Consider the following 56,768-nt stretch of genomic DNA (forward strand, 5'->3'; position numbering starts at 1 on the left):
TCATTTCAACGACATCCTTTCGCCCAAGGCGCTCGCAACGGGTCTGACGGCGAACGGCAAGAAACAGTTGTTTCAGAAGATCGCGGTGCTGGCGGCGGATGCCTATGGCCTGGACGCGGAGCATGTGGCCGAAGCCCTGTTTGAGCGTGAAAAGCTGGGATCGACCGGCTTTGGCGGCGGCGTGGCCATTCCCCATGCGAAGATCGCGAATCTGCAGAAGATGTGCGGCATAGTCGTATTGGTCGACCCGCCGGTGGCGTTCGAGGCGGTGGACGATGCGCCGGTCGACGTCGTCTTTGCACTGCTCTCGCCCGTCGACAGCGGCGCGGAGCATTTGAAGACGCTGGCGCGGGTGTCGCGCTATCTGCGCGATGACGGTCAGGTGACGCGCTTGCGCGGCGCGGGATCGGCGGAGGCGCTCTACGCCCTGCTGGCCGGTGGCGAGGCGCGTGACGCAGCCTGAGTCGATGCCCGGCGCGAGCGGCGAAGCCGCGCATTTCCGCGCGTTGGAGAATCTCTATCGTTCGGCGCCGATCAACCGGATGTTCCGGTCTGATCTGCAAATCCTCGAAGCGGGACGGTCGATCATCGAATTCGATGTCGACGAAGGACAATTCCATGCGGCGGGCGCTGTTCATGGCACCGTCTATTTCAAGATGCTGGACGATGCGGCCTTCTATGCCGCCAACAGTCTGGTCAGCGATCGTTTCCTGCTGACCACGGCGTTCAACCTGCTGTTCACGCGGCCCATCCATCCCGGCCGCATCCGGGCCGAAGGCCGCTGGATCAGCGGCAAGCGCCGCGTCTATGTCGCGGAAGCCAGCCTCGTCGATTCCGATGGTGAGGAAGTGGGCCGGGGCACGGGCACCTTCATGCGCTCGCAATATCCGCTCTCCTCCCTGCCCGGCTATGCCGGCTGACCGGCTTACAAGCGCGCTGCTGGTCGGCGTGCTGGTGCGGCGGGCGGCGGCGGCGGGCGGCTTTGCCACCGTGCTGGTGAAGGGGGACGCAACCAGCGGCGTCATCCTGATCCAGGCTTTGGAAAGAGGACAGGAAAACGGCCTTTTCGAACGGGTGCCCGACTATGCCGGTGGCTATCGATTCGCTGCCTGCGGTCCCGCGCCGGATAAGGGCCGGGAAGCGCTCGCACAATATATTGAGCGCCGCCGCCGGTCTGACCCCGATCTGTGGATAATCGAACTTGATATCGCGGATGCGGAACGATTCGCCGCTGAAACGATCTGTTCATGATTGACTAACCTTGTGCGCGCGGGCAGAGGCCCCCGACGCTTGTTGAACGCGCAGGTTGCCGTGGCCGTCCAGGGGGGACGAACAGGGTAAACACGCAGACGGGGGGCGGCCGGACGTCTCAGAATATCGGGTTTAAACGGACGTTTCAGGCCAATAACCGCACGTTTTTGAGATGTAATGAGTTTTCGTCTGAAGGCCGCGATCATTGCGGCGTTTGCCTTGTCCACCGCCGCAGCGGTCACGGCTTCCGATATGTCCTCCGCCAGTGAGGCTATCTCGTCCACCGGAACTCTTCCCACGGACTCCGCGCTGAATACAGCGCCTTCGGCTGGGCAGAAGCCCGCCGTCATCTTTGCCGCGCCGCGCGAAATCGCGCAGCCGCTGGCTTCCGATACAACACCCTATTCCACCGATGGTTCCTCCAAGGGCTACAGCCTGGCCGCTCTGGTCGACGCCCATGGCCCGGCGGAAGCCCTGGAAGGCGACATGAAGTGTCTGGCCGGGGCCGTCTATTTCGAATCCAAGGGCGAAAGCCTGGAAGGCCAGCTGGCCGTTGCGCGCGTCGTCATCAATCGCGCCAAATCGGGTCGCTTCGCCAACAGCCTGTGCGGCGTCGTCTATCAGCCCAGCCAGTTCAGCTTCGTGCGTGGCGGCTCCATGCCCGCGATCCCCGAGGCGAGCGAAAGCTGGCGCGAAGCCGTGGCGATCGCCCAGATCGCGATGGAAGATAGCTGGGACAGCAAGGCGGAAGGCGCGCTCTTCTTCCACGCCCGCCGCGTTTCGCCGGGCTGGGGCAAGGCGAAGCTGGCGTCGATCGACAATCATATTTTCTACCGCTGAGTCCTTTCAGCAGGAAGATGCATGGCCGATTCGGGACGAAGCGTTCCGAATCGGCCTTTTCATATGTTCATGACTTGTTCTAAAGATCGGGCATGAACGACATGGCCGCCAATGACAGCTGTTCTCCGCTGACCGACGGCACGGCGCTGGCCGTGGCGCGCGGGACGCTGCGTCTTTTCTTCCGACATGACATGAGCGGCATATTGGAAGTGCCGCTGCCCAACGGCCGCCGCGCCGACATCATGGCGCTCGATGGAGCCGGACGCATCACCATCGTGGAGATCAAGTGCAGCCGCGCCGATCTGTTGGGTGACATGAAATGGCCGGATTATTTCGACTATTGCGACCGTTTCTATTGGGCTGTGCCGTCGGGCTTCGACCTGTCGCTGTTCGACAGCGAGGCATTGTGGCCGTCGCGCACGGGCCTCATCGTCGCCGATCAATATGATGCCGAACTGCTCCGCCCCGCCCCTATAGAGGCGCTGGCTGCGGCGCGGCGCAAGGCGGAGACGTTGCGCTTTGCCCGGCGCGCGGCGCGGCGGCTGACCGCGCTGGCCGATCCCGACCATGCGGCGGAGATCGGCTGGTAACGGCTAGGGCCATTCGCCTTTCGCAACCCGCTAGAACTGAATGGCGATTTGGCCTTAGCGGAACACCGGTCCCTGCACCGGTCCGCTGGGCGCCGTGCTCTTGGGCTTGGCGCTGTCGAGTGCTTCGACCAGGCCCGGCGTGCGGCCGTCGCGCTTCGCATAGTCCCGCGCCGACATGCCCGCCAGCGTATCGCGCCGGTCGGGATTGGCGCCCTGCGCCACGAGCAGGCGGACCAGCGCCACATCGCGCAACTGCACCGCGCGGATCAGGGGCGTTTCGCCGCTGCTGTTGGTCTTGTCGACCTGCGCCCCGAACGACAGCAAGGTCCGCACGCCTTCCTCGAATCGGGCCTGCACGGCGTCCATCAGGGGGGTGTTGCCCTGATTGTCGGTCAGGTTGGGATTGGCGTCCTTCGACAGCAGGAAGCTCAGCCATGTATTGTCGCGCCGGGCGACGACCAGATGCAGCGCGGTTTCCCCGGTGGTCACGTCGCGGCTGTTGACGATGGTCGATCCGGGCTTTTGCATCAGGTCCATCGCCTTCTGCCCGTCCACATCCTTGACCGCTTTCAGGAAGTTGTAGGCGTCCGAAAACTGCGCCTGCGCCGCCGTCGGGGACAGCATCGCCAAGGCCAGCGCCGCGCCGCGCACACTCCAAAACCGTCTCTTCATGCTGTCACGCCCCGTTGGATTTGCAAATGCGGCCTTAGCAGGGCATGGCTGGCGGTGCCATGAACAAAGCGCTGACCCTTGCCGCCCTGCCCGTCCTTGCCTTGCTGGCCGCCTGTAATATGGGCGGCGCGGACAATGCATCAAGCCCGCAGGGCGAACTGGTGGGGGCTCGGATCGGCGGGCCCTTCACACTCACCGATCAGGATGGGAAGAAAGTCCGCTGGGACGATTTCAAGGGCCGGTATCGCCTCGTCTATTTCGGCTATACCTATTGCCCGGACGTCTGCCCGGTGGACCTGCAACGCATCATGCAGGCGTTCGCGAGGTTCGAGAAGGAAAAGCCCGCCCTCGCCGCCAAGGTCCAGCCGATCTTCATCAGCGTCGATCCGGAACGCGACACGCCCGCCACGGTCAAGACCTATGTAAACGCCTTCCACCCGCGCCTCATCGGCCTGACCGGCACGCCGGATGAGATCGCGAAGGTGGCGAAGGATTTCGCCGTCATCTATCATCGCGAGGAGTCGCAGGGCGCAAGCGACTATCTGGTCGGACATAGCCGCACGCCCTATCTCTTCGGCCCGGACGGCGCGCCGATCGCGCTGGTGCCGGTGGACGATCCGGCCACGCCGGACGTGGATGAGGGCGCGCTCGATCATGTTCTGGCGTCCCTCGAAAAATGGGTGAAGTGAGGCATTGGATTTCTGGGAAAAACCCCTCGATCAGCTCGACCGCGCGCAGTGGGAAGCGCTGTGCGACGGATGCGGCAAATGCTGCCTGCACAAGGCGGAGGATGAGGATACCGGCCGCATCTATCCCACCAATGTCGCCTGCCGCCTGCTCGATCGGCACAGCGGGCAATGCACCAGCTACAAGGATCGCCGCCGCTTCGTTCCGGATTGCGTGCGCCTGACACCGCAAAAGGTGCAGACGATAAGCTGGCTCCCCCGCACCTGCGCCTATCGCCTGCGGGGTGAGGGTAAGCCGCTGCCCGCATGGCATTACCTCATCAGCGGCGACCGCGAAGCCGTGCATCGCGCCGGGGAATCCGTGCGCGGCTGGACCGTGGCGGAGGCGGAAGCGGGCGATTGGGAACATCATCTTGTCGACCGGGAAATCTGACGAAGCCGCGATCCTGATCGACGGCGTCGCGGTTCCGGTGCGGGTGCGCCGCTCCGCCCGTGCGCGCGCCTACAAGCTGTCGCTGGACGCGGCGCGGGGCGAACTGCGCCTCTCCCTCCCCGCGCGTGCCAGCCTGAAACGCGCGCTCGGCTGGGCGCAGGGGCATGAAGGCTGGGTGCGGGCGCAGATGGCGGCCCGCCCGGCCATGGCGACGCTGCGCGACGGCGCGGTCTTTCCGCTGGAGGGGCGGGATGTGCGGATATGCTGGACCCCCGGCGCATCGCGCACGATCCGGCTGGAAGGCGACCGGCTGCTGCTGGGCGGGGCCGAAGAGTCGGTCGGCGCGCGCGTGCTGCGCTGGCTCAAGGGCCGGGCAAAGGCAGTGCTGGAAAGCGAAACGCGGGAGCTGGCGGCACAGCATGGGCTGGCGGTCGCGTCGGTCGGCGTGGGCGATCCGCGCAGCCGCTGGGGCAGTTGCGCGTCGAACGGGACGATCCGCTATAGCTGGCGCCTGATCCTCTGTCCGCCGGAAGTGCGGCAAGCGACCGTCGCGCATGAACTGGCGCATCTGATCCACATGGACCACAGCCCCGCCTTCCACGCGGCCCACGCCCGCCTGCTGGGCCGCGATCCCCGCCCGGCGCGGGCATGGCTGCGAGCGCATGGGGCGGCGCTGCATCGCTTCGTCGGGTAAGAAGGCGGATTGGCCCAGGGTGGACGTTCAAATCCTCCTCAAACACCCTAGTCCGCCCGCATGGCCTCTTCGATCAGCGCTTCCGCTTCGATCAGCAGGGCATCTTCCGCCGCATGCTGGGCGACCTGCTCGCGGCCGATGAGGATGAGGACCGGAACTGCCAGCGGACTGACGCGCTCCAGCGGCATGTGCAGCATGGTGGACGCGGCGCGGTCTATGAGGTCGCCCAGACGCCCCACATCCGTCATCCGCGCGCGGGCGTCGGCCCATGCCGCTTTCAGCAGCAGATGGTCGGGCTGATATTTGCGGAGCACATCGTAGATGAGGTCGGTGGAAAATGTGACCTGCCGACCGGTCTTGCGCTTGCCGGGATGCTGGCGCTCGATCAGGCCGGAAATCACCGCCACGTCGCGGAAGGCGCGCTTGAGCAGGCTTGATTGCTCGACCCATTCCACGAATTCATGGTCGAGTATGTCGGCGGAAAACAGGCTTTGCGGGTCGGTGACGGGCTTGAGGCCATAGACCGCCAGCGCATAATCGTTCGACACGAACCCCATCGGCATCAGGCCCTGCGCGTCCATGCGGCGGGTGAGGAGCATCCCCAGCGACTGATGCGCGTTCCACCCTTCGAAACTGTAGCAGACGAGATAGTGGCGGCCTTCATGCGGGAAGGTTTCGATCAATAGCTGGCCCGGCTGCGGCAGGGCGGAGCGATATTTCTGCATCTCCAGCCAATCGCGCACATCCTCCGGAAAGCGGTGCCATTCCTCCGGCTGGGCAAGGAAGCGCCGCACGCGGTCGGCCAGGCGCGTGGACATGGCCATGCGGGTGCCGCCCCAGCTTGGGATGCGCGCCTGTTTCGACGTGGCGCGGACGATGAGGTCGGCGGTGTCCATCCGCACCGTCTCCAGCGCCATGCCGGAAAAGAAGAAGCTGTCACCCGGGCGCAGGGTTGCGGCGAACCCCTCCTCCACCGTGCCCAGCTTGCGGCCGTTGGCGAAGCGCACGTCGAGCACCGGCTGATCGACGATGATGCCCGCGTTCATGCGATGCTGTTGGATGAAGCGGGGATGGGAGACGCGCCATGTCCCGTCCTGTTCCCGCGTCAGCCGCTTGAATCGGTCATAGGCGCGCAGGGCGTAGCCGCCGCCCTCGATGAAATGGAGGACATGGGCGAAGGCCTCGTCCGTCAGCGCGCCATAGGGCATGGCGGAACGGACTTCGGCGAGCAGTTCCTCCTCGCGGAAGGGCGCGGCGCAGGCCATCGCCATCACATGCTGGGCCAGCACGTCGAGGCCGCCGGGGCGGAAATCGTCGCTGTCGCGCTCGCCCGATTCCACCGCGTCCAGCGCGGCGCGGGCTTCCAGATATTCAAAGCGGTTGCCGGGAATCAGGATCGCCTCGCTAGGCGCGTCGAGCCGGTGATTGGCGCGCCCGATACGCTGGAGCAGGCGGGAGGAGCCTTTGGGCGCGCCCATCTGGATCACGCAATCGACATTGCCCCAATCGACGCCCAGGTCGAGGCTGGCCGTGGCGACGAGGGCGCGGAGCCTGCCCGCCGCCACGGCGCTTTCGACCTTGCGGCGCGCTTCGATGGACAGGCTGCCATGGTGGATGGCGATGGGCAGGTTCGCGTCGTTCACCGACCAGAGCGACTGGAAGATCAGCTCCGCCAATCCCCGCGTGTTGCAGAAGACGAGCGTGGTCTGCCGCCTTTCGATCTCCGCCATCACCTGTTTGGCGGCATATTTGCCGCTATGGCCGGACCATGGCACGCTGCCTTCGGGAATGAGGATGGTGACATGAGGGTCCGCCCCCTGCTCGCCGATGACGGGCGTGACCGCGTTGATGTCGCCATCGGGCGCGAGCCAGGCGCGATAGGCGTCCACATCCGCGACGGTGGCGGAAAGGGCGACGCGGCGCAGGCCGGGATGGATGGCCTGCAGGCGCGATAGCGAGAGGTTGAGCAGGTCGCCGCGCTTTTGTGTCGCGAAGGCGTGGACTTCGTCGATGATGACGGTCTTCAAATGCGCGAACATCAGGAAGCTGTCGGGATAGCTCAGCAGCAATGAGAGCGATTCGGGCGTCGTGAGCAAGATCTGCGGTGGACGCGCGCGCTGGCGGGCCTTGCGGTCCGAAGGCGTGTCGCCTGTGCGGGTTTCGACGCGGATCGGAAGACCCATCTCCTCGATCGGCGTGAGGAGGTTGCGGCGCACGTCCACCGCCAGCGCCTTCAGGGGCGAGACATAAAGCGTGTGAAGGCCCTCGGCGGGATTGTCGATAAGGTCGGTCAGCGTGGGCAGGAAACCGGCGAGCGTCTTGCCCGCGCCGGTCGGGGCGACGAGCAGCGTGTGCTCGCCCCGGCGCGCCGCCTCCAGCATATCGCGCTGATGACGGCGCGGATGCCAGCCGCGATCCGCCAACCATCGCTCCAGCGGATCGGGAAGGCGTGCGTCCATGATGGGGATGTAGGAAGGGGCGACCGCCCTGTCACTTCCGGCCGCGACGAACAGAATAATAATACCATCAGAAGAAATAATGTTTCGCCGCGCCTCTGGCTCTTTCGCGTCCTCATGCGTTACACTCGCGCCATGACAGCGGCGCTCCAGACGCCGCATTTTGCAGGAGTATCCGACTATGACCGGCGAAACCGAAGCCGAGTTGACCGGCGCAGAACCCTCTCACAACCGGCGCCATCCCAAGGCCCCCATCATGGAGATAGAGGGCCGCAAGCTGAAGCCCGCGACGCTGATGATGGGCCATGGCTATGACCCCACTTTGTCCGAAGGATCGTTGAAGCCGCCGATCTTCCTCACCTCCACCTTCGCCTTTGAAAGCGCGGCGGCGGGTAAGCGGCATTTCGAGGGCGTGACCGGCATCCGCCCCGGCGGCGCGGAGGGCCTCGTCTATTCCCGCTTCAACGGGCCGAATCAGGAAATCGCCGAAGACCGGCTTTCCGTGTGGGAGGAAGCGGAGGATGCTCTGCTCTTTTCCAGCGGCATGTCCGCCATCGCCACCACCCTGCTCGCGCTGGTGCAGCCGGGCGACGTGATCGTGCATAGCGCGCCGCTCTATGCCGCGACGGAATCGCTGATCGGACGCATTCTGGGGCGGTTCGGGGTGCAGTGGCTCGATTTCCCGGCGGGCGCGACCGAAGAAGAGATCGGGGCCGTCATCGAAAAGGCGAAGGGCATGGGGCGGGTCGCTCTGCTTTACCTCGAAAGCCCGGCCAACCCGACCAATGTGCTGGTCGATCTGGAAGCGGTCGCCGCGCGGCGCGACGCCCTGTTCGCGGGCGCGGAGCATGTGCCGCCGATCGCCATCGACAACACTTTCCTTGGGCCGCTCTGGCACCATCCGCTCAGCCATGGGGCGGATCTCGTCATCTATTCGCTCACCAAATATGCGGGCGGGCACAGCGATCTGGTCGCGGGCGGCGTGCTGGGGTCCGATGCGCTGATCAACACCGTCCGGCTGATGCGGAACACCATCGGCACCATCCTCGACCCCCATTCGGCGTGGATGCTGCTGCGGAGCCTGGAGACGCTGGAATTGCGGATGAGCCGCGCCGGCGAAAATGCGGAAAAGGTCTGCGCCTGGCTCAGGGACCAGCCGCAGGTGGAGAAGGTCGTCTATCTCGGCTTCCCCGAAACCGATCGGCAGGCCGACATCTACCGCCGCCATTGCACGGGAGCGGGCTCCACCTTCTCCCTCTATCTGAAGGGTGGAGAGGCGGAGGCGTTCGCCTTCCTCGACGCGCTCAAGATCGCGAAGCTGGCGGTCAGTCTTGGCGGCACGGAAACGCTGGCGAGCCATCCCGCCGCGATGACCCATCTGTCCGTCCCGGCGGAGCGCAAGAAGGCGCTCGGCATCGGCGATAATATGGTGCGGATTTCCATCGGCTGCGAGGATGCGGACGACCTGATCGCCGACTTCGCCCAGGCATTGCGGGCGACGGAGGGCTAGGGCCAGTCGACCCGCGTCCACCCGCGTTCAGCCGCCAGTTTCGCCAGCGGCTTGTGCGGGTTGGCGGCGTGGGGCACGTCGGAAAATTCCAGCATCGGCGCGTCCGACACATGGTCGGAATAGGAACGGATATGCGCTTGTGCGCGGTCGATGGCCTGCGCCGCCATCCACGCCTTTATCATGCGGAGCTTACCAGTGTCGTAGCAATTCTCGCCCGCGATCCGGGCGCGGACATAGCGCAGATCCTGGCTCAGATGATCGGTCGCGATCACCGCGTCGAAGCCCAGCCGCCGCGCGATCGGCTCGACATAGAGGCGGTAGGAGGCGGTTGCGAGCACCAGCGTGCACCCGTCCGCCCTGTCCCGCGCGATCTGCGCCAGCGCGCCGGGGCGGACATTGCCTTCCACCACCTTCGCGGCATAGCTTTCCACATGCGGCATCAGCTTCGCGCGCTCGACATTCCAGCCGATCATCAGGCCCTGATTGACTTCCTTGAGCCGCTGGCGCGTCACCAGTTTCAATACATAGGCCAGCATCATCAGGACCACGCCCGGAAACAGCAGCAGCCGCCAGGGCGCCATATGCCGCGCCACATGCAGCAGAAAGCCCGTATAGGTGCCCGAATAAGTGACCGTCCGGTCCATGTCGTAAATCGCCAGCCTGTGCGTCATGCCGCTATCGAAACTTTTTGCCCTTACCCTTCGTTATCCTAGCGGATGGGCCGTTTCGGCTTGCCGCGCAACCGATAATGGACCACTAATCCTGACGCATGAACAAAGCCGCTGAACTTGCTGAGGAAACGCGCGACGGCGGCACGGTCGTGCGGCTTTCCGGCACGCTCACCATCGCCTGCCTGCATGACCTGCCCGCGCGGCTGGACGCGCTGGAGGCTCCGGTCGGCGCCATAGACCTGTCTGGCGTCGATCATATGGACACGATCGGCGCATGGACCGTGCACCGCACCGCCAAGCGGCTGGACTGCCCCGTCAGCGGCGGCAGCGCCGATGCGGAAAAAATGATCGCGGCCGTCGGCGAACTGGACGAGCCGGTCGCGATCCGTCCCGAACATGTGTCGCCCCTGAAACGCGTGCTGGGCGAAATCGGCGAAGCGGTCGTCAACTCGGGCGCGACCCTGCTCGGCCTGCTCGGCTTTTTCGGCGCGACGCTGGTGGCGGCCTGGAATGTGATCCGCCACCCCAGCCGCTTCCGCGTCAATGCCGTGGTGCAGCGGTTCGAGGTCGTGGGCGTGTCGGCGCTGGGCATCATCGGCCTGATGAGCTTCCTGATCGGCATCGTCATCGCCCAGCAGGGATCGGTGCAGTTGCGCCAGTTCGGCATGGAGATGCTGACGATCAACCTGGTCGGCCGGCTGACCTTCCGCGAACTGGGCGTATTGATGACGGCGATCATGGTGGCGGGCCGCTCCGGCTCCGCCTTCGCCGCGCAGCTGGGCACCATGAAGCTGACCGAGGAAGTGGACGCGATGCGGACCATCGGCGTCTCCCCCATGGAGGCGCTGGTGCTGCCCCGCACGCTGGCGGTGGTGGTGATGATGCCGCTGCTGGGCTTTTATTCGTCGGTCATCGCGGTCATCGGCGGCGGGTTCCTGTGCGCGGTTGCGCTCGACATTCCGCCGATCACCTTTGTTCAGCGCCTGCGTGAAGTGGTGCCGATCACCGATTTGTGGGTCGGCCTCATCAAGGCGCCGGTGTTCGGCCTCATCATCGCTATTTCGGGCTGTTTTCAGGGGATGCAAGTCAAGGCCAATGCGGAGGAAGTCGGTTTGCGAACCACCTCCGCCGTGGTGCAGGCGATCTTTCTCGTCATCGTGATCGACGCCTTTTTCGCGGTCTTCTTCACCTGGGTGGGCTGGAACTGATGGCGGCGGAAATCGAATCGGTTGAGGAAGAGCGCGTCGAAAAGGCGGTTGAGGGCAATGGCATCGCCATTTGCGTGCGCGACCTTCGCACCAGCTTCGGCGATCAGATCGTGCATGACGGACTGGACCTCGACGTACGCAAGGGCGAAATCCTGGGCGTCGTCGGCGGATCGGGCACCGGCAAGTCGGTGCTGATGCGGGCCATCATCGGCCTGCAGATTCCCGACCGGGGCGAGATCGAGGTTTTTGGCGAGCCGATGATCGGGCGGCTGGATGACGAAGCCCTGGCCATTCGCAAGCGCTGGGGCGTGCTGTTTCAGGGCGGCGCGCTGTTTTCCACGCTGACGGTGGCGGAGAATGTGGAAGTGCCGATCCGGGAATATTATCCCAATATCGGCGCGCAGCTTCGGGATGAGATCGCCGCCTACAAGATTCGCATGACCGGCCTGCCCGCTGATGCCGGACCCAAATATCCCGCCGAACTGTCCGGCGGCATGAGGAAGCGCGCCGGGCTTGCCCGCGCATTGGCGTTGGACCCGGACCTTCTGTTTCTGGACGAGCCGACGGCGGGGCTGGACCCCATCGGCGCGGCGGCTTTCGACGATCAGACGCGACGGTTGCAGCGGACGCTGGGCCTGACCGTCTTTCTCATCACCCATGATCTCGACACGCTCTATTCGATCTGTGACCGGGTGGCGGTGCTGGCGGATAAAAAGGTGATTGCGGTGGGTACGATCGACGAATTGCTGGCGACCGACCATCCCTGGATACAGGAATATTTCAACGGCCCGCGCGGCCGCGCCGCCACGGCGGCGGTGGAGCGCGAGCGCGGCAAGACCGCTGCCGAAACCCAAGCGGACGGAAGGCGATAGGATATGGAAACCCGCTCCAATCATGTGCTGGTGGGCACGGTCACGCTGCTGCTGCTGGCCGCGATCATGATCGCCGCCTTCTGGTTCTCACGCCTTTCGGACGGCGAGAACAAGGAATATGACATTTTCTTCAAGCAGTCGGTGAACGGCCTCGCCAAGGGGTCGAGCGTCAACTATTCGGGCGTGCCTTCGGGGCAGGTCGAGAAGATCGAGCTGTGGAAGCGCGATCCCGGCTTCGTGAAGGTCCGCATTTCCGTGAAGGAAGGGACGCCGGTGCTGCTCGGCACCACGGCGACCATTCAGGGCGTGGGCTTCACCGGTGTTTCGGAAATCGTGCTGGATGGCGCGGTCAAGGGGGCGCCGCCGATCAAATGCCCGGAAAATAATCCGCAATCCGTCTGTCCCGATGGCGTGCCGATCATTCCCACCAAGCCCGGCGCGCTGGGCGAGCTGCTCAACAATGCGCCGCAACTGCTCGAACGGCTGTCCACGCTGACCGAGCGGCTGACGGAACTGTTGAGCGACAAGAATCAGCAGTCTTTCGCCGGCATCCTCGCCAATGTGGAGAAGGTGACGGGCGCAATGGCCGATCGCAGCCCCGAAATCGCCGCGACGCTGGCCGAAGCGCGCATCGCCGTGCAACGGACGGGCATCGCCGCCGAGAATATCGGCAAGCTCGCCGCGACCACGGATTCGCTGTTGAACGATGAAGGCCGTCCGCTGATGGCCGACCTGCGTAAGAGCGTGCAATCCGCCACCCGCAGCATCGACACGCTCGACAAGACCATTGCCGAAGCGCAGCCGGGTGTTCACGCCTTCAGCAACCAGACCATGCCGGAAGTGAACCAGCTTGTCCGCGACCTGCGCGAAATGTCGCGCGCTTTCCGCGGCGTGGCCGAAAAGCTCGACCAGCAGGGTGCGGGCTCGCTGGTCGGATCGCCCAAATTGCCCGATTACAAGAATTAAGACGAGGGAGCCGGAAGATGTTCCACCTGAAATTCAATGGCGCTGCCGTGCTGGCGCTGGGCTTCATGCTGACGGGCTGCGTGTCCTTCGGCGCGAAACCGCCGGAGCAACTCCTCTCGCTGAGCGCCGCGCAGCGCGTCGCGCCAGGCGCTCCGGTCAATGCGGGGCAGGCTCTCAGCCTGGTCGTCGCCGATCCCGAAGCGCCCAAGATACTGGACACGGTGCGGGTTCCGGTGCGCGTATCGCCCACCTCCGTCGCTTATGTCACTAAAGTGCAATGGTCCGACACGCCGCGCCATCTGTTTCAGAGCCTGCTCGCCGAAACGATCGCCGCCACGGGCAGCCGGATCGTGCTGGATCCCGGCCAATATTCCGGCGTGCCAGGGCAAAGGCTGATGGGCGCGCTGGTGGATTTCGGCATCGACGAGCAAAGCCGCACCGCCATCGTGACCTATGACGCGATCCTCGCCAATCCCGGCGGAACGATCCTTGCCCGGCAACGCTTCACGGCCCAGCAGCCGGTGAATGGCAAGATCGGCGCCGCCACAGTGGGCGCGCCGCTCAATGCGGCGGCGAATAAGGTGGCGGCGGATGTGGCAGCCTGGCTGTCAACGGTGTCCCAGCCTTAAGGCGAGATTTCGGCTCATTGCGGCCATTCTTTTGGGACGAAGTTGGAAGAGGGGGAGGAAGGCGAAGCTGCGCGCTATCCAGCAAACGGCGCATGCTCCCGCTCCGAGCTACGGCTAAGCAGCAAGCTGCCAATCCTGCGCGACCTCGGCCAGAAGCACGCGCCTAGAGTTACGCGCCTCTGGCCGACCCCTAAGCGGAGAAGGATAAAGCTATGCCTGAAACCCGCGCTTCGCCCACTCTCATTCCAGACTTTTGCTCGCCTGCTCGGTCACGTCGCGGGACAGGCCGGGTTCGGCCAGAACGCGCTGCAGCGCGGCGCGCATCATCGCCGCGCGCGCCTCGTCGAAGCGCCGCCAGCGTCCCAGCGGCGGCACCAGCCGCGCCGCCGTCTGCGGATTGATCTTGTCGAGCGCGATGATGCAGTCCGCCACCAGCCGATAGCCCTCCCCCGAACGGTGGTGGAAAGCCCATTGGTTGCCCGCGAACGCCCCGAACAGCGACCGCACCCGGTTGGGATTGGCGAGCGTGAAATCCTTATGCTCCCGCAGGTCCGCCACCAGCTGCACTGTGTTGGGATGAAAGGCAAAAGCCTGCGTCTGGAACCATTTATCCAGCGTCAGCGCATCGTCGCGATAACGATTGTAGAAGATGTCGAGCGCCGCTTCCCGTTCGTCGCTGGCGCCATTCGCCAACGTTGCGAGCGCCGCCTGGCGTTCGGTCATGTTGTCGGCTTCATGGAACTGGGCGAAGGCGATTTGCGGGCCATCCTGCGCGCCCGAGGCCACCAGGTAATGCAGCGCGATATTCCGCAGCTTGCGAGCGCCCTTGGCCGCCGGGGACAGGGAGAAGGCATTGGCCTTCGTCCCGGCATGGATGTCGCGCCACAGCGGCTCCAGCGCTTCGCCGATACGCTGTTGCAGCGCATCTCGCGCGGCGTGGATCGCGTCGGGATCGACGACCGGCATCTGATCGCCCAGATAGGCTTCGCTCGGCAGGCGGATGGTTTCGGCGACGAAGGCGGGGTCGAGCTGCGGATCGGTCGCGGTATCGCGGATCGCCGCAATAACAGCATCCTCATCGACCGCCTGCCCGCCGATCCGACCGATCAGCACATTCACCATCAACTGCTGCATCGCCTCATAACGGGCGAACGGATCGTCATCATGGGCCGATAGAAAGGCGAGATCGGCCTGACTGCGGTTGGTTTCGACGATGACGGGCGCGGAAAAGCCGCGGTTGATCGACAGGATCGGGGCCGAGGAAAAGCCTTCGAAGCGGAAGCTCTGCTTCGCCTGCGTCAGCATCAGCAATTGATCGCCCTGATGCCGCCCGCTTGCTGGGTCGAACAGCGCGACGCGCATCGGAATGGCCATCGGCTTCTTGTCCGGCTGACCCGGCGTTGGCGGCACGGCCTGTTCCAGCAGCAGTTCGGCAGTGCCGGTGGCCGGATCGTGGCTCAGCATGGCGCGGACATGGGGCGTACCCGCCTGTTCATACCACAGCCGGAACTGGCTGAGGTCGATGCCGCCTCCCTCCTCCATGGCGCGGACGAAATCCTCGCAGGTGGCGGCTTGCCCATCATGACTCTCGAAATAGAGGTCGGTGGAGGCGCGGAAGCGTTCCCATCCCAGCATCAGCGCCATCATGCGGATCAGCTCCGCACCCTTGTTATAGATGGTCGCCGTGTAGAAGTTACTGATTTCCATATAGGATTCAGGCCGGACCGGGTGAGCGAGCGGCCCCGAATCTTCCTGAAACTGGGCGGCGCGCAGGATGCGGACATCCTCGATCCGCTTGACCGCATGGCTACCCATATCGGCGGAAAAGCTCTGGTCGCGGAAAACCGTAAAGCCCTCTTTCAGCGAAAGCTGGAACCAGTCGCGGCAGGTGACGCGATTGCCCGACCAGTTGTGGAAATATTCATGGGCGACCACCCCTTCCACGCCATCATAGTCGAGGTCCGTCGCTGTTTCCGGATCGGCCAGAATATAGCGTGAATTGAATATGTTAAGACCCTTATTCTCCATCGCGCCGAAGTTGAAGTCCGCCACGGCGACGATGTTGAATACGTCCAGATCATATTCCCGGCCATAGACCCGCTCGTCCCAGGCCATGCTGTCCTTAAGGGCCTTCATCGCATGGGCGGTGCGGGGCAGGTCCGCTTCCCTGACCCAGATGCCGAGCGCGACTTCGCGCCCGCTCATCGTCACGAAGCGGTCGGCGTTGCAGGCGAGATCGCCCGCCACCAGCGCGAAGAGATAGCAGGGTTTGGGAAAAGGATCGGTCCAGCGCGCCCAATGACGACCGCCAGGCAGATCGCCCTTTTCCACCGGATCGCCATTGGCGAGCAACACAGGATAGCGGCTCTTGTCCGCTTCCATCCTGACGGTGTAGCGCGACAGCACATCAGGCCGGTCCGGGAAGAATGTGATGCGGCGGAAACCCTCCGCCTCGCACTGGGTGCAGAGCAGGCCCCCGCTGGCATAAAGGCCCATGAGCTTGCTGTTGCTGTCCGGTGCGACCTCCACTCGCGTCTCGACCTGATGGGACTGGCCGTTAAGGGGGACAACCAGCGTCCCGCCATCCAGGGCCCATTCTTCCGGTCCCAATGTGCGTCCATCCACCTTGACCTCCACTGGCAGGAGGCCATCGCCTTCCAGCCTCAAGGGCCGGTCATGCGTGCCGTTGCGGACAATGGACAGCACTGCGTGGACCTGCGTGGCGGATGCGTCCAGATCGAAGTCCAGCGCAATATCGGGGACCAGCCAGTCGGGCGGGCGATAATCCAGGCGGCGGATGATCGCGGGCGCGGCGGCGTTGGTGGATTGCATGTCAGCCATGCCAGCAAGCTAGGTAATGGGCGGGCAAAAGACTAGGGGGAACGCACGGAAAACGGCGCGATTCCCAAATGACGGGGCTTTCTAGATGCGTTCGCCCGACAGGCGCTGGCACAGCATGTCGAGTTGATCGAGATTCGAATAACGCAGCGAAAGCGTGCCGCCAGCCCCGGCCGTATCGCCATGGCTGATTTCGACCTTCAGGCCCAATATGTCGGCCAGATGCTGTTCGAGCGCGGCAATATCCGCATCTTTTCCGCTGGACGGGACGGCCGCACGCGGTCGCGATGATGCATTGTCGTTGCCGGTTCGGGCACGGCGGACAAGCTGTTCCGTGTCACGGACGGACAGGCCCTTTTGCTCCACCTGTTGGGCCAGCGTCTCGCAATCGGGCACGCCGATCAGGGCGCGGGCATGGCCCATCGACAGGCGGCTTTCCATCACCGCCTGCTGCACCGGCTGCGGCAGGTCCAGCAGGCGCATCAGATTGGCGATATGGCTGCGCGACTTGCCGACGATCCGCCCCAAAGCTTCCTGGCTGTGATGGAATTCGCCGATCAGCTTGCGATAGGCTTCCGCTTCTTCGATGGGATTGAGGTCTTCGCGCTGGATATTTTCGACGAGCGCGATTTCCAGCGTTTCCTGTTCATCGAAATCCCGGACGATGGCGGGGATGCGATGCAGTTGCGCCCGCTGGGCCGCGCGCCAACGGCGTTCGCCCGCGACGATCTGAAAACCGCCGCCATGGGCGCGCACGATGATCGGTTGGATCACGCCGCGCTTTGCGATGGAATCGGCCAGTTCCTGCAAGGCCGCATCGTCGAAATGGCGGCGCGGCTGTTCCGGGTGCGGCTGGATCAGGGCGACTTCGATGCTCTGCACGGCCTTGGCGGAAGCAGTGGGCGCCGAAGGGGCGATCGGCTCTTCCCTTTGCACATCCCCCAGCAACGCGGAAAGACCGCGACCCAATCCATGAGCACGCTTTGCCGTCTTCGGTTTGTCGTTGGTCTCGTCGCTCAAGCCGCCTCCTCCTGCCGCGGAAGCCGCGCTATCAGTTCACGCGCCAGCCGCATATAGGCATCCGAACCGGAGCAGCGGAAATCATAGATCAGAGCGGGCACGCCATGGCTCGGCGCTTCGGAAAGACGGACATTGCGCGGGATCACCGTGCTGAAAACAAGATCGCCCAGACAGGCTCGCACATCATCCGCCACCTGGTCGGTCAACCGGTTGCGGCGATCATACATGGTGAGCGCCACGCCCATGATCGACAGGCCGGGATTGAACCGGCCTCTGATCCGGTCCACCGTCTGAAGCAGTTGCGAAAGTCCCTCCAGCGCGAAAAATTCGCATTGCAGGGGGACGAGCAGATATTGCGCCGCGACCATGGCATTGATGGTCAGCAGGCCGAGCGAGGGTGGGCAATCGATCAGGCAGATGTCCCAGCGCCCCGGCGGCGCTTCCGCCAATACGCGCTCCAGCCGATGCGTGCGCTCTTCATATTCGATCAGTTCGATTTCGGCGCCGGACAGATCCTGCGTCGCCGCCACCAGATCCAGTTTCGGCACTCGCGTCGCAATGACCGCATCGTCCAGAGCGCAATTCCCCACCAGCAGGTCATAGCTGGATTGAGCGCGATCCGCATGGTTCACGCCCAGACCGGTCGAGGCGTTTCCTTGTGGGTCGAGATCGACCAGCAGCACCCGCAGGCCGGTAGCGGCGAGGCCGGTGGCCAGATTGATGGCGGTGGTCGTCTTGCCCACACCGCCCTTCTGGTTGGCGATGGCGATACAAATCATCCTCGGCCCTTCCTCCTGACGGATTTGACGTTGCGCGCGACGATGATGGCGCTATCGGCATCGGTCACGCTGCGTTCCACGTGGAACATACCTTGCCACGCCGCGCGCGCCGTCTCCAGTTCATTTTGTGCATTTCGTCCTTTTGGCAGCACCCAAAGCGTCTTTTCATCGGCCAGATGGATCGCCGTTTCGAGAAGGCGCGGCAAAGGGGCGTAGGCGCGTGCGCTGATAATGGCCGCCGCCGTTTTCGGAACGACTTCCACACGGCCTGCAAATACTGCCGCGTGACGAAGGCCCAGCTCATCCACTACGGCCTGGAGAAAATCGATCCGCTTCCGGCGCGATTCGACCATCAATATCGGGCGATCCGTGAGCAATGCCACCACAATGGCGGGCAACCCCGCGCCTGATCCCAGGTCGATCCATTGTCCGTCAGGAGCATCGCCGGTGAATGTCAGCAGCTGCGCCGAGTCGACGATATGACGCGCCCAGACATGAGGGCGCGTCGATTCCGCGATCAGATTCTGCCGCTCCATCTCGACCAGTAGCATGGCGACAAACCGCTCCAGCCTGTCCCATGTTTCACGTGAAACAGCGAACTGATCCGCAATCCAAGCCCGAGCCTCTTCCTCCGTCACGCCGCCACTCGCCTGACATGGACAAGGATGGCGGCGAGGGCGGCTGGCGTTATGCCGCGAATACGGCCCGCCGCCGCAAGCGTATCCGGCCTTGCTGTTTCGAGGCGTTCGATCATCTCGGTGGAAAGACCGCCGATGGACGTGAAATCGAAATCGGCCGGGATGAACACGCGCTCATTGCGGCGAAGCTCGGCGATCTCTGCTTCCTGCCGTTCCAGATAGGGCGCGTAATGCGCGTCCTCCAATATCTCGTCGCGCAAATCATCCGGCGCCTTGGCGAGCGATGGTGCCAGCGTCAGGAGCAGGCCACGATCCACTTCCGGAAAGCGCGCCCATTCGAACAGCGAACGCCGTGCTCCATCCTGCCGTACGGTCGCGCCAGCCCTGGCCATTTCCGTGGCGGTCATGGCTCGCGCCAATTCGGCCTCGATAGTAGTCCGGGCTTCCTGGCGTGCCTGTAGCCGCGCCAGCCGCTCGGCACCCAAGACCCGATGCGCCATGCCTATCTGGCCCAAACGGCTTTCGGCATTATCGGCCCGCAATCGCAAACGATATTCCGCGCGCGCCGTAAGCATCCGGTAGGGTTCGGTCACGCCCTGCAAAACCAGATCGTCTATCATCACGCCGATATAGCTGCTGGCGCGATCGAGGATCATGGGCGCTTCGGCGCGTGCGCGGGCCGCGGCGTTGACGCCAGCGATCAGTCCCTGCGCGGCGGCTTCCTCATAGCCGGTCGTGCCATTGATCTGGCCCGCGCAGAACAGGCCGGGTATCGCTCGCACTTCCAGCGAGGCATCCAGCGCGCGCGGATCGATATGGTCATATTCGACGGCATAGCCGGGCACCACGATCTCCGCGCGCTCCAATCCTTGCATGGACCGAACCAAAGCGAGTTGCACATCCGCCGGAAGCGACGTGCTGATGCCATTGGGATAGACGAGCGGATCGTCCAGACCTTCCGGCTCCAGGAAAACCTGATGGCCGTCGCGATCGCCAAAGCGCGTCACCTTGTCCTCGATGGAGGGGCAATAGCGCGGCCCCCGGCCCTCGATCGCACCGCTGAACAGTGGGGAGCGACCCAGCCCGTTGCGGATGATCGCATGGGTATCGGCGTTGGTTCGCGTGATGGCGCAACTCAGCTGCGGAAGGACGCGTCCGGTGGAGAGCGTCGACATGGTCCATGCGGCACTGTCCGATGGCTGCTCTTCGAGCGCTCCCCAGTCGATGGTGCGCCCGTCGATGCGCGGCGGCGTTCCCGTCTTGAGGCGACCAATGGGCAGGTCGAGCGCGCGGAGCTGCACGCCCAGAGCCGTCGCCGCGCGTTCTCCGGTTCGTCCGCCCGCCAACATGTCCTCGCCGCGAAAAAGCTTGCCGCCGAGGAAGGTGCCAGTCGCCAGCACCACGGCATTGGCTTCCAATCGGCGGCCATCCGCGAGCGCCAGACCCGCGACCGATCCCTGCGAGAGGATCAATTCACTGGCCTCGCCCTCGACAATCTCAAGGCCGGACTGCGCCGCGAGCAGCGCATGGATGGCGGCCCGATAGCGTTTCCGATCCGCCTGCACGCGCGGTCCCTGCACGGCCGCGCCCTTGCTGCTGTTGAGCATGCGATAGTGAATGGCTGCCGCATCGGCCGCGCGCGCGATCAGGCCATCCAGCGCATCCACTTCCCGGACCAGATGGCCTTTGCCCAATCCGCCAATGGCGGGATTGCAGGACATCGCGCCGACCGTGGCCTTTTCGAATGTCAGCAGCGCAACGGACGCGCCCTTGCGCGCCGCCGCCGCCGCTGCTTCGCAACCGGCGTGGCCGCCGCCGACCACGATCACATCATAGCTTGTTCGCATGGACGCGCCTTAACAGATTCCGGCCCCGCCGGTCAAAACTGTTCCACGTGGAACAGTCATCTATTTGCCGATGCAGAATCCCGAAAAAAGCCGGTCGAGCATATCTTCCGTACCAGCGCGTCCGGTGAGCGCATCAATGGCGCGCCGGGCCTGCCGAAGCTCTTCCGCCAGCACCAGCAGGTCGGTCGTGTGTCCCGCTGCGCTCAGGTGGCGATGCAGCGCCGCCGCGCCCTCCCTCTGGCGCGCGTGGAGCGCATATTCGCCTTCGCCCGGCAAAAGCGTCCGCGCTTGCCGCAGGAGCGCGGCCACCAGATTCTCCATGCCCTCCCCTGTTCGCGCAGACACTGCCAAACCCGGATGCCCGGCATGATCGACCCGGTCGCATTGCGCGCCAATCAACAGGGCATCGCTGCGCGGCGTGTCCTGGGGTGGTCCCAGCCACAGGATGATGTCCGCCCCTTCCAGCGCGGCCCTCGCCCGGTCGATGCCAATCGCTTCGATGCTGTCGGCCGTGCTCTCCCGCAAACCCGCCGTGTCGGTGAAGAGGAAGGCGATGCCGCCAATAGCTGCCGGCGCTTCGATACGGTCGCGGGTCGTTCCAGCGATGTCGGAAACGATGGCGGCCTCCCGCCCGACCAGCGCATTCAGCAGGGTCGATTTGCCCGCATTGGGCGGTCCGGCCAGAACGACTCGAACACCGTCGCGCAACCGCTCCGCCGACGGCGCGGAAAGAATGGCGGCCACATCCTCCGCCAGCGATTCGATACCCGCGCCGATTCGCTCTTCGATCTGCGCGTCGGGCACATCGTCCTCATCGGAAAAGTCGAGCGCCGCCTCCGCCATGGCGGACAGGTCCAGCAAGCGATGGCGCCATGTGTCGATCCGCCGCGAAAAATGGCCTTCCGCCATCATCAACGCCGCGCGCCGCTGTTGCTGCGTTTCCGCCGCCAGCAGATCGGACAGCCCTTCTACCGCATTCAGGTCCATGCGCCCATTTTCAAAGGCGCGCCGCGTAAATTCGCCCGGTTCGGCCCGGCGCAGTCCCGCCATCGCGCCCAGCGCGGCTTCGACACCGGCGATCACCGCCCGGCCGCCATGGCAATGCAGTTCCGCCATATCCTCTCCGCTCACCGTCGCGGGGCCGGGAAGCCAAAGCACCAGAGCCCGATCAAGTGGCGCGCCATCGCGCGGATCGCGCAGCAGATTCAGGCTCGCCATGCGCGGCGGCGGCAATCGGTGGGCCAGCGCCAGCAAGGCCGGTCCCGCCTGCGGGCCGCTCACGCGAATAACGGCAATGCCAGCCGGCGGCGCACCGCTCGACAAGGCGAAGATCGTGTCGGTCACTTAGCCCTTTTTCTTGTCGCCATTGGTGCCGCCGCCGACCCCGGCCAGACCGATATTCATCAACTGCTGGAACATCCGCACGCCCGCATCGCCCATCGGGGAAAAGCTCTTGAACAGCGTTTCCATCTGCTCCGCGCTGCCGATGCCGTCAAAGCCGTCCAGCATGGTCTTGATATATTTATCATGAATGGGGGTCACATCCGGCAACCCCAGGAAAGAGCGCGCTTCGGCGGGGGTGCAATCCACATCGACGGTCACCTTCATAATCACTTCCCTTATCCTGTCGCGCAAGTGCAGCCTTCATGCCGCAAGAACGGGCGCATGTGCAAATATTTTGGCGCGGAGAGTGGGTTGCGCGGGCCGCTGGAAAGGCCATTATGTGGCGACAAGATCCCTATGGAAAGGATTCCCCCATGGCAGACTTCACCCCCATTTCCACGCTGGAGGGCGACGCGCAGTTCGATGCCTATGTCGCTCGTCCCGAGGGAACGCCCAAGGCCGCCATCGTCGTCATCCAGGAAATATTCGGCGTCAATGAAGGCATTCGCCGCAAATGCGACAAATGGGCGGAAGCGGGCTATCTGGCCATCGCGCCGGACCTGTTCTGGCGGATTGGTCCCCATATCGAGCTGGACCCCGATATTGCCGCTGAAATGGAGCGGGGGTTGGGTCTGTTCGGCCAGTTCGATCAGGACAAGGGCGTTCGCGATATCGAAGCCACCATCAAATTCACGCGCAAGGAAATCGGTGGCGGCAAGATCGGTCTGGTCGGCTATTGCCTCGGCGGCCGTCTGGCGTTCATGTCGGCATGCCGCACCGATGGCGATGCCTTTGTCGGCTATTATGGCGTCGGGATCGACAATCTGCTCGGGGAAAGCCACGCCATCGGCAAGCCGGTGATGCTGCATATCCCGACCGCCGACGGCTTCGTCCCGGCGGAGGTCCAGCAAAAGATGCATGCGGGTCTCAAAGATAATCGCCACGTCACCTTGCATGATTATGAGGGGCTGGATCACGGCTTTGCCGCTGAAATGGGCAATCGCCGGATGGAGGATGCCGCGCAGCTGGCCGACAGGCGCACGGCGGATTTCTTCGCCGCGCATCTGGCCTGACCGGGGCGTCCGATGAGCGGCGGCTGGCGGATGGTGGCCCGCCGTCATGGCGGGCCGGAGGTGATCGCGCGCGAGGATTTCGATCCCGGCGCGCCCTCTGAAGGAGAAGTGCTGATCGCGCAGGAAGCCGTCGGCCTCAATTTCATCGACATCTACTACCGCACGGGCCTTTATCCCGCCCCGCTTCCGGTCGCTCTGGGAGCGGAAGGCGCGGGGCGGATCGTGGCGACCGGACCGGGCGTCGGTAGGAGACCGGGTCGGCTGCGCGAGTGGGCTTGGCGCTTATGCCACGCACCGCATCGTGCCCGCCAACCGCGTCGTCAGGATTCCCGACGGCGTTTCGCTGGAAGACGCCGCCGCGATGATGCTGAAGGGCATGACCGCCTGCTATCTGGCCGAAGACACGCTTGCCCTGACCGCCGGGCAGGTCGCGCTGGTTCATGCCGCGGCGGGCGGCGTGGGATCGGTGCTCGTCCCATGGCTGCGCGACAAGGGCGTCATCGTCGTCGCGCATTGCGGCTCCGCCGAAAAAGCCGCGACGGTGCAGGCGGATCACAGCCTGCATGGCGCTTTCGACACGCTTGCCGCAACGGTGCGCGAGCTTACCGGCGGCAAGGGCGTGGACGTCGTTTATGACGGCGTGGGCAAGGATAGCTGGGACGCCTCTCTCGCCAGCCTCCGCCGGCGCGGTATGATGGTCAGCTATGGCAATGCGTCCGGCGCGGTGCCGCCAGTCCATCTGCTGGACCTCAGCAAGGGCGGATCGCTCTATGTGACGCGCCCCACTTTGTTCGATTATATCGCGTCGGCGGAGGAACTGGCCGCGACGGCGGCTCGCCTTTTCGACCGGATGGAGCGCGGTGTGGTTCGGGCCTCCATCGGCCAGCGTTTCGCGCTTGCCGATGCAGCGGACGCGCAGCGCGCGCTGGAAGAACGTCGGACGACAGGCGCCACGGTCCTCATTCCCTGAAGCGTGAGTTAGACGAAGTGGCGTGAGGGGGGCATGCGCCGCACCGGCTCCCTCCCCCGCTATGACTGCCCAGCCTGCGCGAGCAGCATGTCCGCCATCCACCCCCCTGCCGCCGTTCGGCATAGAGACTGGCACATGAAGTCACCGCCCAAAAAAAGAGGGCGGAGCCATAACGGCTCCGCCCTCTTTTTGCGGACCTATGATCTGGCCAATCAGAACAGCGTCAATATGCCGACCTGATGATCGACGATCCCGTCATAGATCATCTTGAGCGCGACATAGAGGATGACGACCAGGCCGAGATAGGCGATCCAGCGGAACCGCTCTATATATTTGGCGATGATGTTCGCCGCGATGCCCATCAGCGCGACCGACAGAATCAGGCCGATGATGAGGATGCCGGGATGGTCCCGCGCCGCGCCCGCGACCGCGAGCACATTGTCGAGGCTCATCGACACGTCCGCCACGGCGACGGCCCATGCGGCGGCGGCGAAGCTCTTGGCGGGACGCAGGCCCGACACATCGTCGTCGGTCGGATCGTTGGGCGTGTCGAGGCCGCGCTTGGGATGCAGCTCGCGCCACATCTTCCAGCTTACCCAGAGCAGCAGCAGCCCGCCCGCCAGGATCAGGCCGACGATCTGCATGAGCTGCGTCACCACCAGCGCGAAGCCGATACGCAGCACCAGAGCGGCGATGATGCCGATCATGATGACCCGCTGGCGCTGGGCGACGGGCAGGCCGGCGGCCAGCGCGCCGACGACGATCGCATTGTCGCCTGCCAGCAATATATCGATCATCAGCACCTGGCCAAAGGCAGCCAGCGCGGCGGGTGAAGTTATGTTACTGAAATCATTGACGATATGGCCCCAGATGTCGGCTGGAGAACCAAAGCCCTGGGCCGCGGCGGCAGCGGTGGCGAAAAGGTCGATCATAATGGCCTAACGTCCCCTGTAGCGATTTCCCGTCAGATGGGCCCATCTGACGGCTCGACAGTCATAGCAAAACAAAAGCGGAGCGGTTTTGATCCGATGCTCTGGAATCCCGACCGCCCGGTGCTTTACTGGTTCATCGAATCGAAGAAATCTTCGTTGGTCTTGGAATCCTTCATCTTGTCGAGCAGGAATTCCATGGCGTCGATGGTGCCCATCTGCATCAGGATGCGGCGCAGCACCCACATCTTGCTGAGCTTGCCCTTGTCGACCAGCAATTCTTCCTTGCGGGTGCCGGACTTGCCGACATCCAGCGCCGGGAAGATGCGCTTGTCCGCGACCTTGCGATCCAGCACGATTTCCGAATTGCCGGTGCCCTTGAACTCTTCGAAGATGACTTCGTCCATGCGGCTGCCGGTGTCGATCAGCGCGGTGGCGATGATGGACAGCGAACCGCCCTCCTCGATATTGCGGGCCGCGCCGAAGAAGCGCTTGGGCCGCTGGAGCGCATTGGCGTCGACGCCGCCGGTCAGCACTTTGCCCGACGATGGGACCACCGTGTTGTAGGCGCGGCCAAGGCGCGTGATGGAATCGAGCAGGATGACGACATCCTTCTTGTGTTCGACCAGGCGCTTTGCCTTTTCGATCACCATTTCGGCGACCTGGACGTGGCGCTGCGCGGGTTCGTCGAAGGTGGAGGACACGACCTCTCCTTTCACGCTGCGCTGCATGTCGGTGACTTCTTCCGGCCGCTCGTCGATCAGCAGCACGATCAGGAAGACTTCGGGATGGTTGTCCGTGATCGCCTTGGCGATATTCTGGAGCATCACCGTCTTGCCGACGCGCGGCGGCGCGACGATCAGGGTGCGCTGTCCCTTGCCCTGCGGCGAAACGATGTCGATGACGCGGGCCGACTTGTCCTTGACGGTCGGGTCCAGCGTGTCCAGCGACAGCTTCTGTTCGGGATAGAGCGGGGTCAGGTTGTCGAAATTGACGCGGTGACGGACCGCATCGGGATCGTCGAAATTGACGGTGTTGAGCTTGGTGAGGGCAAAATAACGCTCGCCGTCCTTGGGCGCGCGGATTTCGCCTTCCACCGTGTCGCCGGTCCGCAGGCCGAATTTGCGGACCTGGTTGGGCGACACATAGATATCGTCGGGACCGGCGAGAAAGTTCGCTTCGGGTGAGCGCAGGAAGCCGAAGCCGTCCGGCAGCACCTCGATCGTGCCTTCGCCCATGATCTGCTCGCCATTTTCCGCCTCGGCCTTGAGGATGGCGAACATCAGGTCCTGCTTACGCAGCGTGGATGCTCCTTCGACGCCCAGCTCCTCCGCCATGGTGACGAGGTCGGCGGGTGGCTGCTTCTTGAGATCCTTGAGGTGCATGCGAGTCGGTCCGATGGATAGAGTGTCGTGAAAGACAGTTATATGGAGAAAAGCCCGGCAAACAGATGGCTGGGAACGTCCCGCGCCGGACGGGCGGGTGAGTGAAGAGCATTTAGCGATGGGCCTGCCATGCCGTCAAGGCGGGACATCGCCCTTTCTGATGGAAAATTGGCGGCGCTGCCGGTGCCGATCGACCGGCGGTGCCGCAATCGCGGCGATGGACCGTCCCGCCCGCGCCATGGTATAAGGCGGAAAAGCGAAAGGATGAGGGATATGCGCCGCCTCCTTCCCATGGTGGCAATGCTGTGGACGCTGTGCCCGCCTTTGGCCGCGCAGGAAACGCCCTCGCTTGATCCCGCCGTTCCGCCCGCTTTGGTCCGCACCGGCCCGCCCGCCGAGGATCGCGTCACCATTCCCATTCATATCGGCGGCAAGGGGCCGTGGAACTTCATTATCGACACAGGATCGCAGCGCACGGTGATTTCGCGCGAGCTGGCCGACCGGCTGGCGCTTCCCGTGCGCGATCCCGTCACGGTGCTCAGCATGACCGACCGGCTGCAAACCGGCACGGTGGCGCTGTCGACCCTGGGCTTCGGCGATTCGCAAGTGCGCGATATAGAGGCGCCGGTGCTCGACGGCGCGCATCTGGGCGCGCCGGGGTTGCTGGGTCTCGACAGCCTGCAATCCAAACGGCTGCTGCTCGATTTCCGGAGGGGGCGGATGGAGATTAGCGAAAGCAAAAGCCGCTATGCCCGCGATCCCGACACCATCGTCGTCGAAGCGCGGCGGAAGAATGGACAGCTTATCCTGCTCGATTCCGACGTGAATGGGATGGCGGTGAACATCGTGCTCGACACCGGCACTAATTTCAGCGTCGGCAATATGGCGCTGATGAACAAGCTGATCCGCAAGAAACGCGCGCCGCAGCTGGAACAGGCGACGCTCACCAGCGTCACCGGCGGCACGCTGGTCGGTCAGGTGGGCAAGATCCGCGAGGTGCATCTGGGCCGCGTCACGCTGCGCGATCTGCCGGTGCTGTTCGCGGACGCCACGCCCTTTGCCGAACTGGGGCTGGCGGACAGGCCCGCGCTGCTGCTGGGCATCAACGCGCTCAAGGGGTTCGACCGGGTTGCGATAGATTTCGGCAGGGGAAGGGTCGATTTCCTGCTGCCCGACATGGGCTGGCTGGAAAAATCGCGCTTCGCCGCGGCCGCGGGGTAAAACCGCGCCGAGATTGGGAGCGCTGGCTGTTATCGGCCAATGGCCGCCATCCCACATCCGCTCAGGGCGAACGGAGATGGGAATGGCGGTCATTCCGCAATCCACCCATAATTGCCATACGGCACCCCGCTTCGGGAAGCTTCCTGTCGTTCTACGGATCGGGCCGCTGCTGCGCCGGGCGCTGCCGGTCGCGGCCGAGCACTTGGTCGATCCATTGCTGGTCCAGCCGCTGCGGCGCGGGGCGGTCGGCGGGATCGGGCCGGGCATCGGCATCCGGATTGTCGGCCTGTGGCTCGTCCGGCTGGGCGCGTTCCAGCGGCAGGCCGTTTTCATCGACCATCATGCCCCCACCCATTCCATTATCAGGCGCGCCATAATAGGCTTCGTCGTCCGGCTCGAGCTGCCATTCGGGCAGCGTCACCTGGGTATCGAAATTCTCGACCGGCCGCTTGGCGACGGCGACCTTCATGAAATCGGCGAAGGCATGGGCCGGCGCGCGGCCGCCCTGCAATCCGCCCACAGCCCGCGCATCGTCGCGGCCCATCCAGACGCCCGTCGTGATGCCGCTGGAAAAGCCCAGGAACCAGCCATCCTTGTTGCTGCTGGTGGTGCCGGTCTTGCCCGCCACGGGCCGCCCGATCTGCGCCGCCTTGCCGGTGCCGGTGGAAACCGCCGTCTGCATGAGGTCGGTCATCCCCGCCGCCACCCAGGGCGCGACCAGCACGCGGCTGGTGTCGTCCTGATGCTCGTAGAGCAGGCGTCCGTCCGCCGTCGTCACCTTGGTGATGCCATAGGGCGCGACCGCGATCCCCTTGCGCGCCACCGAAGCGAAGGCGCGGGTCATGTCGATCAGCCGCACGTCCGACGTGCCCAGCACCATGGACGGATGGGTGTTGACTGGCGTTGAAATGCCGAAGCGCCGCGCCATGTCGGCGATGGTGGGGAAGCCCACTTCCACGCCCAGCTTTGCCGCCACGGTGTTGACCGAATAGGCAAAGGCGGTGCGAACATCGATATCACCCGAAAAGCGCCCGTTGCTGTTGCGCGGGGACCAGCCGTTGATGGTGACGGGCTCGTCCGTGACCCCGGTATCGGGCGTATAGCCCGCTTCCAGCGCGGCCATATAGACGAACAGCTTCCACGCCGAACCCGGCTGGCGCGTCGCGGTGGTGGCGCGGTTATAGTTGGAGGTCACATAGTCGAGGCCGCCGACCATCGCCCGCACCGCCCCGTCCCGGTCCAGCGCCACCAGCGCCCCCTGCGATCCCTTGGGCACATTGGCCTGGATCGCGGCGGTCGCGGCGCGCTGCATGGAAAGGTCGATGGTGGTATAGACCTCCAGCGGCTCATTCGGTTCGGTGATGAGCGTGTCGAGCTGCGGCAGCGCCCAGTCGGTGAAGTAACGCACGCTGTTCTGCGGCGGCTCGGGGGCCATCTTCACATCCGCCAGATTGGCGCTGGCATGTTCCGCCGCGCTGATCGCGCCATTTTCCTGCATCAGGTCCAGCACCACGCCCGCGCGGCCGATGGCGGCCTCCGCATCAGCGGTGGGGGAGTAGCTGGAGGGGGCCTTCACCAGCCCCGCGATGATCGCCGCTTCCGGCAGATTGAGGCTGTCGGCGGGATGGCCGAAGAACTTCCGGCTCGCCGCGTCGATGCCATAGGCGCCGCCGCCGAAATAGACCTTGTTGAGGTAAAGCTCCAGGATCTGCCGCTTGCTGAACTTGCGTTCCAGCGCCAGCGCCAGCACCATTTCCCGGATCTTGCGGCCCCAGCTATAGCTGTTGTTGAGGAAGATGTTGCGCGTCACCTGCTGGGTGATGGTGGACGCGCCCTGCAAGCGGCGGCCCTTGCCCCGGTTTTCGAGCGCCACCCACGCCGCGCGCGCCATGCCGATGGGATCGACGCCGGGATGCAGATAGTAACGCTTGTCCTCGGTCGACACCATCGCGTCGACCATCACCTGCGGGATCTGGTCATAGGACAGCCAGCGCCCGAAGCTCGGCCCCAATGACACGATGACGCTGCCGTCCGCCGCATGGACGCGGATCATCTGGCCGTTGGGCGATGATTTGAGGCTGCTATAGTCGGGCAGCGACTGCATCGCGATGACGACCGCCACGACGATCGCCACCACGGCGGCGACCAGCGCGATCAGGCCCGCCTTGAGGCCCCGCATCAGCCACAGCCTTGCCGTGCCCGGCGGTTCCTTGCTCTTGCCCGATCTTGCCATGATGTCCGTGCCGCCCCGGATACGCGCTAATGGAAAAGGGGACCAGCGCAAATCCGGCGTCGGCCCTCAAAAAGTCTCTGCCGGTCTCAAGAGGATCGCGGCTTTACCCGTAATGAACGGTTACTCCGCCTCGTCGCGCGGCTTGAAGTCCAGCGATGCGCTGTTCATGCAATAGCGCAGGCCGCCCACTCCCGGCCCATCGGGAAAGACATGGCCCAGATGCCCCTCGCATTTGGCGCAGCGCACTTCGGTGCGGATCATGCCATGGCTGGAATCGCGCAATTCGTCGACCGCGTCGATGTCCACCGGCGCGGTGAAGCTGGGCCAGCCCGATCCGCTGTCATATTTTTCCTCGGAATCGAACAGCTCCGCCCCGCAACCGGCGCAAAAATACACGCCGTCGGCCTTGTTGCTGTTATATTTGCCGGTAAAGGCCCGCTCCGTGCCGCCTTCCCGCAAGACATGATATTGTTCGGGGGGAAGGCGGTTGCGCCATTCCTCTTCGGTCAGGTTCAGCTTGTCCATGGCCGCAATATGGCGCGCGCGGGGCAGCCGATCAAGCCATGCCGATGCGCTATATTCCTGGGGATGACGCAGTTTGCAAATTCACGTCGCGGGGCGACCGATTTCGGCCATTCCACCTTCGCTCAGGGCGAACGGAGATGGGAATGGCGGACAGTCCGCTCCCCACCAATCCGCCATCCGGCGCGCCATATTCCTATCGCTCCCGCGCGGCCTGCCGGGCGATGGTGAGCAGCTCGTGCCGGACCATGAGGTCGCCCAGGCCGCGCCCGCTCCGGCTGGCGCGTTCCGCCTGCGCCAGGCGCTGGATGACGCGGGCGATGCCCGACGCATCCCATAGTCGCACCTGCCGCGTGACGACGCCCTTTTCCTTCCAGAATACGGCCTTTCCCGCCGCCTCCATCGCCGCCTCCAGCCGCCCGCTCCGGTCGAAATCGGCGCGGATATGGGCGAGCAGCATGGCGCGGGTCAGCAGCGGGCGCAGGAAGGACGCCATGGCCGCGCCGACCTCCGCCAGTCGCCCCAGTTCCTTGTGCATGGCCCTGAGATCGCCGCCCAGCACGGCGTTCACCAGCGGCGCGGCGTCGGATTCGGGATTGTCGGCGGACAGGGCGTCCAGCGCTTCGGCGGTCGCTTCCTGCGGACGGTCGGGCGCAGCGTCGAGATAGAGGATCAGCTTTTCGATCTCCCCGCTCATCAACGCGCGGTCGCCATTGGCCAGGTCGACGATCCGCCGCGCCAGTTCCGTGGGCAGGCGCAGCCCGCCTTCCCGCGCGATGGCGACGGCGATCTGCTCCGCCTCCCGCGCATCGGGCTGATAGGAGATGAAGGCCAGCGTCTGCTTGTGGTCCAGCGCCAGTTTCACCAGCTTGGACGTGGCCTTGAGCGCGCCCGCCACCGCGATCACCGGATTGCCCGCCGCTTCCGCTTCCAGCAGCGCGTGGAGCGCCGGCACGGACTCCTCGCCCATGCCGTTGACGCGAATCCACCGCTTGTCCCCGAACATGGAGAAGGACGCCGCCTCGTCCGCCAGCCGGGCGGGATCGTCGCGCAGCGTCGCGCCGTCCAGGTCTATACGCTCGGCTTCCGGCCCCATCGCCCGCTCCAGCCGTTTGGCCAGCGCCATGCTGCCCGCTTCGTCGGGGCCATAGAGCAGGAAGAAGCGGACATCCGCCGGGGGGGCGTCCAGCGCCTTTTCGATCTGGCCTCTATTGGCCTTCATGACGCTGGTTCCGCGCCGCGAACATGGCGAGCCGCGCGACGATCTGGTCGGCGATGGTCTGCGACAAGCGTTCCAGCGCCGTGTCCTCCGCCGCGATGGTCGCATATTCGCTGGAGGTCACGTCGATGCCCGCGTCCGACCCGGCCGTGTCGTCCAGCACCTGCGCGCCGGTCGCCCCGTCGATCAGCCGGTAACGGGCGCGCAGCGTACGCCGTTCGCGCGTGATGGCGGCGTCGCTACGCAGGCCGAAGCCGCTGATCTGGTCGTCCAGCTTCACCACCAGCTTGTAGGACGGGCCGTTGCCGCTCATCGTGGAAAGCCGGTCGTTGAGCGCATTGCGGACCAGCCAGCCGCTCTTGCCTTCAATCGGCTCCACTTCGATATTGCCCAGCGCCTGCGCCACCGCGCCATGCCCGCCCCCGCCATAGACGGGCCTCAGCCCACAGGCGGAGAGAAGAACCGTGACGGCGAGCAGGGGGATGATGCGCTTCATGGGACAATCCTATATCCGTTCGCCCTGGGCTTGTCGAAGGGCGTTGGGGCGAACGGTTCCTCTCTCAAATCACCAGATTGACCAGACGATCCGGCACCACAATCACCTTCCTGGGCGTCGCGCCGTCCAGCGTCCGCGCCACGTTGGGCGCCGCGAGGGCGAGCTTTTCCAGTTCCTCCTTCGGCGTCCCCTTGGGCACGGTGATGGTGTCGCGCAGCTTGCCCATCACCTGACAGGCGATGGTGACTTCATCGTCGACCAGCAGCGCGGGATCGACCGCGGGCCATGGCGCGTCGGCGATCAGTCCCTCCTCGCCCATCGCGGCCCAGGCGTCCTCGGCCAGATGCGGCGTCATCGGCGCGACCAGCAGCGCCAGCGTGCGGATGGCGGCGCTGCGCGAGGCCGACGGCTTGGCCTTCTCCACCGCATTGGCGAGTTCGTAGATCTTCGCCACCGCCTTGTTGAAGCTCAGCGCCTCGATATCCCTGGCGATGCCGTCGATGGTCTGGTGCAGCTTGCGGTCGAGCGGCTTGTCCTGCCCCTCCGCGCCCTTGTCCGCTTCCCCGAACAGTCGCCACAAGCGATTGACGAAGCGCCACGATCCTTCGATGCCGCTTTCCGTCCAGGGCAGGTCGCGTTCGGGCGGACTGTCGGACAGCATGAACCAGCGCACCGCGTCCGCGCCATATTGGGCGATGATGTCATCGGGATCGACGACATTCTTCTTGGACTTGGACATCTTCTCGACGCGGCCGACCGTGACCGGCGCGCCGCTTTCGATATGGACATAATCGTCGCCGGACTTCTTCACCTCGCCCGGCGAAAGCCAGCTTCCATCGCCCGCCTTGTAGGTTTCATGCGTCACCATGCCCTGCGTGAACAGGCCGGTGAACGGCTCGGCGAAGCCCAACTGTCCCATATGCTGCAAGGCCCGCGTCCAGAAACGCGCATAGAGCAGGTGCAGGATCGCATGTTCGACCCCGCCGATATACTGTCCCACCGGCAGCCATTTCTCGACCACCTCGCGGTCGAAAGGCTTGTCCTTGGGCTGGCTGGCGAAGCGGATGAAATACCAGCTTGAATCGGCGAAGGTGTCGAGCGTGTCCGTCTCGCGCCGCGCCGCCTTGCCGCATCGCGGGCAATCGACATGCTTCCAGGTCGGGTGCCGGTCCAGCGGATTGCCCGGAATATCGAAGCTCACATCTTCGGGCAGGGTGACGGGAAGCTGGTCCTTCGGCACGCCCACCACGCCGCAATCGTCGCAATGGATGACCGGGATCGGCGTGCCCCAGTAACGCTGGCGCGATACGCCCCAGTCGCGCAGGCGGAAGACGGTCTGCCCCGCGCCCCAGCCGCCCTCTTCAGCGCGGCGGATGACCTCGGCCTTCGCCTCCTCCACGCCCATGCCGTCCAGGAAGCGGCTGTTCACGAGGCGGCCGGGGCCGGTATAGGCTTCGTCGTGGATCGCCTTGGCCTCGTCGCCCTCGGCCGCGACCACGCGTTCCACGGGCAACATATATTTGCGCGCGAAATCAAGGTCGCGCTGGTCGTGCGCGGGCACGCCCATGACCGCGCCGGTGCCGTAATCCATCAGCACGAAATTCGCGATAAAGACCGGCAGCTTCCATTCCGGGTCGAAGGGATGGACCACCGACAGCCCGGTGTCGAAGCCCAGCTTTTCCGCTGTCTCCAGCTCTGCCGCCGTGGTGCCGCCTGCCTTGCACGCCTCGATGAAGGCGGCCGCCTCTGCATTGCCCGCCGCCACCGCCTGCGCCACCGGATGATCCGCCGCAATCGCGACGAAGCTCGCGCCGAAAATGGTGTCGGGCCGGGTCGAATAAACCTCGATCTCGGTATCGAACGGCGCGACCGGCTGGAACCGGAATTGCAGCCCCACCGACTTGCCGATCCAGTTTTCCTGCATGGTCCGCACCTTGTCGGGCCACTGGTCGAGCGCCTTCAGCCCCTCCAGCAGATCGTCGGCGAACTGCGTGATCTTGAGGAACCACTGGGACAGCTTGCGCTTCTCCACCAGCGCGCCGGATCGCCAGCCTCGTCCGTCGATCACCTGCTCGTTGGCGAGCACGGTCATGTCGACCGGATCCCAGTTGACCGCGCTTTCCTTGCGATAGACCAGGCCCGCGTCCAGCATGTCGAGGAACAGCGCCTGTTCATGGCCGTAATAGTCCGGCTCGCAGGTGGCCAGTTCCCGGCTCCAGTCGATGGCGAAGCCCAGCTTCTTGAGTTGCGCGCGCATGTTGGCGATGTTGGAGCGCGTCCATTCGCCCGGATGCACCTTCTTCTCCATCGCCGCATTCTCGGCGGGCATCCCGAACGCGTCCCAGCCCATCGGATGCAGCACCTCATGCCCCGTCATCCGCCGGAATCGCGCCAGCACGTCGCCCATGGAGTAATTGCGGACATGGCCGATATGGATGCGCCCGGATGGATAGGGGAACATCTCCAGCACATAGGATCGCGGCTTGTCGCTGCTGTCGGACGCCTTGAACGTCTGCTTCTCATCCCAGACGGCCTGCCAGCGGGCATCGGCCTCAAGCGGGTTGAAGCGCCTTTGCATGTCGAGTCCTCAAAATGCTTTGGGACCGGGGTTGCGCGCGGCAGCCCGGTCCCGTCCTGAAAGAAAAAGAGAAGGAAGGGTGGATCAGCCCGCAATCGCCATGCGGCGCAGGTCGCGCGCCTTGGTGAGGATGATTTCCTCCAGCTTCTGCGTGGTCGCCGCTTCCACCGGGGCGTTGACCCACTGGCCGCCCTGATTGACCTGACGGCTGCCCGCCACGCGCAGCGCGTCGGCCCGCAGGTCCTGATCCAGGATCGACACGGTCAGCTTCATCCGCTCATTGGGGCTGTTCGGATTGATATACCAGTCGGTGACAATGACGCCGCCATTGGAATCGGTCTGCACCATCGGCATGAAGGACAGCGTGTCCAGGCTGGCGCGCCACAAATAGCTGTTGACGCCGATCGTGGTGATCTTCGACGCGGCGAGATCGGCCTTGGGACGCTCCTTCGACCCGCCGCCGCAGGCGGTGAGCGGCAGAAGCGCAGCCAGCATCAAACCGGCGGAAACAGGAAGGGAAAAGCGGCGGACCATCAGTATGTCCTATATATAAATGACCAGAAACGCCTCGCTTCTATAGTCGACCCGCGCCATTGGGCAAGGGGGACCGCCGCTCTTGTCATCGCGTGCGCCGATGAAACATTGTGTGTTCTGTGCAACAGGCCGGACAAAAAGCGGACCGCGCTCTAGCTTTCCGCCGGTTTTCATGTGTAATGGCCGTCAAATGTAGCTCGGGGGTTAGAGAGTCGCGATCATGCGCGTGAAAAGGGGATATCTGGCATTGGCGGGCGCGGCGGTTGCCGTGGCTGGCTTCATGCTGTCTCCTGCCATTGGCGCGGCGACCGATCTTGTCCGGCTGCGGACGGAAATGCCGGTGTCGCTGGGCGCGCTGGGCAGCATCTCTTCCTTCACGCCGACGACCAAAGATCCCCGACTCGCGGCGGCCTACGCCCGGATCGCGGCGACCGCCAGCCGTCAGAATTTCCGCTTCACGCCCACCAGCGGCTCGCTCAGCGGCCAGCGGTCCGTGACGGTGATGGTGCGCGCGGACAATGATCGCGTGGCCGTCACCCGCACCTTGACGGCGGTGGATATCAAGCCGGTCGCATTCAGCCTGAACGCCACCCACAACTGGCGCAAATTCGCGCTGCCCGATTCGGTCGGGCACAAGGCGCTGGACCCGGTTCCGGTCGAAACCATGGTCGACGCGAAGAATTTCTCGCTCGATCAGGGCAAGAAGGATCGCTTCAGCACGAAGGTGCTGATCGAAAGCCGCCGCGATCCGGCCACCGCCGTCCGCAATCCGAACGCGGACAAGGATTATTCGCTGGATCTGGCCAGTTCCTACTCGCTGACGCGCAACCTGAACGTCACGGCGGGCGTCCGCTACAACAACAGCGTCGCGGGCCGACTGACCCCGATGACCGACGACCGGCAGGACAATCAGGCCGTCTATCTCGGCACCGTCTTCAAATTCTGATCGCCTGAGCTGCTAGTTATGGCCGCCCTCTGAACAGGGTTAATAATGCCTGCCTGAAAGCCAGCTTATGACATTTCTTGGATAAAGTGAGAATCGTGCTCCTGCGAAGGCAAGAGTCAAGTTCTGTCCTCTGATCTGACAGGAGCGCGAGGCGTTTCAAGTCAAGCGAACTCTCAGCCCGGATGGATATTGGTGTCCGCTCTCCATCGTTGGCTGGGCGCTACATAGCTCCACTGCCAAGCTGACGCGCCGATTTGCCAAGAAAGCTGCCCGAGCCAGAATCGGCCAGTTGCAGACACTCGCACCACCCGTTATTCAGCCTTATCTTTCGTTTTGGGCAGTCGTTATGCACCTCCATCTGCGCTGGTCGCTGTCGAAATACGTTGTGCTATCAGCTTCATTATTCGTCACCGCCGCCGCTTACGCCGATGATTGGCGCGAGATACGTCGGACCACAGATATTGTAACCGGACTCGACGCGGGTGGCATTCGCCGGTCTGGATCTATCGTTGAGGCAGCTATGGTAACGGTGCCAAAGGACAATCCTCTTGGTCCTTCAATTCCATATTATGACGTCATCGATTTCCGTGTAGACTGCTCCGCCAGCACCGCACAGATTCTAGGCAGCAAATCATATTTTGGTACTCATCAAATTGGATCAATGCCCGGCGACCAGCAGCCTTCGCAATCAAGAGGCGGTAACTTGGACGTTATTTGCGGAGAATATAGGTCACTTCCTGCTGGCGCAGAGACCGCTTTCGACTTCGCGCAAGGCGCATGGCGTGGTCAATGAAGATAGCGCACACGTCCGTTAGCCACTCCAACCTGACCAACCAACCAATCTAATCCATCAACCCGTCTATCGCCGCCCAACCCGCCGCGCCCAGTGCGCGAAGGCCATGCCCGTGCCGCGCTTCCACGCCCCCCAATGCCATAACGGGAGCCCCCGCCCGCCGCGCCAGCATCGCGAATCGAACCCGGCCCAACGCCCGCCCGCCCGGATGCGAGCGCGTCGGGAACAGCGGCGAAAGGAACAGCATGTCCGCCTTCCCCCGGCCCGCCGCCCTGGTCTCCACCGCCCCGTGCGCGGGTGCGCTGTGGAGCATCGGCCTGCTTCCGCGCCTGTGATCCCTGCCATGCCAGCCATCCGCGCCCCATCCCGCCGCCTCCCGCGCATCGCCGCCCAGCATCAGCAGCAGACGCCGCCGCCGCGCAATCGCCCGGAACCGCGCGAACAAGGCCCGCCGCTCATCCGGCGCGGTGCGATAATGGCGAAAGACGATGCCGCCCCTGCCCCTGGGCAGCCGCGCCGCCGCCGCAAGCTGGAGCGCCCCATCCACGCGCTCATCCGTCATCAGCCAGATCGTCGGCGGTTTTTTGCGGTGGCGATGTTCCATGACCCTCGCCTATAGCAGCCGCCATGACGACCGCCATCACACAAGCCAGGGACCGCCTTGCCGCCGTGCGCGACACCATGGGCCGCGCCGCCCGCCTCACGGGACGCAGCGCCGACGCCATCACCCTGATCGCCGTGTCCAAGACGCAGGAAACCGACGCCATCCGCCCCTTGATCGAAGCGGGCCAGCGCGTGTTCGGCGAAAACCGCGTGCAGGAAGCGCAGGCCAAATGGCCCGCCCTGCGTCAGGAATATCCCGATATCCGCCTTCACCTCGTCGGCCAGCTTCAATCGAACAAGGCGGCGGACGCGGTGGCCCTGTTCGACGTGATCCATTCGCTCGACCGTCCGTCCTTGCTGACGGCGCTCGCCAAAGCCATGGACGCCGGCGGCCGCCGCGTGCCCTGTTACATCCAGGTCAATATCGGGGCGGAGGAGCAGAAGGGCGGCTGCGCCATCGCCGATGTGCCCGCCCTCATCGCCGCCGCGCGGGAAGCAGACGTCCCTTTGCTGGGCCTGATGTGCGTGCCCCCGGCCGAAGGCGAGCCCGCCCCCTATTTCGCCCTGCTCGCCAAAATGGCGCGGGAGGAAGGGTTGGAGCGACTTTCCATGGGCATGTCGGGCGATTTCGAAACCGCGATCATGCTGGGCGCGAGCGACATTCGCGTGGGCACCGCGCTGTTCGGCGTCCGCGCTTAGAGCGTGATCCGATCCAGTTGAATCGGATCACGCTCCATTTTGTTTGTTTGCCGCATTTCCCGAGTCATCATCTGTCCCGCCTGACTTGAAAATGCTCTGTCCCTGACGCGAAAAAGCCCGCCGCGCCCCATAGCGCGACGGGCTTTGGATCAGAACGACCCGCGCAAGGTGATCCCATAGGTGCGCGGTTCCGCCAGATAGGCGGAGATAAGCTGGTTCGCCATCACCCCGCCCGATGCGAACTGCCCGGTGGTCGACGTCGCCGGGCTGCTCGACTGAAGCGGGCTGCTGAAGGCCACCTGCGTATATTTCGCGTTGAAGATGTTCTGGCCCCAGAACTCGATCGCCCATTTCTGCTCCGGCCCGCGAAGGCCGATGCGGGCGTTCACGACCGAAAAGCCGTCCTGCTCCTTTTCCGGGAACAGGTCGGACCCGGTGTTGAAGTCGCCGGTCATGCGCGTATCGACATAGAACAGCGCCGACAGCCCATTGGAGCCGATCTGCGGCGTCCACGCCGCGCTGGCGGTCGTCACCAGCTCGGGCGCCTGCGAGTTGATCGATCCCGGCAGCAGGAACAGCGCGGGATCGAGCGGCACCGATCCGTCGCCGCTGCCGACCAGACGGTTGGCGAACTTGGCGCGGGCATAGGTCATGCCGCCCGATATGCGGACGTTCCGCACCGGGCTGGCCGTCAATTCCAGCTCCACGCCCTGGCTGACAAGGCCCGGCGACACGTCGCCCTTGTCGCAGGTGCGCGCCGCGCTCAGGTCGCCGTCGCAGCCATTGATGTTCTGGACGATGAAGCTTGTGCCGTTGAAGGTGTTGAGCTGGAAATTCCTGAACTCCTGCCGGAAGGCGGCGATGTTCGCGCTCCATTTGGGCTGGCTGTATTTGAGGCCCACCTCGAACGCGTCGACCTTCTCCGCGGCGAAGCGCAGCGTCGTCACATCCGCATTGCTGCGCGGCGAAAACACCGCCGGAACCGGATTGAGGCCCGTCGAGCCAAGCTGGAAGCGGTCCAGATTATAGCCGCCCGCCTTATACCCGCGCGAATAGCTGCCATAGAGCAGCAGTGCGTCGAGCGGCTTCCATGACAGCACGGCGGTCCCGGAAAATTCGCCGTCGCTGATCCGGTCATGCAGGTCCAGCGCATTGAGGCCCGTGGACCCGTTGCCCAGGCACCCCAGCGTCAGGATGCCGCCCGCCAATTGATTTACCAACCGACCGGGAGGTGTGGCTCCCAGTTGGGGATTGGTCGCGATCGCGGACAGGCCCGACGCCTGCAACGCGGCGCAGGTCGCGTTATTATTGTTGAAATCCGCTGAAAACCGCTTGCTTTCATGCGTGTAGCGCAGCCCCAGCGTCAGATCGAGCTGCGGGGTGATATGCACGATATTATGGGTGAACAGCGCCCAATTCTCGCTCTTCTGATAATAGCGCGAGGCGACGTCGCCCGTCCCTTCCGGGATGGCGGCCAGCGCGCTCAACCCGTTGCCGAGACCGGTGGAGATCGCGCCCGCCTGCGCCGCCGCGACGCCGGGGTCCATGCCCGCATTGATGAAGGCGTTGGTCAGCCCGGCATTGAGCTGCGCCTGCGTGCCTCCGATCAGGGCGGAGGTGGCGAGCGGGTTCGCGCCGCACGCCATGAGCTGCGCTTCCGTCAGGTTGCTGGTCGGCCCCGCCCCCGCCATCAGGCGGCAGGCGGAAAACCGGCCATAATCCGCGCCAAAGCGGATATTGTCCTGCAAGGCCAGCTTTTCATGGGCGTAATAGCCGCCGACCAGCCAGTCCAGCGCATTGCCAAAGGCCGACCCCTGCAACCGCAATTCCTGCGTGAAGGTCTTGAACTGGCGGAACGTGCCCGGATCGCGATAGAGCAGGTCCGCGCCGCTATAATCGTAATCGCCATAATCCTTGGACTTGTAATCGCGATAGGCGGTGATGCTGGTCAGCTTCGCGCCGCCGAAATCATAATTGATCTCGCCCGAAACGCCCCAATCCTTGAGCTTGCTGACATAGTTGCGATCCTCGTTGATCGTCAGCCTGCGGTCATAGGGATCGTCGTGGAACACCGCGCCCTGCCCCTGCATGATGGCGGCGATGCGGTTGAAGTCGTTGGTCCCATATCCGCCGCCAACCAGCGGCACCCGCTCGCGCGTTTCGACATATGCCGCGCCGCAACAGCTTTCGTCGCGGTTGGTGTAATCGCCGATCAGCCGGATCGAAAGCGCATCGTTCGGCTCGATCAGCGCCTGCCCGCGCAGGAAATAACGGTCGCGGTCATTGGTGTCGCCCACCTTGTCCCCCGCCGCGTCGACCAGCTTGTAGAAGCCGTCCCGCTTCGACCAGACGCCATCCAGCGCCAGCGCGATGCTGTCGCTCACCGGCCCGGTGATGCGGCCCGCCAGACGCCAGTAATCATAATTGCCGTAAGTCACCTCGGCCTTGCCGCCCAGCGTGAACTCCGGCGCCTTGCTGATGATGTTGATAAGGCCCGCCGATGCGTTGCGCCCGAACAGCGTGCCCTGTGGCCCGCGCAGCACTTCGACGCGCTCGATCTCGCCCAGATCGGTGAGGCCCGCGCCCGTGCGTGAGCGATAGACGCCGTCGATGAACACCGCGACGGAGCTTTCCAGCCCCGGATTGTCGCCCACCGTGCCGATGCCGCGAATACGGGCGGACGCATTGGCTTCCGATCCGGTGGAGGAGATCAGCATGGAGGGCGCAAGCTGGTTGAGCGCCCGTATGTCGGTTGCGCCGCTATTCTGCATCGCCTGCGCGGACACCGCCGATACGGCGATGGGGACGTCCGACAATGGGCTGGCGCGCCGCGTCGCCGTGACGATGATGTTGACGCTATCCTGATCCACCGCCGCCTGCGGCGCTGTCTGGTCCTGAGCGTGGGCAAAGGGGATCGCGGCCACCAGCGCGACCACGCCGGCGGATGACAGCCAAAGGCCATATTGTTTCATGATGGTCGGTCCTCTCCTGTCCCGCATGATTTCGTTCATGTCGGGATGATCGCGATTATGCTGCCACAGTCTATCGAAAGCAATAGAGCCCTGCTTTTCCGGGTCTTTCTGGCAGGTCGCTCGTTGATTCGCATGACATGTTGCTTAACCGCAACATGGTTAAATTCCTGTTTCCGTAACGTCCGCCTATCCTATCGGAAAGCGGAGCAATCGGTCGGAAAGGGGCACCATGGCGATCGCGCCCGGCCCCAACGCGCGCCTTATTTCGCCATGATGGGCGTCCAGCCCTCCGGTCAGGCTGCCCAACGCGGGAAGAATCAGCTTGTTTTGGGTGCCCACGAAGCAGCGGCGTGACACATGGCGGCCCCGCAGCGACACGCGCAGCTTGGGATGGAAATGGCCCGAAATCTCTGGTCGGCTGTCGTCCGCGACCGCTTCGTGGCGCAGGCAGACGCCGTCCACCTCCGCCTCGGTCAGCCTGCGTCCGCCTGGCATGTGCGTCACGTCCGCATCATGATTGCCGGTGATCCACAGCCAGTCCAGCCGCGTCGTCAGCGCCGTCAGACGCGCCCGGGTCGGCTTGTCCAGCCGCGCCGCGCCGTCGGCATCGTGGAAACTGTCCCCCAATGACCAGACCGCCTTCGCGCCGGTCCGCGCCACCAGCTCTTCGATCAGGTCCAGCGTCGCGGCGCTGTCATGCGGCGGCAGGAACTGCCCGAAGCGCGCATACCAGCTCGCCTTCTCGAAATGCAGGTCGGCCACCAGCAGCGCGCCGTGGGCGGGCCAGAACAGCGCCGCCTCCGGCAATGCCAGAAAGTCATGACCTGCGAACGAAAGGGGAACCATGCACCGGCTATGCCCCTTGCCGCCCCGGCTTTCAAGAGCGCGATGAAACCCCTATAGGCGCGCCATGGACGAAACCGCGCCTTATATCATCGCCGCGCTTTACCGCTTCGCGACCTTCCCCGATCCGCAGGGATTGGCGGCGCAGCTGCGCGCCCGCGCCGGGGAATTGGGCACCTGCGGCACGCTGATCCTCGCACGGGAGGGGATCAACGGCACCGTGGCGGGCAGCGCGCGGGCCATCGAAGCCCTGGTCGCCCATATCCGCGCCCTGCCCGGCTGCGCCGGCCTCGACGTCAAATATGCGGCGGCGGCGGAGGCTCCTTTCGCCCGCATGAAAGTCAAGGTGAAGGCGGAGATCGTGACGCTGGGCGCGGGCGATCTCGACCCGGCGAACAAGGTTGGCGATTATCTGGACCCTGCCGCATGGAATGCGCTGATCGCCGATCCCGACACGGTCGTCATCGACACCCGCAACGCTTATGAAGTTGCCTGTGGCACGTTCGAGCGCGCCGTCGACCCCGGCACCCGCTCCTTCCGCGACTTCCCCGCCTGGTTCGACGATTTCGCGCAAAAGCTGCGAGATGAAGGGCGTCAGCCAAAGATCGCGATGTTCTGCACGGGCGGCATACGCTGCGAAAAATCGACCGCGCTCGTCAAATCGCGCGGCTTTGAAGAGGTGTATCACCTGCGCGGCGGCATATTGCGCTATCTGGAAGATGTGCCGGAACCCGAAAGCCGCTGGCGGGGCGACTGCTATGTCTTCGACGACCGTGTGGCGGTGGGCCATGGGTTGAAGCCCGGCGCCCACATAGCCTGCCGCGCCTGCGGCCACCCCTATCCCCGCGGCACGGACCATATATGCGCGAAGCCGCAAGCCCCGCAATGTGACGGTGGAAAGCGGCGTGGCCAGGGTTTTGGGTAGATCGGGGCGTAACGTTAATCCCCCGTCCCTTGAGGGCGGTCTAAAGGCGCGTGACGCGGGCCGAGGTTGCTCAGGCTTGGCAGCTTGCTGCCTGGCCATAGCTGGATGAGGGGTATGTGCCGCCCGCAGGATAGCGCGGAACATAGCCCTTCCACCGCGCGAAGGTAAGGCAAATGCCGCCTTGGGATGGTCTACAGGCCTTCAGCCTCCGGATCGTCATCCCGTTCCCCGCCGCACCCTTTTAGAGTGCCTTCCCCGAACGCGATCTGCACCCGGTCGGACCAGATGGCGTCGCTCATCCCGTCGCTGCACGGCCCCTGGCTGACCGTCATGGTGAAGCTTTCGCCCAGGTAGCGAAGGGTGCGCCGGTCATCCTCCCGCTCTACGGCAAAGCGCATCGGCACCTTGTCCGGCCGTTGCAGCGTGGCCACCGACCCGCGCACCGTCACCGCCCAGAAAGGCTCCGTCCCGATGGCACGATATTCCGCCCTTTCCGGGGCTTTTGTTTCCAACACAGGGACCGGCGGCGTTTCACGTGGAACAGTTGGAACAGTTGGAACAGGATTTTCCAAACCCTTTCCCTTCGCCATTTCATTCTGGGTTTCACCGCCATCGACAATCGGCGCCACCACCGCACCCGCGCTGTTATTCGCGGCCGGACTCTCGCCCTTCCCCCCGCATCCCGCGAGCGCCAGCGCCAGCATCAAGGGCAGCGCGCCCCTCACGCCGCGTCCCGCCGGAAGCAATGCGCGGCATGGTCGTTCACCAGCCCCACCGCCTGCATCCACGCATAGACGATGGTCGGCCCGACAAACTTGAAGCCGCGCTTCTTGAGGTCTTTGGAAATCTCCGCCGACAAAGGCGTCTGGGCGTGGACGGTGACGCCATCGCCTCTGATCGACGCGCCGCCGACGAAGGACCAGATATAGTCGGAAAAAGCTTCGCCCCGGTCTCGCATCTCGCAGAAGATTTGCGCGCCCCGAATCGTCGCCTCGATCTTCGCCCGCGCCCGCACGATGCCGGGGTCCGCCATCAGCCGCTCTATATCCGCCGCATCGAAGGCCGCCACCTTGTCCGGGTCGAACTGGGCGAAGGCAGCGCGGAACCCCTCCCGCTTCCGCAGGATGGTGATCCAGGAGAGGCCCGCCTGGAATCCCTCCAGCATCAGCGTTTCCCAGAGCATCCGCGAATCCCGCTCCGGCACACCCCATTCGGCGTCATGATAGGCGCGGTATAGCGGGTCCGTCCCCACCCAGACGCAGCGAGGCCGATCCGCATCGCGCACGGGATCAGACGTCCAGATTGGCGACGTTCAGCGCATTGTCCTGAATGAACTCACGCCGTGGTTCGACTACATCGCCCATCAGCCGGGTGAAAATCTCATCGGCCACGTCCGCCTGTTCGACTTCCACCCGCAGCATGGAGCGGTTGTCGGGGTCCAGCGTTGTTTCCCAAAGCTGCTCGGCATTCATCTCGCCCAGCCCCTTGTAGCGCTGGATCGCCAGCCCCTTGCGCCCGGCGGCCAGAATTGCGTCAAGCAGCTCGCTCGGCCGTGTGACGATGCTCGAACCCTTGGTCGCGGCGGGCAGGTCATCCTCGCCCGCCTCTTCCGCGGCCAGCGCGGCCTTGGCCGTTACCAGACGGCTGGGCGTCAGATAGCTGCCCGCTTCCTCCGCCGCGATGGCGTGCAGCCTGCGCGCCTCGGCCGATCCGATGAAGCCATGTTCGATGACATGATGATCGGTGACGCCGCGCCACAGCCGTTCGAAGTGGAAGCCGCCCTCCTCCGCGATTCGACCGCTCCATTTGCCTTCCTCGTCCTGCGCGCCCATCCACGCGACGCTGCTGGCCAGCCGCGCGGCCTGTTCGGCGTTGGACAGTTCGGGATCGAGCGCGCCATTGAGGCTCAGCGCCTCGATGATCGCAGGATTATAGCGGCGCGGCACATAGCGCATCACTGCCCGCATCCGCCGCGCATGTTCGATCAGCGATCGCAGGTCCTCGCCCGTTCGCGTGCCGCCGCTGGTGTCGAGCGCCATATGCTCAACGCCATTGTCGACAAGATACTGCTCCAGCGCGGCTTCGTCCTTGAGATAGACTTCGGACCGCCCCCGCGTCGCCTTGTAGAGCGGCGGCTGAGCGATAAAGAGATGGCCCGCCTCAATGATCTGCGGCATCTGGCGATAGAAGAAGGTCAGCAGCAGCGTGCGGATATGCGCGCCGTCGACGTCGGCGTCCGTCATGATGACGATCTTGTGATAACGCAGCTTTTCCAGGTTGAAGTCGTCGCGGATGCCCGTGCCCATCGCCTGGATCAGCGTGCCGATTTCCTTGGACGACAGCATCCGGTCGAAACGGGCGCGTTCCACGTTCAGGATCTTGCCCTTGAGCGGCAGGATCGCCTGATTGTGCCGGTTGCGGCCTTGCTTGGCCGACCCCCCCGCCGAATCGCCTTCGACCAGGAACAGTTCGGACTTGGCCGGATCGCGTTCCTGACAGTCGGCGAGCTTGCCGGGCAGGGAGGCGATGTCCATCACGCCCTTGCGCCGCGTCAGCTCACGCGCCTTCTTCGCGGCCTCGCGGGCGGCGGCGGCGTCAATCACCTTCTGCACGATCATGCGCCCATGCGCGGGATTTTCCTCCAGCCATTCCGCCATCTTGTCGGCCATCAGGCTTTCAAGCGGCTGGCGCACTTCGGACGATACCAGTTTGTCCTTGGTCTGGGACGAGAATTTGGGGTCGGGCAGCTTCACCGAGACGATGGCCGTCAGCCCTTCCCGCATATCCTCACCGGTCAGGGACACCTTCTCTTTCTTCAAAAGGCCCGACTTGTCCGCATAATTATTGAGCGTCCGGGTCAGCGCCGCGCGGAACGCCGCCAGATGGGTGCCGCCGTCACGCTGCGGGATGTTGTTCGTGAAACACAGGACATTTTCATAATAGCTATCGTTCCACTCCAGCGCGACGTCGATGGTTACATCGTCGCGGGTGCCTGCAATGGCGATGGGATCGGGCATCAGCGCGGTCTTGTTGCGGTCCAGATATTTGACGAAGGCCGCGATGCCGCCTTCATAGAACAGCTCGACTTCCTTCTTCTCCTCATGCCGCGCGTCGATCAGGAACAGGCGCACGCCCGAATTGAGGAACGCCAGTTCGCGATAGCGATGCTCCAGCTTCTCGAAATCGAATTCCGTGTGGTTTTTGAACGTGCCGCCGTCTCCGGGAACCTTCTCGATCGAAGGGAGGAAGGTGACGCGCGTTCCCTTCTTGCCTTCGGGCGCAGCGCCGATCACCTTGAGCGGAGCGACTGCGTCGCCATAGGCGAAGCGCATATAATGCTCCTGGCCGTCCCGCCAGATATTGAGGTCCAGATATTCGCTGAGCGCATTCACCACCGACACGCCGACGCCGTGCAAGCCGCCCGACACCTTATAGGCGTTATCATCGGATGTATTCTCGAACTTTCCGCCGGCATGAAGCTGGGTCATGATGACCTCGGCGGCCGACACGCCCTCTTCCTTGTGGATACCGGTAGGGATGCCGCGCCCATTATCCTCGACGCTGATCGACCCTTCGGGGTTCAACGTGATGAGGATTCGGTCGCAATGCCCGGCGAGCGCTTCGTCGATCGCATTGTCGCTGACCTCGAACACCATGTGATGCAGGCCGGACCCGTCATCGGTGTCGCCGATGTACATGCCGGGGCGTTTCCGCACGGCATCCAGCCCTTTGAGGACCTTGATGCTGTCGGCGCCGTAACTGTTGCTGTTGGGGCTGTTCTGGGTTTCCTCGCTCATACACGAGCATATAGGGAGTCGGGCCGCGAAACTAAAGCGAAACATGCCTTCTTCCGCTTGGCGATGGCACGGTCTATCACGGGATGATGCGAAGCCTGATTTCCCTGTTTCTTCTCCTTTCCGCCTGTTCCGACAGCAGCGACGTGCTGGAGGAATTGCCCAACAGCTCGATAGCGGGCGCGCCGCGGGACAGCGTGCCGGAAACCCGTCTGGAATCCCACCTGACAAGGCCTGTCACCATTGGGGAGGACGGCTCACGCCTCGACGCCTGCGGCGGGTTGGGGCAGGTGGTCCGGGCAGGCGCAAGGGGACTGGCGGTGCGCGCCGCGCCCTTTGACGAAGCGCAGGAAACCAGGCGAATGGCGGAAGGCAGCCGGGCGTTCATCTGCACCCGCAGCCTCGACCAGAAATGGCTGGGCGTGGTCATTCCCCCGGCCGTTCCAGCGCAGACGGCGGAGAATGCCGCCGGTCCGGAGGATTGCGGCGTTTCCTCTCCCGTGGACCGCAAGCAACCCTATGACGGCCCCTGCGAAAGCGGTTGGGTATCGAGCGCGTTCATACGCCTGATCGCTGGTTAGGTCATGCCCGGATGGTCGATCTCCCCTCGACTGCCGGAAGGAAACATCCCAGTGGGCCCGTTTCGCCCGTGATTTTCCAATTACAGTCTTAAATCCCTGCCAATGGCCTTTTACAAAATGGCCATTGTTCGATAATGGCGCGGTCATCATGCAAAATTGGATCCGTTTGCCATGTCCACATCTTTTCTCAGGCCACCTTCCCTGCTCCGCCTTTTGGGCGCATGGCGCGCTGAAAACAGTCCGGAACCAGCCTACCGCCAATTGGCGCAGGCTTTGCGGATGCTGGTGCTGGATGGCCGCGTCGGTCTGGACGTCCGCTTGCCGGGAGAACGCGAACTTGCGGCTGCGCTGGGGTTGAGCCGCACGACGATCGCTGCCGCGTTCGACCGGTTACGGGATGAAGGCTATCTGGAAAGCCGTCAGGGATCGGGCAGCGTGACCCGCCTGCCCGCCGGTCGAATCGCGCCCGTTCTGCCGGATATTGATGCAGCGAACGGAGGCAATCTGCTCAACTGGACGCATGCGGCCCTTCCTGCCGCGCCCGGTGTGGGCCGCGCCATTCAGGCGGCGGTTGAGATGTTGCCCGCCTTTCTGGGCGACCTGGGTTATGATCCCTTGGGCTTGCCGCCGTTGCGGCGCGCCATAGCGGCGGATTTTGAGCGGCGCGGCTGTCCCACCAGCCCGGACCAGATCATCGTCACCAATGGCGCGCAGCAAGGCTTCTCCCTGCTCATACAGTGGCTGGCCGGACCGGGCGACCGGGTGGTGATCGATCACCCGACCTATCATAATGTGATCCAGGCGTTGCAACGCGCGCATGTCGTGCCTGTGCCGGTGGGCCTCCCCATGCAGGGATGGGACATTGACGCGATGGAAGCGGCCTTCCGCCAGACGGCGCCGCGCTTTGCCTATGTGATCGCGGATTTCCACAATCCTACCGGCCGCAGCATGGACCCGGTGACGCGCCGGTCGCTGGTGGAAGTCGCGACCGCCACGCATACCCCGCTCATCATCGACGAGACGATGGTGGCGATGGGTCTGGACTTTACCCCGCCCGCGCCGGTCGCGGTGCACGATCCTTCGGGGCGGCAGGTCATTACTTTAGGTTCGGCAAGCAAGCTTTATTGGGGCGGGCTGCGCGTCGGCTGGATTCGCGCCGATCCGCAGACCATCGCGGCGCTGGGGCGGCTGCGTACGACGATGGACATGGCCAGCCCGGTCGTAGAGCAGCTTGCGGTCGCACATCTGCTGGATGCGGGGGAAGGACTGGGATCGCGCGCGGCGCTGCTGCGGGACCGGCGCGATCATCTGCTGGCGCTGCTGGAACGGCATCTGCCGCACTGGCGGATCGAATCGCCTGCGGGCGGCCTGTCCTTGTGGGCGGAAATGCCCCGCGCCGAAGCCACGGCGCTCGCGGCGCTGGCTGAAAGCCATGGCGTGCGGATCGCGCCCGGCCCGCGTTTCGGCGTCAGCGGCGCATTCGAACGATTCCTGCGCCTGCCCTTCGCCTTGCCGGAAGAGCAGCTGGCCATTGGCGTTGAACGGCTGGCGCAGGCCGACGCGCGGCTCCATGCGCGGACGCCGGCGGGCGGCGATACGCCGGCCCTGGCCCTGGAAGCGGACCGGTTGATTTAAGGCATGAATAAGGGCCGCGGAGACATGCCGCCGCGGCCCTTATTGCGAGACATAGTGGCAGAAGGTTCAGGCCTTCTTGCTGTCCCGATAGCGTTCGATCGCTTCAAGGATGATGCGGCGGGCATCTTCTGCCCCGCCCCATGTGCCGATCCGCACCCACTTTTCCTTTTCCAGATCCTTATAGTGGGTGAAGAAATGTTCGATCTGCTGCATCACGATGCCGGGCAGGTCGTCTTTCTCACCTACATCGGTATAATAGGGAAAGGTCTTGTCGTCCGGCACGCAAACCAGCTTTTCATCGCCGCCGGCTTCGTCTTCCAGATTGAGCACCGCGATGGGCCGCGCGCGCACGACGCTGCCCGGAATGAAGGGCGAGCGCGCGATGACCAGCGCGTCGAGCGGATCGCCGTCGGGCGACAGCGTGTGCGGCACGAAGCCGTAATTGGCGGGATAGCGCATCGGCGTATGCAGGATACGATCCACGAACAATGCGCCCGATGCCTTGTCGAACTCATATTTGACGGGCTCGCCGCCGACCGGAACCTCGATGATGACGTTCAGGCTGTTGGGCGGATCGTCGCCGACCGGGATCAGTTCGATATTCATGATGTGGCCTTTGTTTCGCGTGGGTTTGCGGGTGATTATGTTTTCGGTTTGAGCAGCCGGTCGAGGCTGCCTTCACCCTCTCCTGTCTTTTCGAGGCGCGGATAGCGCAGGCCTCCTGAATATGCGAGAGACAAAGTGCGGTAATATTTGTCCTGCTTGACGATGATCTGGATCGGCGTTCTGGCGTCGGTAGCGTTCTTGATCGCCATCTTGAAGACATCGGCTGAATATTCATTGCCGTTCACCGCAACAATGGTGGAACCGACCGCAAGGCCAGCCTTGAAAGCGGTGCTGTCCCAGACCACGGACGCGATTTCCCCGCTGTTCTTGACTGTGAGGCCGAGGCCGAAGCTCTGGTCCACGACCTTCTGTGCGCTCTCGACGGCCTTGGTGATGCTGCCCGGCGTGTCGCCATAGGCAAGGCGATAGCCACCCAGCGTAAAGCCGCCCTTGGGCGTTTCCCGCGTCGTGCCATCCACATGTTTCTGGAAGAAGCCCGCCCAGTCATAGGGCGCGACATCGTTCAGCGTTTTGATGACATCGCCCCGATTATAGACGACCTGTCCCCAATCGCCCGGATTGATGCCGAAGAAGGCTCGGGCGAAATCATCCAGACCTTTCTTGCCCTTCGTCTGCTGGCGGAGGATCGCATCGGCTTCCAGCCAGATCATCAGGCCTTCATTATAATAGTCCTCGGACCGCTGCCAGCTCGCCCAGCCTTTCGGACGGCGCGCGGAAATGACGGGGTCGAGCGTCGTGTCCTCCATCGGCCGCCATTCTCGGCCCTTTGCCGTGTCGAGTTTCGCCGCGATCTGGGCATAAGCATCCAGCGTCTCCTGCTTGGAGAACAGGCCCGACCGCGCGCCCAGCACATAGCCCCAGAACTGCGTCTGCCCTTCATAGACCCACAGCAGATTGTCCTGCATCGGGGTACGGAAATCGGGCGTCCACAGCAGGTCCGGGCGGCGGAACTTGCCGTCCCAGCTATGGGTGAATTCGTGCGGTAACAGGTTGCGGTCCAGCAGCGCCTCGCCCGAATCCCAATTCTTGAAATAGCCCGGCTCGACCTGATTCTCCGATGAGCGGTGATGTTCGAGGCCAATGCCGCCCATCTCGTCGGTGATGGCGAGCAGGAAATCATAATGATCGAAATGCATGCTGCCGAACAGCGCCTTGGCTTCTGCCACCAGCTTCTTGTGCTTGGCGATCTGCTCCGGCTTATAGTCCAGTTCGTCCGCATCGTCGGCGACGATGTTCAGCGTCACATCGCTACCAAGGTCCACGGCCTTAAAATGGCTTCCCGCAAAAACCGGCGAATCCTGCAAGGCTTCATAGTCGATCACGTCATAGGCGACGCTGTTGCCGCTCCGCCGTCCGCGCAGAGCGGTCGCGGCCTGCCATCCGGCGGGATAGGCGACGGTTGCCTGCACCGGGATCTGGCGGGTGAAATAACCGGCGGGATAAAGCGACACCGCTTCCCACTGGATGTTGAGCATCTTGGGCGTCACCACGACGCGGCCCTGATTGGGGGCGGTGGCGGACAGGAACTGGAACTGGGCGGCGACCTCTTTCGCGCCCGGCGGCACGTCGATCTGAAAGGCGTAGACATCCAGCGGATCGCGCTTCCACGCCAGCGGCCTGCCATTGGCGGTGAAGGTAAGGCCAGTGAGTTTTTCGATCTGCCCGCGCGGCGCGTGATTGCCCGGCAACCATTGCGGCATCAGCAGGGTCATCGGACCGCTGGCCGCGACGGGAATCGTTTCCTTGACGCGGAAAATGCGCTGCACCGTATCGGTCGCGTCCACCTCCAGCCGGATCGTGCCACCGGGATAGGGCACATCCTTCGGCGCGGGCGTGGCGTCGTTGACGGGCAGGGCCATTGGTTTGGAACGGATCGCTTCCTGCGCCTGGAGCGGACTGGCGGCGGCGGTGGAAAGGCAAAGGGCGGCAGCAAGGCTGCGGATCATGGACGTCTCCGAAAAGGACTGGCCGGTCGGCCTGATGGCGTCAGCATGGCGGCGCGAAGCGGCCTCGTCCACCCTGCAACGGCCTGACGACATTATGCGATAAAAAAGCGCGTTTCCTTGCAGCTTGTTTGCGGTTAAGGGCCCGTGCCATGGCGAAAATAGAAACGCCGCGCCCGGTGCGCGGCACGCAGGACATGCTGGGCGGCACCCCCGAAGCGTTCCAGGAGCGTTTCGCGCATGTGGTCGCGACCTTTGATCGGGTGCGCCGGCTCTATGGCTTTGAGCGCGTGGAAGTCCCTGTGTTCGAAGCAACGGTGGTGTTCGCCCGCTCGCTGGGCGAGAGCACGGACGTGGTGTCAAAGGAAATGTATACGTTCGAGGACCGGGGCGGCGACAGCATCACTCTGCGCCCGGAATTCACGGCGGGTATCTCGCGCGCCTATATTACCGAAGGCTGGCAGCAATATGCGCCGCTGAAGGTCGCGACGCACGGCCCATTGTTCCGTTACGAACGCCCGCAAAAGGGCCGGTTCCGCCAATTTCACCAACTCGATGCCGAAATCATCGGCGCGGGGGAGCCGGGCGCGGACGTGGAGCTGCTGGTCTTCGCCGATCAGTTGCTGCGGGAACTGGGCGTATCCGAAGGCGTGACGCTCACTCTCAATACGCTGGGCGATGCGGACAGCCGCGAGGCTTGGCGCGCCGCGCTGATCGCGCATTTCGAGGCGCACCGCGAACAGCTTTCGGAGGACAGCCTCGACCGCCTCCATCGCAATCCGCTGCGTATCCTCGACAGCAAGGACCCGCGCGATCGCCCCGTGGCGGACAGCGCGCCGGACATTGATGCTTATCTCACCGACGAAGCGCGCGGCTTCTTCGAGAAAGTGACGAGCGGCCTCGACGCGGCGGGCGTGGCGTGGGAACGCAATCCCCGGCTGGTGCGCGGGCTGGATTATTACCGGCACACCGCGTTCGAGTTCATCACCGATAGGCTGGGCGCGCAGGGCACGGTGCTGGGTGGCGGGCGCTATGACGGGTTGATCGAAAATCTGGGCGGTCCCGCCACGCCGGCGGTCGGCTGGGCGGCAGGGATCGAGCGGCTCGCGATGCTGGTCGAGCTGCCGGAGATCGCCCGCATCGACGTGGCCGTCATCCCGATGGGTGAGGCGGCGGAAGCCAAGGCGACAGGCATCATCGCCGACTTGCGCCGCGCCGGCGTCGCCTGCGATATGGGTTATCGTGGCAATATGAAGAAGCGGATGCAGCGCGCCAATGCGAGTGGGGCGGCCTGGGCCGTGATCCTGGGCGACGATGAACTGGCGCGCGGCGAAGCATCCGTCCGCAATCTGGGCACAGGTGAACAGCAGGCGGTGGCGCTGGATACGATCGTGGGCAAGCTGACGGCGCTCTGATGCACATCTCCGCCGAACGCATCGCGCAGATCGAAGCGCGCAGGGACGAAGTGCAAGCGTCGATGACGCGCGCCGACCTGCCTCCTGACGAGTTTGTGCGGCTCTCCAAGGAATATGCCGAGATCGAGCCGGTGGCGAGGGCCGCGCATGAAGTGCGGCGGTTGCGGCAGGAACTCCTCGCGCTGGAGCAGATGGCGGGCGGCGAGGGGGCGGAGGTCGACCCCGCCATGCGTGAATTGGCGCAGGAAGAGATGCAGCATATCAAGGCGCAGTTGCCCGCCGCCGAGCGTGCCCTCGCGCTGCAACTTCTGCCCCGTGATTCGGCCGATGCGCGCCCGGCCATGCTGGAAATCCGCGCCGGCACCGGCGGCGATGAGGCAGCGCTGTTCGCGGGCGACCTGTTCCGCATGTATCAACGCTATGCCGATTCGCAGGGCTGGAAGATGGAGATGATGTCCGCCAATGCCGCGGAAGTCGGCGGCTTCAAGGAAGTCGTCGCCAGCATCACCGGCATCGGCGTCTTTGCCAAGCTGAAGTTCGAAAGCGGCGTCCATCGCGTCCAGCGCGTGCCTGTTACCGAAAGCGGGGGCCGCATCCATACCTCCGCCGCGACCGTCGCGGTCCTCCCCGAGCCGGAGGAGGTGGACGTCCAGATCGCCGACGGCGACCTCAAGATCGACATCTACCGTGCTTCGGGCGCTGGCGGTCAGCATGTCAATACGACCGATTCCGCCGTCCGCATCACCCATTTGCCGAGCGGCCTTGTCGTGACGCAGCAGGATGAGCGATCCCAGCACAAGAACAAGGCGAAGGCGATGCAGGTGCTGCGCGCCCGTCTTTACGAACTGGAGCGCGACCGCGCCCAGAGCGAACAGGCCGGCGCGCGCAAGGCGATGGTCGGATCGGGCGATCGTTCGGAACGCATCCGCACCTATAATTTCCCGCAGGGCCGCGTCACCGACCACCGCATCAACCTGACCCTCCACCGCCTGCCGGAGATATTGGAAGGGCCGGGCCTGTCCGAAGTCATCGACGCGCTGGTGGCGGAGGATGAAGCCGCGCGCCTTGCCCAGCTGGATGGTGTGGGCTGATCGTGGCGCCGATTGCCGAAAAGCTCCGCGCTGCGGCGGCTTTGCTCGGCGCGCGGAGCGACACGCCCCGTCTCGACGTGGAGCTGCTGCTCGCACATGCGTTGGGCCTGACGCGGGGCGATCTGCTCCTGCGTCAGCGCGACCTTGCCGTTCCCGCTGCGTTTGACCGGCTGATCGAACGCCGCCTCGCCGGGGAGCCGGTTGCTTATATCACGGGCGTTCGCGACTTCTGGACCATCAGCCTGCGGGTGACGCCGGACGTTCTGATCCCGCGGCCCGACAGCGAAACGCTGATCGAGGCGGCGATTGAGCATTTTGGGAACCATGCGCCTGCCGATGTGCTCGACCTAGGCACGGGGTCGGGCGCCTTGTTGCTCGCCGCGCTGGATCAATGGCCGATGGCGCGCGGTCTGGGCATCGACATATCGTCCGGCGCGCTGGCCGTGGCGAAAGAGAATGCCGCTCGCCTCGGTCTGTCCGGGCGAGCGGCCTTCCGCATCGGCGATTGGGCGGAAGGCGTTCGGGAAACATTCGACCTCATCCTCGTCAATCCGCCCTATATCGCCAGGAGCGTAGCCTTGTCGGGCGATGTGTTGCACGAGCCGGAAGGCGCATTGTTCGCCGGGGCTGAGGGATTGGACGACTATCGCCGCATCGCCCCTCAACTGCCTCATTTGCTGAGGCCCCACGGCATGGCGGCGATTGAGATCGGATATGACCAGCGGGAGAGCGTTTCAGCGCTCTTTTCCGCCGCGGGATTGCTTGTCGAGGTTCGGCGCGATCTTGCCGGACATGATCGGTGCCTTGTGGTTCGCAAGCCGGTTCTCCGTTGATGGCAGGAATTGCGGGGACGCAAGCGAAAATCACTTGGTTTATGGGATCAAAGACACTACATGGACCTGAGGGACGGCTCTGTCTTAAGGGTTTGGCCGCTAGGCCGCTGATGGAAATGGCCGTCTTCCCGCTTCTTAAAGTCACGATGGCGCGGCATGCCGATGCCTCTGGCAGCTAAGGGCAAGGGTCCATGCGGATCTCTGTCCGGCGGAGCTATACGGCCTGATAAGCGGGCCGAGCTGGGGAATGGCGACTGAACAGTGTCTTCAGTAAATTTTATCATAGTGAACGCAAGGACCAGGTCTTGATCAACAACAGGCAGGCCGGTCGCCGCAATCGCGGCCGGAACAACGGGCGTCCCAACAATGGCAACCGGGGCGGCGGCGACAACGGGAACCGGATCGACAGTCGCGCGCGGGGAAACGCGGCACAACTTCTTGAAAAATATAAGAATATGGCGCGTGATGCCCAGATGGCGGGCGATCGGGTGAACGCTGAATATTATCTTCAGTTCGCCGATCATTATTTCCGCGTCCTCGCCGACAATCGCGCCCGGCAGGAAGAGCAGCAACAGCGCTTCCGCCGCTATGATGAGAATTTCGACGATGATGGCGAAGATGTCGATGCGGGCGACGAGGGCGAAGGCGCGCATGTCGAGCAGCCGAATGAGCGCGCTGACCAGCCCCATCACCGCCGCCGGGATGGCCGGGATGAACGGCGCGACGACCGTGAAGGACGTGAGCGGCGTGACCGGAACGTCCGGGAACGTCCGGCCGCTGCCGAAACGCCCGAGCAGCCGCTGCCCGCGCAGGATGTTTCGCCGGCCGGCGTGACCGCGCCGGAACCTCAGCCTGAAACCGAAGCGCCACGCCCCCGCCGGGGTCGTCCACGCAAGGCGGATGCAGCCAAGGCGGCGGAGGAAAAGGCCGAGGGGCTGGATATTGCTGTGCTGCCCCCGTCGATCGCGCGGGCCGACAATGATAGCGAGGCACCGGAAGACGAAGCGCCCCGCAAGCGCACCCGTCGCCCTCGTGCGGCGACCCAGGCGGCGGAGTAATCGCCGCCTCGCGCTTCGATCGCGACCATCGAAACCAAAAGAAAAGGGGATGGCGGATTTCCGGTCATCCCCTTTTTTTGTGCGCTTTGCATATCGGCCGTAATGAGGCAGAACGGATCAGCCGCCGGGGAGGGAGCCGATCCTGATGCACACCGTTCGTCTGTTTTCCACCTTGTTGTTCGCTTTGCCTGTCGCCGCCTTCGCGCAGCCTTCCTCTTCCGATCCGACGGGTGCTTCGGCGCAGGGCGATGTATCCGTCACCATCTATAACGATAATCTCGCGCTTATTCAGGACGTGCGGCAGATCGCCATTCCATCGGGCGTCAGCAAGATCGAGTTTCCCGACGTGTCCGCGCAGATTCGCCCAGAAACCCTCTCCTTTGCGGCGGACGGCGCCTCGATCGTCGAGCAGAATTTCGATTTCGATCTGCTGTCCCCGGCCAAGCTGATGGAAAAGGCGGTGGGCAAGACCGTCACCATTGTCCGCACCAATCCCGCGACCGGCGCAGAGGTGCGGGAACAGGCCAAGGTGCTGGGTGTCAATGGCGGCACGGTGCTCCAGATCGGGAGCCGGATAGAGGTGCTGCGCGACGATGGTTTGCCGGTGCGCGTCATTTTCGACCGTGTTCCCGCCAATCTGCGGGCGCGTCCGACCCTTTCCGTGACGGTGGACAGCGCGCGGGCCGGAACGCGTCCGGCCGCGATCCGCTATCTGACCCCTGGTCTGGGCTGGAGTGCGGATTATGTCGCGCTGTTCGATGCCAAGGCAGGCCGGATCGACGTGCAGGGCTGGATCACGCTTACTAATAATTCGGGTACGGCCTATGACAATGCCCGGACGCTGCTGGTGGCGGGCAGCGTCAATCA

General features: G+C 64.2%; 52 protein-coding genes and 1 pseudogene (2 of these 53 running past the window's edge). 27 read left to right on the forward strand and 26 right to left on the reverse strand.

Annotated elements, in window-relative coordinates:
- The 5 genes from ATN00_RS03695 to ATN00_RS03715 form a co-directional block, all read left to right on the forward strand.
- A protein-coding gene (locus tag ATN00_RS03695; protein WP_062068370.1) for a PTS sugar transporter subunit IIA crosses the window boundary here: on the forward strand, positions 1-463 show its 3' portion. The gene continues 5 nt to the left of window position 1, outside the view; the window shows 463 of its 468 coding nt (coding positions 6-468); its start codon lies off the left edge, out of view; the stop codon is at positions 461-463.
- Positions 464-467: 4 nt separating this feature from the next.
- A complete protein-coding gene (locus ATN00_RS03700) occupies positions 468-920 on the forward strand; it encodes a PaaI family thioesterase (protein ID WP_062062284.1) in 453 nt (150 codons plus the stop codon).
- Entirely contained in the window at positions 910-1,251 is a 342-nt protein-coding gene (locus ATN00_RS03705) for a DUF1491 family protein (RefSeq protein ID WP_062062286.1), read from the forward strand. Before ATN00_RS03700 ends, ATN00_RS03705 begins: the two co-directional genes overlap by 11 nt.
- A 177-nt stretch (positions 1,252-1,428) precedes the next feature.
- Positions 1,429-2,091 carry a cell wall hydrolase gene (locus tag ATN00_RS03710; RefSeq protein WP_062062289.1) on the forward strand — a complete coding sequence of 221 codons (663 nt, stop codon included), beginning with the start codon at positions 1,429-1,431 and terminating at the stop codon, positions 2,089-2,091.
- A gap of 92 nt (positions 2,092-2,183) precedes the next feature.
- Entirely contained in the window at positions 2,184-2,681 is a 498-nt protein-coding gene (locus ATN00_RS03715) for an MmcB family DNA repair protein (RefSeq protein WP_062062292.1), read from the forward strand.
- 54 nt (positions 2,682-2,735) lie between these two features.
- Here ATN00_RS03715 and ATN00_RS03720 read toward each other — a convergent pair whose 3' ends face one another.
- Positions 2,736-3,353 carry an ankyrin repeat domain-containing protein gene (locus ATN00_RS03720; protein WP_062062295.1) on the reverse strand — a complete coding sequence of 206 codons (618 nt, stop codon included), beginning with the start codon at positions 3,351-3,353 and terminating at the stop codon, positions 2,736-2,738.
- Between the two features lie 44 nt (positions 3,354-3,397).
- Between ATN00_RS03720 and ATN00_RS03725 the strand changes: the two genes are divergently transcribed.
- Genes ATN00_RS03725 through ATN00_RS03735 form a run of 3 tightly spaced genes read left to right on the forward strand, consistent with a single transcriptional unit; the run spans position 3,398 to position 5,166 of the window.
- The gene (locus ATN00_RS03725; RefSeq protein ID WP_197413663.1) at positions 3,398-4,042 is read left to right on the forward strand and encodes an SCO family protein; all 645 of its coding nucleotides are present in this window, start codon (positions 3,398-3,400) and stop codon (positions 4,040-4,042) included.
- A 4-nt stretch (positions 4,043-4,046) separates the two neighbouring features.
- Entirely contained in the window at positions 4,047-4,472 is a 426-nt protein-coding gene (locus tag ATN00_RS03730; protein ID WP_062062297.1) for a YcgN family cysteine cluster protein, read from the forward strand.
- Positions 4,453-5,166 carry a M48 family metallopeptidase gene (locus tag ATN00_RS03735; protein WP_062062300.1) on the forward strand — a complete coding sequence of 238 codons (714 nt, stop codon included), beginning with the start codon at positions 4,453-4,455 and terminating at the stop codon, positions 5,164-5,166. The genes ATN00_RS03730 and ATN00_RS03735 overlap by 20 nt, the downstream gene beginning before the upstream one ends.
- A 47-nt stretch (positions 5,167-5,213) precedes the next feature.
- Here the strand turns inward: ATN00_RS03735 and ATN00_RS03740 are convergent, their stop codons facing one another.
- The gene (locus ATN00_RS03740) at positions 5,214-7,625 is read right to left on the reverse strand and encodes a ligase-associated DNA damage response DEXH box helicase (RefSeq protein WP_062062303.1); all 2,412 of its coding nucleotides are present in this window, start codon (positions 7,623-7,625) and stop codon (positions 5,214-5,216) included.
- A gap of 178 nt (positions 7,626-7,803) precedes the next feature.
- On the opposite strand from ATN00_RS03740, the gene ATN00_RS03745 reads away from it, so the two are divergent.
- Positions 7,804-9,132 carry a cystathionine gamma-synthase family protein gene (locus ATN00_RS03745; protein WP_062062306.1) on the forward strand — a complete coding sequence of 443 codons (1,329 nt, stop codon included), beginning with the start codon at positions 7,804-7,806 and terminating at the stop codon, positions 9,130-9,132.
- Here ATN00_RS03745 and ATN00_RS03750 read toward each other — a convergent pair.
- A complete protein-coding gene (locus ATN00_RS03750) occupies positions 9,129-9,803 on the reverse strand; it encodes an HAD family hydrolase (protein ID WP_062062309.1) in 675 nt (224 codons plus the stop codon). The two genes, ATN00_RS03745 and ATN00_RS03750, sit on opposite strands and share 4 nt — an antisense overlap.
- A gap of 98 nt (positions 9,804-9,901) precedes the next feature.
- On the opposite strand from ATN00_RS03750, the gene ATN00_RS03755 reads away from it, so the two are divergent.
- Genes ATN00_RS03755 through ATN00_RS03770 form a run of 4 tightly spaced genes read left to right on the forward strand, consistent with a single transcriptional unit; the run spans position 9,902 to position 13,478 of the window.
- On the forward strand, positions 9,902-11,011 hold the full coding sequence (locus tag ATN00_RS03755) for an ABC transporter permease (protein ID WP_062062312.1): 1,110 nt from the start codon (positions 9,902-9,904) through the stop codon (positions 11,009-11,011).
- Positions 11,011-11,883 (forward strand): ABC transporter ATP-binding protein, encoded by an 873-nt coding sequence (locus ATN00_RS03760; RefSeq protein ID WP_062062315.1) that lies wholly within the window; start codon positions 11,011-11,013, stop codon positions 11,881-11,883. Before ATN00_RS03755 ends, ATN00_RS03760 begins: the two co-directional genes overlap by 1 nt.
- Before the next feature lie 3 nt (positions 11,884-11,886).
- Complete coding sequence (locus tag ATN00_RS03765; protein WP_062062319.1) at positions 11,887-12,849, forward strand: MlaD family protein; 963 nt, start codon at positions 11,887-11,889, stop codon at positions 12,847-12,849.
- Between the two features lie 17 nt (positions 12,850-12,866).
- Positions 12,867-13,478, forward strand: a complete 612-nt coding sequence (locus ATN00_RS03770; protein ID WP_062062321.1) for an ABC-type transport auxiliary lipoprotein family protein — start codon at positions 12,867-12,869, stop codon at positions 13,476-13,478.
- Positions 13,479-13,718: 240 nt separating this feature from the next.
- On the opposite strand, the gene pepN is transcribed toward ATN00_RS03770, so the two are convergent.
- From pepN to ATN00_RS03805, 7 genes are all read right to left on the reverse strand, one after another.
- Positions 13,719-16,319, reverse strand: coding sequence for an aminopeptidase N (gene pepN, locus ATN00_RS03775; RefSeq protein ID WP_062062324.1), 2,601 nt, complete (start codon positions 16,317-16,319; stop codon positions 13,719-13,721).
- A gap of 81 nt (positions 16,320-16,400) precedes the next feature.
- Positions 16,401-17,336, reverse strand: a complete 936-nt coding sequence (locus tag ATN00_RS03780; RefSeq protein ID WP_062062327.1) for a ParB/RepB/Spo0J family partition protein — start codon at positions 17,334-17,336, stop codon at positions 16,401-16,403.
- The gene (locus ATN00_RS03785) at positions 17,333-18,115 is read right to left on the reverse strand and encodes a ParA family protein (protein ID WP_062062330.1); all 783 of its coding nucleotides are present in this window, start codon (positions 18,113-18,115) and stop codon (positions 17,333-17,335) included. The genes ATN00_RS03780 and ATN00_RS03785 overlap by 4 nt, the downstream gene beginning before the upstream one ends.
- Positions 18,112-18,753 carry a 16S rRNA (guanine(527)-N(7))-methyltransferase RsmG gene (rsmG, locus tag ATN00_RS03790; RefSeq protein WP_062062333.1) on the reverse strand — a complete coding sequence of 214 codons (642 nt, stop codon included), beginning with the start codon at positions 18,751-18,753 and terminating at the stop codon, positions 18,112-18,114. The genes ATN00_RS03785 and rsmG overlap by 4 nt, the downstream gene beginning before the upstream one ends.
- Complete coding sequence (mnmG, locus tag ATN00_RS03795; protein WP_062062336.1) at positions 18,750-20,600, reverse strand: tRNA uridine-5-carboxymethylaminomethyl(34) synthesis enzyme MnmG; 1,851 nt, start codon at positions 20,598-20,600, stop codon at positions 18,750-18,752. The genes rsmG and mnmG overlap by 4 nt, the downstream gene beginning before the upstream one ends.
- 60 nt (positions 20,601-20,660) lie before the next feature.
- The gene (gene mnmE, locus ATN00_RS03800) at positions 20,661-21,944 is read right to left on the reverse strand and encodes a tRNA uridine-5-carboxymethylaminomethyl(34) synthesis GTPase MnmE (RefSeq protein WP_062062339.1); all 1,284 of its coding nucleotides are present in this window, start codon (positions 21,942-21,944) and stop codon (positions 20,661-20,663) included.
- Positions 21,945-22,208, reverse strand: coding sequence for a DUF6489 family protein (locus ATN00_RS03805; RefSeq protein ID WP_062062342.1), 264 nt, complete (start codon positions 22,206-22,208; stop codon positions 21,945-21,947).
- A 149-nt stretch (positions 22,209-22,357) separates the two neighbouring features.
- On the opposite strand from ATN00_RS03805, the gene ATN00_RS03810 reads away from it, so the two are divergent.
- A complete protein-coding gene (locus ATN00_RS03810; RefSeq protein WP_062062345.1) occupies positions 22,358-23,056 on the forward strand; it encodes a dienelactone hydrolase family protein in 699 nt (232 codons plus the stop codon).
- A gap of 12 nt (positions 23,057-23,068) precedes the next feature.
- Positions 23,069-24,026: pseudogene (locus tag ATN00_RS03815) on the forward strand (quinone oxidoreductase family protein).
- Positions 24,027-24,238: 212 nt separating this feature from the next.
- Here the strand turns inward: ATN00_RS03815 and ATN00_RS03820 are convergent.
- Together ATN00_RS03820 and rho are read right to left on the reverse strand one after the other, a co-directional pair.
- Entirely contained in the window at positions 24,239-24,958 is a 720-nt protein-coding gene (locus tag ATN00_RS03820) for a YjbE family putative metal transport protein (protein ID WP_062062348.1), read from the reverse strand.
- A gap of 125 nt (positions 24,959-25,083) precedes the next feature.
- On the reverse strand, positions 25,084-26,340 hold the full coding sequence (rho, locus tag ATN00_RS03825) for a transcription termination factor Rho (RefSeq protein ID WP_021245531.1): 1,257 nt from the start codon (positions 26,338-26,340) through the stop codon (positions 25,084-25,086).
- 264 nt (positions 26,341-26,604) lie between these two features.
- Here rho and ATN00_RS03830 point away from each other — a divergent pair, with 264 nt between their 5' ends.
- Entirely contained in the window at positions 26,605-27,561 is a 957-nt protein-coding gene (locus ATN00_RS03830) for a retroviral-like aspartic protease family protein (RefSeq protein ID WP_062068374.1), read from the forward strand.
- Positions 27,562-27,712: 151 nt separating this feature from the next.
- On the opposite strand, the gene ATN00_RS03835 is transcribed toward ATN00_RS03830, so the two are convergent.
- The 6 genes from ATN00_RS03835 to ATN00_RS03860 all read right to left on the reverse strand — a co-directional run bounded on the left by ATN00_RS03835 (position 27,713) and on the right by ATN00_RS03860 (position 35,143).
- Complete coding sequence (locus ATN00_RS03835) at positions 27,713-29,794, reverse strand: transglycosylase domain-containing protein (protein WP_062062350.1); 2,082 nt, start codon at positions 29,792-29,794, stop codon at positions 27,713-27,715.
- Between the two features lie 120 nt (positions 29,795-29,914).
- Positions 29,915-30,319, reverse strand: a complete 405-nt coding sequence (gene msrB / locus ATN00_RS03840; protein ID WP_062062353.1) for a peptide-methionine (R)-S-oxide reductase MsrB — start codon at positions 30,317-30,319, stop codon at positions 29,915-29,917.
- A gap of 193 nt (positions 30,320-30,512) precedes the next feature.
- A complete protein-coding gene (gene holA, locus ATN00_RS03845; protein WP_062062356.1) occupies positions 30,513-31,538 on the reverse strand; it encodes a DNA polymerase III subunit delta in 1,026 nt (341 codons plus the stop codon).
- A complete protein-coding gene (gene lptE / locus ATN00_RS03850) occupies positions 31,525-32,031 on the reverse strand; it encodes an LPS assembly lipoprotein LptE (RefSeq protein WP_062062359.1) in 507 nt (168 codons plus the stop codon). Before lptE ends, holA begins: the two co-directional genes overlap by 14 nt.
- Positions 32,032-32,095: 64 nt before the next feature.
- The gene (gene leuS, locus ATN00_RS03855) at positions 32,096-34,609 is read right to left on the reverse strand and encodes a leucine--tRNA ligase (protein WP_062062362.1); all 2,514 of its coding nucleotides are present in this window, start codon (positions 34,607-34,609) and stop codon (positions 32,096-32,098) included.
- 84 nt (positions 34,610-34,693) lie between these two features.
- Positions 34,694-35,143, reverse strand: coding sequence for a DUF3576 domain-containing protein (locus tag ATN00_RS03860; protein ID WP_062062365.1), 450 nt, complete (start codon positions 35,141-35,143; stop codon positions 34,694-34,696).
- 220 nt (positions 35,144-35,363) lie between these two features.
- Here ATN00_RS03860 and ATN00_RS03865 point away from each other — a divergent pair, with 220 nt between their 5' ends.
- Together ATN00_RS03865 and ATN00_RS23315 are read left to right on the forward strand one after the other, a co-directional pair.
- On the forward strand, positions 35,364-36,089 hold the full coding sequence (locus ATN00_RS03865) for a hypothetical protein (protein WP_062062368.1): 726 nt from the start codon (positions 35,364-35,366) through the stop codon (positions 36,087-36,089).
- 289 nt (positions 36,090-36,378) lie between these two features.
- The gene (locus tag ATN00_RS23315) at positions 36,379-36,882 is read left to right on the forward strand and encodes a hypothetical protein (protein WP_156415213.1); all 504 of its coding nucleotides are present in this window, start codon (positions 36,379-36,381) and stop codon (positions 36,880-36,882) included.
- A 49-nt stretch (positions 36,883-36,931) separates the two neighbouring features.
- On the opposite strand, the gene ATN00_RS03870 is transcribed toward ATN00_RS23315, so the two are convergent.
- Positions 36,932-37,486 carry a thiamine phosphate synthase gene (locus ATN00_RS03870; RefSeq protein WP_062062371.1) on the reverse strand — a complete coding sequence of 185 codons (555 nt, stop codon included), beginning with the start codon at positions 37,484-37,486 and terminating at the stop codon, positions 36,932-36,934.
- 23 nt (positions 37,487-37,509) lie between these two features.
- Between ATN00_RS03870 and ATN00_RS03875 the strand changes: the two genes are divergently transcribed.
- The gene (locus tag ATN00_RS03875; protein ID WP_062062374.1) at positions 37,510-38,184 is read left to right on the forward strand and encodes a YggS family pyridoxal phosphate-dependent enzyme; all 675 of its coding nucleotides are present in this window, start codon (positions 37,510-37,512) and stop codon (positions 38,182-38,184) included.
- Between the two features lie 149 nt (positions 38,185-38,333).
- Here ATN00_RS03875 and ATN00_RS03880 read toward each other — a convergent pair whose 3' ends face one another.
- Positions 38,334-41,156, reverse strand: coding sequence for a TonB-dependent receptor (locus tag ATN00_RS03880; RefSeq protein ID WP_062062376.1), 2,823 nt, complete (start codon positions 41,154-41,156; stop codon positions 38,334-38,336).
- Between the two features lie 186 nt (positions 41,157-41,342).
- On the reverse strand, positions 41,343-42,002 hold the full coding sequence (gene pdeM, locus ATN00_RS03885) for a ligase-associated DNA damage response endonuclease PdeM (RefSeq protein WP_062062379.1): 660 nt from the start codon (positions 42,000-42,002) through the stop codon (positions 41,343-41,345).
- 64 nt (positions 42,003-42,066) lie between these two features.
- Between pdeM and trhO the strand changes: the two genes are divergently transcribed.
- Entirely contained in the window at positions 42,067-42,924 is an 858-nt protein-coding gene (gene trhO, locus ATN00_RS03890) for an oxygen-dependent tRNA uridine(34) hydroxylase TrhO (RefSeq protein ID WP_062062382.1), read from the forward strand.
- A gap of 191 nt (positions 42,925-43,115) precedes the next feature.
- On the opposite strand, the gene ATN00_RS03895 is transcribed toward trhO, so the two are convergent.
- Genes ATN00_RS03895 through gyrB form a run of 3 tightly spaced genes read right to left on the reverse strand, consistent with a single transcriptional unit; the run spans position 43,116 to position 46,721 of the window.
- A complete protein-coding gene (locus tag ATN00_RS03895; RefSeq protein ID WP_420496691.1) occupies positions 43,116-43,649 on the reverse strand; it encodes a COG3650 family protein in 534 nt (177 codons plus the stop codon).
- On the reverse strand, positions 43,646-44,209 hold the full coding sequence (locus tag ATN00_RS03900; RefSeq protein WP_062062388.1) for a DNA-3-methyladenine glycosylase I: 564 nt from the start codon (positions 44,207-44,209) through the stop codon (positions 43,646-43,648). Before ATN00_RS03900 ends, ATN00_RS03895 begins: the two co-directional genes overlap by 4 nt.
- A gap of 4 nt (positions 44,210-44,213) precedes the next feature.
- Positions 44,214-46,721 carry a DNA topoisomerase (ATP-hydrolyzing) subunit B gene (gene gyrB / locus ATN00_RS03905; protein ID WP_062062391.1) on the reverse strand — a complete coding sequence of 836 codons (2,508 nt, stop codon included), beginning with the start codon at positions 46,719-46,721 and terminating at the stop codon, positions 44,214-44,216.
- A gap of 86 nt (positions 46,722-46,807) precedes the next feature.
- Between gyrB and ATN00_RS03910 the strand changes: the two genes are divergently transcribed.
- Together ATN00_RS03910 and yczR are read left to right on the forward strand one after the other, a co-directional pair.
- Entirely contained in the window at positions 46,808-47,299 is a 492-nt protein-coding gene (locus tag ATN00_RS03910) for a hypothetical protein (RefSeq protein ID WP_062068377.1), read from the forward strand.
- A 171-nt stretch (positions 47,300-47,470) separates the two neighbouring features.
- Entirely contained in the window at positions 47,471-48,934 is a 1,464-nt protein-coding gene (yczR, locus tag ATN00_RS03915; protein ID WP_062062394.1) for a MocR-like transcription factor YczR, read from the forward strand.
- A gap of 66 nt (positions 48,935-49,000) precedes the next feature.
- Here yczR and ppa read toward each other — a convergent pair whose 3' ends face one another.
- Positions 49,001-49,540: an inorganic diphosphatase gene (gene ppa / locus ATN00_RS03920; RefSeq protein ID WP_062062397.1), complete on the reverse strand. Its 540-nt coding sequence runs from the start codon at positions 49,538-49,540 to the stop codon at positions 49,001-49,003.
- A gap of 35 nt (positions 49,541-49,575) precedes the next feature.
- Complete coding sequence (locus ATN00_RS03925) at positions 49,576-51,507, reverse strand: M61 family metallopeptidase (RefSeq protein ID WP_062068379.1); 1,932 nt, start codon at positions 51,505-51,507, stop codon at positions 49,576-49,578.
- A 149-nt stretch (positions 51,508-51,656) separates the two neighbouring features.
- Here ATN00_RS03925 and hisS point away from each other — a divergent pair, with 149 nt between their 5' ends.
- The 5 genes from hisS to ATN00_RS03950 form a co-directional block, all read left to right on the forward strand.
- Positions 51,657-52,919, forward strand: coding sequence for a histidine--tRNA ligase (gene hisS / locus ATN00_RS03930; RefSeq protein ID WP_062062400.1), 1,263 nt, complete (start codon positions 51,657-51,659; stop codon positions 52,917-52,919).
- Positions 52,919-54,010, forward strand: coding sequence for a peptide chain release factor 1 (gene prfA, locus ATN00_RS03935; RefSeq protein WP_062062403.1), 1,092 nt, complete (start codon positions 52,919-52,921; stop codon positions 54,008-54,010). The genes hisS and prfA overlap by 1 nt, the downstream gene beginning before the upstream one ends.
- An 11-nt stretch (positions 54,011-54,021) precedes the next feature.
- On the forward strand, positions 54,022-54,843 hold the full coding sequence (prmC, locus tag ATN00_RS03940) for a peptide chain release factor N(5)-glutamine methyltransferase (protein WP_062068381.1): 822 nt from the start codon (positions 54,022-54,024) through the stop codon (positions 54,841-54,843).
- A 305-nt stretch (positions 54,844-55,148) separates the two neighbouring features.
- A complete protein-coding gene (locus ATN00_RS03945) occupies positions 55,149-55,901 on the forward strand; it encodes a DUF4167 domain-containing protein (protein ID WP_062062406.1) in 753 nt (250 codons plus the stop codon).
- A gap of 145 nt (positions 55,902-56,046) precedes the next feature.
- Positions 56,047-56,768, forward strand: partial view of a DUF4139 domain-containing protein gene (locus tag ATN00_RS03950; protein WP_062062409.1) — the 5' portion only. The gene runs 688 nt beyond the window's last position; the window shows 722 of its 1,410 coding nt (coding positions 1-722); its start codon is at positions 56,047-56,049; its stop codon lies off the right edge, out of view.

Origin of the sequence: Sphingobium baderi (genome assembly GCF_001456115.1) — a bacterium.
Classification (GTDB): domain Bacteria; phylum Pseudomonadota; class Alphaproteobacteria; order Sphingomonadales; family Sphingomonadaceae; genus Sphingobium; species Sphingobium baderi_A.

Excerpts from the sequence above, each read along its gene's own strand:
- ATN00_RS03745 (WP_062062306.1), top strand. The coding sequence starts at position 7,804 with ATGACCGGCGAAACCGAAGCCGAGTTGACCGGCGCAGAACCCTCTCAC.
- ATN00_RS03805 (WP_062062342.1), bottom strand. The coding sequence starts at position 22,208 with ATGAAGGTGACCGTCGATGTGGATTGCACCCCCGCCGAAGCGCGCTCT.
- rho (WP_021245531.1), bottom strand. The coding sequence starts at position 26,340 with ATGCACCTCAAGGATCTCAAGAAGCAGCCACCCGCCGACCTCGTCACC.
- yczR (WP_062062394.1), top strand. The coding sequence starts at position 47,471 with ATGTCCACATCTTTTCTCAGGCCACCTTCCCTGCTCCGCCTTTTGGGC.
- ATN00_RS03755 (WP_062062312.1), top strand. The coding sequence starts at position 9,902 with ATGAACAAAGCCGCTGAACTTGCTGAGGAAACGCGCGACGGCGGCACG.
- ppa (WP_062062397.1), bottom strand. The coding sequence starts at position 49,540 with ATGAATATCGAACTGATCCCGGTCGGCGACGATCCGCCCAACAGCCTG.
- pepN (WP_062062324.1), bottom strand. The coding sequence starts at position 16,319 with ATGGCTGACATGCAATCCACCAACGCCGCCGCGCCCGCGATCATCCGC.
- msrB (WP_062062353.1), bottom strand. The coding sequence starts at position 30,319 with ATGGACAAGCTGAACCTGACCGAAGAGGAATGGCGCAACCGCCTTCCC.
- prfA (WP_062062403.1), top strand. The coding sequence starts at position 52,919 with ATGCACATCTCCGCCGAACGCATCGCGCAGATCGAAGCGCGCAGGGAC.
- ATN00_RS03765 (WP_062062319.1), top strand. The coding sequence starts at position 11,887 with ATGGAAACCCGCTCCAATCATGTGCTGGTGGGCACGGTCACGCTGCTG.
- ATN00_RS03875 (WP_062062374.1), top strand. The coding sequence starts at position 37,510 with ATGACGACCGCCATCACACAAGCCAGGGACCGCCTTGCCGCCGTGCGC.
- ATN00_RS03820 (WP_062062348.1), bottom strand. The coding sequence starts at position 24,958 with ATGATCGACCTTTTCGCCACCGCTGCCGCCGCGGCCCAGGGCTTTGGT.
- ATN00_RS03770 (WP_062062321.1), top strand. The coding sequence starts at position 12,867 with ATGTTCCACCTGAAATTCAATGGCGCTGCCGTGCTGGCGCTGGGCTTC.
- ATN00_RS03720 (WP_062062295.1), bottom strand. The coding sequence starts at position 3,353 with ATGAAGAGACGGTTTTGGAGTGTGCGCGGCGCGGCGCTGGCCTTGGCG.
- ATN00_RS03725 (WP_197413663.1), top strand. The coding sequence starts at position 3,398 with ATGGCTGGCGGTGCCATGAACAAAGCGCTGACCCTTGCCGCCCTGCCC.
- trhO (WP_062062382.1), top strand. The coding sequence starts at position 42,067 with ATGGACGAAACCGCGCCTTATATCATCGCCGCGCTTTACCGCTTCGCG.
- holA (WP_062062356.1), bottom strand. The coding sequence starts at position 31,538 with ATGAAGGCCAATAGAGGCCAGATCGAAAAGGCGCTGGACGCCCCCCCG.
- lptE (WP_062062359.1), bottom strand. The coding sequence starts at position 32,031 with ATGAAGCGCATCATCCCCCTGCTCGCCGTCACGGTTCTTCTCTCCGCC.
- ATN00_RS03700 (WP_062062284.1), top strand. The coding sequence starts at position 468 with ATGCCCGGCGCGAGCGGCGAAGCCGCGCATTTCCGCGCGTTGGAGAAT.
- ATN00_RS03810 (WP_062062345.1), top strand. The coding sequence starts at position 22,358 with ATGGCAGACTTCACCCCCATTTCCACGCTGGAGGGCGACGCGCAGTTC.
- ATN00_RS03860 (WP_062062365.1), bottom strand. The coding sequence starts at position 35,143 with ATGGTCCGCCGCTTTTCCCTTCCTGTTTCCGCCGGTTTGATGCTGGCT.
- ATN00_RS03880 (WP_062062376.1), bottom strand. The coding sequence starts at position 41,156 with ATGAAACAATATGGCCTTTGGCTGTCATCCGCCGGCGTGGTCGCGCTG.
- pdeM (WP_062062379.1), bottom strand. The coding sequence starts at position 42,002 with ATGGTTCCCCTTTCGTTCGCAGGTCATGACTTTCTGGCATTGCCGGAG.
- leuS (WP_062062362.1), bottom strand. The coding sequence starts at position 34,609 with ATGCAAAGGCGCTTCAACCCGCTTGAGGCCGATGCCCGCTGGCAGGCC.
- ATN00_RS03865 (WP_062062368.1), top strand. The coding sequence starts at position 35,364 with ATGCGCGTGAAAAGGGGATATCTGGCATTGGCGGGCGCGGCGGTTGCC.
- ATN00_RS03785 (WP_062062330.1), bottom strand. The coding sequence starts at position 18,115 with ATGATTTGTATCGCCATCGCCAACCAGAAGGGCGGTGTGGGCAAGACG.
- ATN00_RS03715 (WP_062062292.1), top strand. The coding sequence starts at position 2,184 with ATGAACGACATGGCCGCCAATGACAGCTGTTCTCCGCTGACCGACGGC.
- ATN00_RS03760 (WP_062062315.1), top strand. The coding sequence starts at position 11,011 with ATGGCGGCGGAAATCGAATCGGTTGAGGAAGAGCGCGTCGAAAAGGCG.
- mnmG (WP_062062336.1), bottom strand. The coding sequence starts at position 20,600 with ATGCGAACAAGCTATGATGTGATCGTGGTCGGCGGCGGCCACGCCGGT.
- gyrB (WP_062062391.1), bottom strand. The coding sequence starts at position 46,721 with ATGAGCGAGGAAACCCAGAACAGCCCCAACAGCAACAGTTACGGCGCC.
- ATN00_RS03750 (WP_062062309.1), bottom strand. The coding sequence starts at position 9,803 with ATGACGCACAGGCTGGCGATTTACGACATGGACCGGACGGTCACTTAT.
- ATN00_RS03740 (WP_062062303.1), bottom strand. The coding sequence starts at position 7,625 with ATGGACGCACGCCTTCCCGATCCGCTGGAGCGATGGTTGGCGGATCGC.
- ATN00_RS03830 (WP_062068374.1), top strand. The coding sequence starts at position 26,605 with ATGAGGGATATGCGCCGCCTCCTTCCCATGGTGGCAATGCTGTGGACG.
- ATN00_RS03835 (WP_062062350.1), bottom strand. The coding sequence starts at position 29,794 with ATGGCAAGATCGGGCAAGAGCAAGGAACCGCCGGGCACGGCAAGGCTG.
- ATN00_RS03925 (WP_062068379.1), bottom strand. The coding sequence starts at position 51,507 with ATGATCCGCAGCCTTGCTGCCGCCCTTTGCCTTTCCACCGCCGCCGCC.
- ATN00_RS03870 (WP_062062371.1), bottom strand. The coding sequence starts at position 37,486 with ATGGAACATCGCCACCGCAAAAAACCGCCGACGATCTGGCTGATGACG.
- hisS (WP_062062400.1), top strand. The coding sequence starts at position 51,657 with ATGGCGAAAATAGAAACGCCGCGCCCGGTGCGCGGCACGCAGGACATG.
- ATN00_RS03705 (WP_062062286.1), top strand. The coding sequence starts at position 910 with ATGCCGGCTGACCGGCTTACAAGCGCGCTGCTGGTCGGCGTGCTGGTG.
- ATN00_RS03710 (WP_062062289.1), top strand. The coding sequence starts at position 1,429 with ATGAGTTTTCGTCTGAAGGCCGCGATCATTGCGGCGTTTGCCTTGTCC.
- ATN00_RS03910 (WP_062068377.1), top strand. The coding sequence starts at position 46,808 with ATGCGAAGCCTGATTTCCCTGTTTCTTCTCCTTTCCGCCTGTTCCGAC.